Origin of the sequence: Pseudomonas sp. Q1 (genome assembly GCF_009935975.1) — a bacterium.
Classification (GTDB): Bacteria; Pseudomonadota; Gammaproteobacteria; order Pseudomonadales; family Pseudomonadaceae; genus Aquipseudomonas; species Aquipseudomonas palleroniana.
Genome location: NZ_QODI01000014.1, coordinates 1 through 57,671, shown reverse-complemented (window position 1 = coordinate 57,671; position 57,671 = coordinate 1). Strand labels below are relative to the sequence as shown.

Annotated in this window: 33 protein-coding genes (1 of these 33 running past the window's edge); 23 read left to right on the top strand and 10 right to left on the bottom strand. The window is 63.0% G+C overall.

Annotated features, from left to right (window positions below):
* From DK870_RS29740 to DK870_RS21460, 5 genes are all read left to right on the top strand, one after another.
* Positions 1-130: the end of a hypothetical protein gene (locus DK870_RS29740; RefSeq protein WP_235594036.1), read on the top strand. Its footprint begins 311 nt before the window's first position; the window shows 130 of its 441 coding nt (coding positions 312-441); its start codon lies beyond the left edge, outside the window; its stop codon occupies positions 128-130.
* 157 nt (positions 131-287) lie between these two features.
* Positions 288-440, top strand: a complete 153-nt coding sequence (locus tag DK870_RS29860; protein WP_161549628.1) for a hypothetical protein — start codon at positions 288-290, stop codon at positions 438-440.
* 196 nt (positions 441-636) lie between these two features.
* Positions 637-1,488, top strand: coding sequence for a DNA/RNA non-specific endonuclease (locus DK870_RS21470; RefSeq protein WP_060755597.1), 852 nt, complete (start codon positions 637-639; stop codon positions 1,486-1,488).
* Between the two features lie 229 nt (positions 1,489-1,717).
* Positions 1,718-2,008: a hypothetical protein gene (locus DK870_RS21465; RefSeq protein ID WP_060755596.1), complete on the top strand. Its 291-nt coding sequence runs from the start codon at positions 1,718-1,720 to the stop codon at positions 2,006-2,008.
* Between the two features lie 115 nt (positions 2,009-2,123).
* A complete protein-coding gene (locus DK870_RS21460; RefSeq protein ID WP_161549627.1) occupies positions 2,124-4,235 on the top strand; it encodes a TonB-dependent receptor domain-containing protein in 2,112 nt (703 codons plus the stop codon).
* Positions 4,236-4,265: 30 nt separating this feature from the next.
* On the opposite strand, the gene DK870_RS21455 is transcribed toward DK870_RS21460, so the two are convergent.
* A complete protein-coding gene (locus DK870_RS21455; protein WP_161549626.1) occupies positions 4,266-6,095 on the bottom strand; it encodes a sigma-54-dependent Fis family transcriptional regulator in 1,830 nt (609 codons plus the stop codon).
* 340 nt (positions 6,096-6,435) lie between these two features.
* Between DK870_RS21455 and DK870_RS21450 the strand changes: the two genes are divergently transcribed.
* From DK870_RS21450 to DK870_RS21425, 6 genes are all read left to right on the top strand, one after another.
* Positions 6,436-7,530 carry an ABC transporter ATP-binding protein gene (locus tag DK870_RS21450; RefSeq protein ID WP_090372380.1) on the top strand — a complete coding sequence of 365 codons (1,095 nt, stop codon included), beginning with the start codon at positions 6,436-6,438 and terminating at the stop codon, positions 7,528-7,530.
* Positions 7,530-8,627 carry an ABC transporter ATP-binding protein gene (locus DK870_RS21445; protein WP_161549625.1) on the top strand — a complete coding sequence of 366 codons (1,098 nt, stop codon included), beginning with the start codon at positions 7,530-7,532 and terminating at the stop codon, positions 8,625-8,627. The genes DK870_RS21450 and DK870_RS21445 overlap by 1 nt, the downstream gene beginning before the upstream one ends.
* The gene (locus DK870_RS21440; protein WP_060755593.1) at positions 8,624-9,490 is read left to right on the top strand and encodes a carbohydrate ABC transporter permease; all 867 of its coding nucleotides are present in this window, start codon (positions 8,624-8,626) and stop codon (positions 9,488-9,490) included. Before DK870_RS21445 ends, DK870_RS21440 begins: the two co-directional genes overlap by 4 nt.
* A gap of 10 nt (positions 9,491-9,500) precedes the next feature.
* Positions 9,501-10,301, top strand: coding sequence for a carbohydrate ABC transporter permease (locus DK870_RS21435; protein WP_161549624.1), 801 nt, complete (start codon positions 9,501-9,503; stop codon positions 10,299-10,301).
* 10 nt (positions 10,302-10,311) lie between these two features.
* On the top strand, positions 10,312-10,584 hold the full coding sequence (locus DK870_RS21430; RefSeq protein WP_104994099.1) for a DUF2160 domain-containing protein: 273 nt from the start codon (positions 10,312-10,314) through the stop codon (positions 10,582-10,584).
* A gap of 160 nt (positions 10,585-10,744) precedes the next feature.
* Positions 10,745-12,487, top strand: a complete 1,743-nt coding sequence (locus tag DK870_RS21425) for an ABC transporter substrate-binding protein (RefSeq protein ID WP_060755590.1) — start codon at positions 10,745-10,747, stop codon at positions 12,485-12,487.
* Positions 12,488-12,778: 291 nt separating this feature from the next.
* Here the strand turns inward: DK870_RS21425 and DK870_RS21420 are convergent, their stop codons facing one another.
* Positions 12,779-13,210: a hypothetical protein gene (locus DK870_RS21420; RefSeq protein WP_060755589.1), complete on the bottom strand. Its 432-nt coding sequence runs from the start codon at positions 13,208-13,210 to the stop codon at positions 12,779-12,781.
* Positions 13,211-13,378: 168 nt separating this feature from the next.
* On the opposite strand from DK870_RS21420, the gene DK870_RS21415 reads away from it, so the two are divergent.
* Positions 13,379-14,380 (top strand): ABC transporter substrate-binding protein, encoded by a 1,002-nt coding sequence (locus tag DK870_RS21415; RefSeq protein WP_161549623.1) that lies wholly within the window; start codon positions 13,379-13,381, stop codon positions 14,378-14,380.
* A gap of 77 nt (positions 14,381-14,457) precedes the next feature.
* Here the strand turns inward: DK870_RS21415 and DK870_RS21410 are convergent, their stop codons facing one another.
* The gene (locus DK870_RS21410; protein ID WP_104994096.1) at positions 14,458-15,246 is read right to left on the bottom strand and encodes a helix-turn-helix domain-containing protein; all 789 of its coding nucleotides are present in this window, start codon (positions 15,244-15,246) and stop codon (positions 14,458-14,460) included.
* An 85-nt stretch (positions 15,247-15,331) separates the two neighbouring features.
* Here DK870_RS21410 and DK870_RS21405 point away from each other — a divergent pair, with 85 nt between their 5' ends.
* From DK870_RS21405 to DK870_RS21375, 7 genes are all read left to right on the top strand, one after another.
* Positions 15,332-16,330 carry a bile acid:sodium symporter family protein gene (locus DK870_RS21405; RefSeq protein ID WP_060755586.1) on the top strand — a complete coding sequence of 333 codons (999 nt, stop codon included), beginning with the start codon at positions 15,332-15,334 and terminating at the stop codon, positions 16,328-16,330.
* 104 nt (positions 16,331-16,434) lie between these two features.
* Positions 16,435-16,794, top strand: coding sequence for a type 1 fimbrial protein (locus DK870_RS21400; RefSeq protein ID WP_161549622.1), 360 nt, complete (start codon positions 16,435-16,437; stop codon positions 16,792-16,794).
* Between the two features lie 123 nt (positions 16,795-16,917).
* Complete coding sequence (locus tag DK870_RS21395) at positions 16,918-18,102, top strand: sugar transporter (RefSeq protein ID WP_161549621.1); 1,185 nt, start codon at positions 16,918-16,920, stop codon at positions 18,100-18,102.
* Between the two features lie 559 nt (positions 18,103-18,661).
* Positions 18,662-31,573 (top strand): non-ribosomal peptide synthetase, encoded by a 12,912-nt coding sequence (locus DK870_RS21390; RefSeq protein ID WP_161549620.1) that lies wholly within the window; start codon positions 18,662-18,664, stop codon positions 31,571-31,573.
* Positions 31,570-42,915: a non-ribosomal peptide synthetase gene (locus DK870_RS21385; RefSeq protein ID WP_161549619.1), complete on the top strand. Its 11,346-nt coding sequence runs from the start codon at positions 31,570-31,572 to the stop codon at positions 42,913-42,915. The genes DK870_RS21390 and DK870_RS21385 overlap by 4 nt, the downstream gene beginning before the upstream one ends.
* A gap of 71 nt (positions 42,916-42,986) precedes the next feature.
* Entirely contained in the window at positions 42,987-44,138 is a 1,152-nt protein-coding gene (gene macA / locus DK870_RS21380; protein WP_060755581.1) for a macrolide transporter subunit MacA, read from the top strand.
* Positions 44,139-44,141: 3 nt separating this feature from the next.
* Complete coding sequence (locus DK870_RS21375) at positions 44,142-46,100, top strand: MacB family efflux pump subunit (RefSeq protein WP_161549618.1); 1,959 nt, start codon at positions 44,142-44,144, stop codon at positions 46,098-46,100.
* A gap of 182 nt (positions 46,101-46,282) precedes the next feature.
* On the opposite strand, the gene DK870_RS21370 is transcribed toward DK870_RS21375, so the two are convergent.
* The gene (locus tag DK870_RS21370) at positions 46,283-46,957 is read right to left on the bottom strand and encodes a helix-turn-helix transcriptional regulator (protein WP_174554038.1); all 675 of its coding nucleotides are present in this window, start codon (positions 46,955-46,957) and stop codon (positions 46,283-46,285) included.
* Between the two features lie 162 nt (positions 46,958-47,119).
* Positions 47,120-48,364 carry a methionine gamma-lyase gene (locus tag DK870_RS21365; RefSeq protein WP_090370368.1) on the bottom strand — a complete coding sequence of 415 codons (1,245 nt, stop codon included), beginning with the start codon at positions 48,362-48,364 and terminating at the stop codon, positions 47,120-47,122.
* Positions 48,365-48,487: 123 nt separating this feature from the next.
* Here DK870_RS21365 and DK870_RS21360 point away from each other — a divergent pair, with 123 nt between their 5' ends.
* A complete protein-coding gene (locus DK870_RS21360; protein WP_060755577.1) occupies positions 48,488-48,958 on the top strand; it encodes an Lrp/AsnC family transcriptional regulator in 471 nt (156 codons plus the stop codon).
* Here the strand turns inward: DK870_RS21360 and DK870_RS21355 are convergent, their stop codons facing one another.
* The 3 genes from DK870_RS21355 to DK870_RS21345 form a co-directional block, all read right to left on the bottom strand.
* A complete protein-coding gene (locus DK870_RS21355; protein ID WP_104994091.1) occupies positions 48,959-50,263 on the bottom strand; it encodes an ATP-binding protein in 1,305 nt (434 codons plus the stop codon). It lies immediately after the preceding gene.
* Positions 50,260-51,000 carry a response regulator gene (locus DK870_RS21350; RefSeq protein ID WP_060755575.1) on the bottom strand — a complete coding sequence of 247 codons (741 nt, stop codon included), beginning with the start codon at positions 50,998-51,000 and terminating at the stop codon, positions 50,260-50,262. The genes DK870_RS21355 and DK870_RS21350 overlap by 4 nt, the downstream gene beginning before the upstream one ends.
* A gap of 171 nt (positions 51,001-51,171) precedes the next feature.
* The gene (locus DK870_RS21345) at positions 51,172-52,581 is read right to left on the bottom strand and encodes a PLP-dependent aminotransferase family protein (protein ID WP_161549617.1); all 1,410 of its coding nucleotides are present in this window, start codon (positions 52,579-52,581) and stop codon (positions 51,172-51,174) included.
* 191 nt (positions 52,582-52,772) lie between these two features.
* Here DK870_RS21345 and DK870_RS21340 point away from each other — a divergent pair, with 191 nt between their 5' ends.
* From DK870_RS21340 to DK870_RS21330, 3 genes are all read left to right on the top strand, one after another.
* Positions 52,773-53,405, top strand: a complete 633-nt coding sequence (locus DK870_RS21340; RefSeq protein ID WP_090370374.1) for a LysE family translocator — start codon at positions 52,773-52,775, stop codon at positions 53,403-53,405.
* 81 nt (positions 53,406-53,486) lie between these two features.
* On the top strand, positions 53,487-54,545 hold the full coding sequence (locus DK870_RS21335) for a diguanylate cyclase (RefSeq protein WP_161549616.1): 1,059 nt from the start codon (positions 53,487-53,489) through the stop codon (positions 54,543-54,545).
* A 47-nt stretch (positions 54,546-54,592) separates the two neighbouring features.
* Positions 54,593-55,822, top strand: coding sequence for a M20/M25/M40 family metallo-hydrolase (locus DK870_RS21330; protein WP_161549615.1), 1,230 nt, complete (start codon positions 54,593-54,595; stop codon positions 55,820-55,822).
* Between the two features lie 208 nt (positions 55,823-56,030).
* Here the strand turns inward: DK870_RS21330 and DK870_RS21325 are convergent, their stop codons facing one another.
* Together DK870_RS21325 and DK870_RS21320 are read right to left on the bottom strand one after the other, a co-directional pair.
* Positions 56,031-56,429, bottom strand: coding sequence for a hypothetical protein (locus DK870_RS21325; protein WP_305987652.1), 399 nt, complete (start codon positions 56,427-56,429; stop codon positions 56,031-56,033).
* A gap of 25 nt (positions 56,430-56,454) precedes the next feature.
* Positions 56,455-57,671 (bottom strand): RHS repeat domain-containing protein (locus DK870_RS21320; RefSeq protein WP_178126893.1); only part of this gene is annotated, 1,217 nt, incomplete at its 5' end.

Here is a 57,671-nt window from a genome sequence, read left to right as displayed (position 1 = left end):
TGCCACATCCGGTGTAGCGCACACCAAAACAACCCAGGGACTATCCAAGGCCACGGCGATCTCGGCGACTACGCCAGGGGATCACAACCTGAAGGGACTGAGTCAGGCCGGCACCTCAACTTCCCACTAATTGGCGTTCGCAACTCACCGGACCGCAGGTTGGGTGGGGTTTGTGAATCCAGCTTTCAGGACATTCAGAATGAAGCGCGCAGCAGTAATACTCTTGGCCACCACCGGCCTTCTCCTGCTGGGGGGCTGTGTGCCTGTGTGGGACGACGGAGGCGGGTATGGCCGTGATCATTACAGGCACTACGATCATGACCGCAGGTACTACGACCAGGGCGATGACAACGATCAGGGGCGAGGCCGTCGCTACGATGATCGTCGGTATGACCGCAATCACGGCCGTGATCGCGATGATCGGGATGACTGACGCCTGAACAGTCGATGGCAGCCTGTAGCGTTACAGGCTGCCATTTCCTACGCACTATCGAAGAAAATACCCTCCCCGAGACAGTCACAGTCCTTACATTGAAACCTTCTTGTGGTTGAATGCGTGCGTCAGACAACGGAGGAACCGTTGTAGCTGATTTCCGAATGATCGGTACGATTGCTTCACCTACAAGGAGTTACACCATGCAAGGAAGTCTGCAGTTCAAGCACCTGCCGTTTTTGTTGATCCCGCTGATTGCCGCCTGTACCACCACCGATAGAACACGTGAGCCTGCGGTTGCCATCCAGGTGATGCCGGGGCAGGTGCCGGCGTTCGATAACTGTGGCGTAGGCTGCCCTACCGGCGGCAGTCCACTGACGTTGAATCGCCAGGCATACACCCTGAACAACAACGGCTCGACCAAGTTCGCCAACTGGGTGTCGTACCGAATCACCAAGAACACACCGGCGAGCGGCCGGGCGCGCAATTGGGCGACGGACCCGGATATTCCGCCCGGAGAAACCCTCGACCCCGTGGATTACAACGGCGCCAATGTCGCCCTCAAGGTCGACCGCGGCCATCAGGCCAACCTCGCGTCAATGGCCGGTGTGGCGGACTGGCCAACCCTCAATTACTTGTCGAACATTACCCCGCAGAAGGCTGATCTGAACCAGGGTCCTTGGGCGCGCCTGGAAGACCAGGAGAGAAACCTCGCCAAAGAGCCTGGCGTGGACCAGGTGTATGTGGTCACCGGGCCACTGTACGAGCACTTTGTCGGCACGCTTCCCGGTACGAACAAGGTCCACACCATCCCCAGCGGCTACTGGAAAATCATCTTTGTCGGCAGTTCGCCGCAAGACGGCATTTACGCCTCGTTCGTGATGAACCAGGAAACCCCGAAAGGCGCGGCTTTCTGCGATTACCAAGTGACCGTGAACCAGATCGAGGAGCGATCCGGGCTGACGTTCTGGAGCAATCTGCCGCAACCGGTTCAAGCCGCGTTGAAAGCGAAGCAGGGGCAACTGCCTGCGCGCATCGGCTGCAACAAAACCTGAGGTTCGGCGGCATGAGCGTTACCGGCGCGTCGGCCTCGATATACGCGCATGTCTGCCGCTGATTAATTGTTTGCCGGTGCAGTGACCTGCACCGTCGCAGCCTCCATCGATCTGACAGTGCGGCATTTCCTTTTCCTGCGTAGGAATCGGACGATCCGCTGCCCGTTCCCTTGAAACGCCGCCCCCGTCGGCCATAGCCTCGGACTTTTCTTAAAAACGAGTGCGTGCTTTGGGTAAGCGAAAAAAGGTTTGGCCGACGGATCGCGAAATTCGCCTGCGATTTATCCTCTTTGCCGTGATCGACGCCGCGAGCGTCCAAGGAGTTGGCGCGAGTGTGTTGTTGCCCGCACACAAACTGCTGCGCGATTCGCCGACCGAAACGCAGTTACGCGACGCCCTCGCCGAAATACTGGCCGAGGATGAAATGCAGGGCTTCAGGTTCCCACTGGGGTCGGAGGCGGATGAGTTGATGAGGGCGTTGCAAGCTTCGCCGGATCAGGGCCAGTCGGGCAGCCATTGATTGGCGGCAGGGCGGCGCGTCAATAAGACGTGACCTCAGGCAGTCCCCCGTCTTCCCATCACAGTTCGCGTGATGGCCACGGCCTGTCATGCCCCTGTATTTCAAGGACCTGCCCATGCTGTTGCGACAACCTCCACTGCTTTTTGCCGCTCTGGCCTTCAGTTCAATGGTGCACGCCGAAGAGCTGCAATTGGCGCCGGTCGAAGTCACCAGCAACGAAGCCAGCGCCGATGAAGTGGCCCGGGCCCAGCTCCAGGCCGTGCCCGGCGGCACCAATTTCATCGACATGAACAGCGTGCAACAGGGCCGCGTCAGTAGCAACGAAGACGTGTTCAAGTATCAGGCCGGAGTGTATGCCAAGGCGGCCAACAACGAGGGCGTAAAGCTCTCCATCCGTGGTTCGGGTTTGAACCGCAGCCCCGGCGCCCATGCCTCCGGGCTTTATGAAATGCTCGACGGCTTGCCACTGACCGGCCCTGGCGGCACGCCCTACGAACTCAAGGACCCGTTGTGGCAGAGCCGGGTCGAGGTGTTGCGGGGCGCCAACGGGTTTGATCAGGGCGCGCTGGCGCTCGGTGGTTCGGTCAACTACGTCACCCGCACCGGCTACGACGCGCCCAAGCTGCAGGTACGCTATGAAGCGGGCAGTCGCGGCTACACCCAGCGTGAGATCAGTTCGGGCCAGGTCCTGGGGGACGCGGATTACTACATCAGCCTCACCGATTCGGCGTCCGACGGCTACCAGCAGCAGAGTGCGGGCACCGGCAAGGGTGTCGCCGCCAACTTCGGCTATCGCTTCAACCCCAACCTGGAAACGCGTTTCTATTTGCGCTACCGCGAAACCACCAACGACACCCCGGGCAAACTCACCCGCGCCCAGATCAGCCACGACCCGCGGGCGGCCAACAGCCTCAATGTCGCCCGTGATTCCAAGCGCTTGCAACCCGGCTCCACCTGGATCGCCAACAAGACCACCTTGCAGCTGGACGACTATTCCCGCATCGAAGTCGGCCTCGCTTACCACGACTACCCGATGGACCTGCGCGAAGGCACCAACCGCCTGAAAGTGGCTTACACCGATATCAGCAGCACCCTCAACTATATCCGCCAGGACACGCTGTTCGGTCACGACAGCAACACCACGGTCGGCCTGCGCACCACCCAGGCGATGCCCAACAACGGCGCCTCGGAATATGTGCGCACGCCTGCCGGGAACACCGCCGGCTACGCACCCGGCACCAAGACCCGCGACTACAGCTACCTGGGCTCCGACACCGTGCTGCATATCGGCAATGACCTGGAACTGGTCCCCGACCTGTGGCTGACCACCGGCCTGGCGGCGATCTACACCCGTCGCGAAACCCAGGTCACCTATCCCGATGGCCAGGCGCCGCTCAGCCAGCACGATTGGGACTACGCCCCACGTATCGGCCTGCGTTATGACTTCACCCCGCAATTGCAGGTGTACGGCAACTTGAGCCGTTCGGTCGAGCCGCCGCATGCGTGGTCGATGATCTGGGGTTCCAACAAGTATTTTGCGGGTGGCCCGGCCAAGGGTTTGGCGCGTGAAGGCGTAAGCCTGAAAAACCAGACCGCTACCACCCTGGAAGTCGGCGGCCGTGGCGAGCAATGGTTCGGCCAGTGGGACCTCGCGCTGTACCGTTCCGAAGTGCGCCACGAACTGCTCACCGTGGAAACCCAGGCGCAGACCGCTACCACCAATGCCATCACCGCCGAAAACAACGCCAGCCCCACGATTCATCAGGGCGTGGAACTGAGCCTGCTCAGCCCGTTGTGGAACGGTGGTCGCACCGGCCAGCTCGCCCTGCGCCAAGCCTACACCTTCAGTGACTTCCACTACCGCGACGACGACCGCTTCGGTGGCAACACCTTGCCGGGCATTCCCAAGCACTACTACCAGGCGCAACTGCGCTACAGCCATCCGACGGGGTTGTACACCAGCCTCAACACCGAACATGCGTCGCGGGTGGCGGTGGACTATGCCAATTCCTACTACGCCGCGGCGTATACCACACTGGGCGCTACCTTCGGCTACGACGCGCCCAAGCAGGACTGGCAGGCGTGGGTCGACCTGCGCAACCTCACCAACCGCCGCTACGCCAATACCGTCACCCCGGGTTACGACGACAAAGGCATGGACCTGGCCCGGTCCACACCGGCGGATGGCCGAGGCATCTATACCGGCGTGTCATGGAGCTGGCGTTGAACGGCTGCGGCACGTATGAGCGGGGCGGGCTCAGCCGTCGTTCTGGCGCAGACGCTTGTACAGGGTATTGCGGCTGACGCCCAGTTCCCGAGCAAGGTGGGAAATGTTCCCGCCCACTGCCCTCAAGCGTTGTGTCAGGTCCAGGTCATCAACTGGGTATGCCTGGCGCGGTGGCGAAGCACCTTTGAGGTCGACAAAAAAGTCATCCGGCAGGTGTTCAGGGCGCACCGGCTGGTCTTCCGCCATCGCCAACGCGACCTGCAACACACTGCTGGCCTGGCGCAAGTTCCCCGGCCACGGGTGTTGCTCGAACAACCTCAGCACCTCAGTGCTTAAACCGGCGCGTTGGGTGGGTTCCCGGTGTTGCTGCCACAGTTGCTGGAACAGTGCCTGCTTGTCGGCGCGCTCGCGCAGGGGCGGCAACTCCAGGGCCAGGCCGCCAATGCGGTAGTACAAATCTTCACGAAAGCGGCCGGCCTGCACCCACTCGCGCAACACGCGATTGGTCGCCGAGATAATGCGCAAATCCACCGGGAACAGTTGGCTGCTACCCACCGGTTGCACGCAGCGCTCCTGCAGCACCCGCAGCAAACGGGCCTGCGTCGGCAGCGGCATATCGCCGATTTCGTCGAGGAACAACGTGCCCTTGTCGGCCTTGCGGATCAGGCCAATGCTGCCTTTCTGGCTGGCGCCGGTGAAGGCGCCTTTTTCATAACCGAACAGCTCCGACTCCACCAGTTCCGCAGGAATCGCCGCACAGTTCACCGCGATAAAGGCCTGCCGGCTGCGGGAACTGGCCAGGTGCAGGGCCTTGACGAACACCTCTTTGCCCACGCCGGTCTCGCCATGGATCAGCAGCGGGATATCCTTCTCCAACAGACGCTCGGCCTGGCGCACGGCCTTCTCTACGCGGCTATCGCCGAAGTGCAGGGCGTTGAGGCCAATCCCGCTGGGGCTTGGCGATGTCGGTTCACTCGGCGCTGGCGCCGTGAAGACCCGCGCCTGCACAGGGGTTTTCTTCGGCCGTTTCAATACGCATTGGAAGCGGTTGCGTCCTGCGGCCTGGAGTGAAAACGGCAACCCCTCCGGTTGGTTCAGCAACTCCAGCAACGACACTTTGAACAAACTGTCGATCATCACTCGCGACAGGCTGATGCCCAGCAAATTATCCGCGCGACGGTTGGCCGACAGCACCTGGCCGCTCTCATCAAAGATCAGCAGGCCCGCCCATTGGCTGTCGAGGTTGTTCAGGCCCGTGTTGAAGGTCAGTTGGAAATGTTCGCCGCGAAACAGGTTGAGGATCAGCCGGTTCTCCACGGTCTGGCTCATCATCTTGACCATGCCCAGGGTGTGGGAGGGGGGCAGGTAGCTGTCACTGGATACATCCAGCACCGCGATGATTTCACGCTGCGCATCGAAGATCGGCGCGGCCGAGCCGGTCATGAAGCGGTTGGCCTTGAGGAAATGCTCGTCGTGCTCGATATGCACCGCTTGGGCACAGGCCAGCGCCGTGCCGATGGCGTTGGTGCCGGTGGCGCGTTCCTGCCAACTGGCCCCGGCATTGAACCCACGCGCGAGGGTCGGCGTGATAAAGCGCTGGGTGCCCCACGAGGTCAGGACCTGTCCCTGATTGTCGGCCAGCATGATCAGGCAGTTGGAGTTACTGAGGATGTTTTCGTAATAGGGCAGCACTTCCTGATGGGTGGTCTGCACCAGAGAGTGCTGGCTTTCCAGCAATTGGCTGATGCCCTCGGCGGGCAGCAGGTCGAAGCTGGGAGCACTCTGGTGGTCCAGGCCGAAGGCGCGGCAACGGCGCCAGGATTCCTGGATAAGCGTGTCGTGAGCCAAGGGAGCGGCCATGGGGCGACCTTCTTTTTATTGTTATGGGATCTTGCACAATCCAGCGGTCATGTGGGAGGGGGCTTGCTCCCGATGACGGTACGACCGCCACCCATGAATCGACTGACACACCGCCATCGGGAGCAAGCCCCCTCTCACAATTGACCTGCATTGTGTGGGCGATCGAGTCTGAACAGTGTTGTTCAGTACTGTTCATTGTCAACCCCAGGTTGTTCATTTGTGTTCACGCTTGAACAGACTGTTTTGCGCTTTTCCTTGCACATCAAACGCTTGTGGTTTTGGCATGAATCTGGCTCTGACATTGGGCCAGATTCATTCCAATAAGAAAAAAGGGCGCGCCATGTCATTGACCCTGGAACATGTGTCCCGCGTCGTCGAAGGTCAAACCTGGATCGACGACGCCAACCTGCGCTTCGAGGCCGGGTCGTTCAACGTATTGCTCGGCCGCACGCTCTCCGGCAAAACCAGCCTGATGCGCTTGATGGCCGGCCTGGACAAGCCCGACAGCGGCCGCATCCTGATGAACGGCGTGGACGTCACCCAGCGGCCGGTGCGCTTGCGCAACGTGTCGATGGTGTACCAGCAATTCATCAACTACCCGACCATGACCGTGTTCGAAAACATCGCCTCGCCATTGCGCCAAGCGGGGATGGCCCAGGACCTGATCCAGAGCAAAGTGCTGGAAACCGCCAGGATGTTGCGCATCGAAAAATTCCTGCAACGCCACCCGCTGGAACTGTCCGGTGGCCAGCAGCAGCGTACGGCCATGGCCCGTGCACTGGTGAAAGACGCCGAACTGATCCTGTTCGACGAGCCGCTGGTGAACCTGGACTACAAACTGCGTGAAGAACTGCGCCAGGAAATGCGCGAACTGTTCAAGGCTCGCCACACCATCGCCGTGTATGCCACCACCGAACCCAACGAGGCCCTGGCGCTGGGGGGCACCACCACCATTCTTCACGAAGGCCGGGTGATCCAGAGCGGCAAGGCTGCCCAGGTGTACCACCAGCCGCAGACGGTGCTGGCTGCCGAGCTGTTCTCCGAGCCGCCGATCAACCTGATGCCCGGGCGTATCAGCGGCAACGAGGTGAGTTTCGCGAATTTTGTGCACTTCCCGTTGAATGTCGACCTGCGCGGGCTCGGTGAGGGCGAGTTCCGTTTTGGCGTGCGCCCCAGCCATATCAGCCTGGTGCCGAGCAATGATGATGATCTGGAGTTGGCCGTGACCGTGGAAGTCGCCGAGATCAGCGGTTCGGAAACCTTCCTGCATGTGCGCAGCGAACACTTCTTGCTGGTGCTGCACCTGCCGGGGGTGCATGAGTACGATGTCGACGCGCCGATCCGCGTGTATATCCCCACCCATAAACTGTTTGTGTTCGATGGCCAGGGGCGCTTGCTCCAGGCGCCCGGGCGTCGTATCGCGAGGGTTGCCTGATGGCCGAGATCCATTTGCAGAACCTTGCCCACAGCTACAGCCCTACGCCGAGTGGTCCAGAGGACTACGCCATTCGCGAAATGGACCACGTGTGGGAGCAGGGTGGTGCCTACGCGCTGCTGGGGCCGTCAGGCTGTGGCAAGTCGACCTTGCTCAATATCATCTCCGGCTTGCTCAGCCCATCCGAAGGCCAGGTGCTGTTTGACCGCCAGGTGGTCAATCAACTGACCCCGGAAAAACGCAACATCGCCCAGGTATTCCAGTTCCCGGTGGTGTACGACACCATGACGGTGTTCGATAACCTCGCATTCCCGCTGCGCAACCAGGGCATGGCCGAGGCGAAAGTGCACAGCAAGGTGCAGGAAATTGCCGAAGTCCTCGACTTGCAAAACCTGCTGGACAAAAAAGCCCGCAACCTCAGCGCCGACGAAAAGCAGAAAGTCTCCATGGGCCGCGGCCTGGTGCGTGATGACGTGTCGGCGATCCTGTTCGACGAACCCTTGACGGTGATCGACCCGCACCTCAAGTGGAAGCTGCGGCGCAAGCTCAAGCAGATTCACGAGCAGTTCAATATCACCATGGTCTACGTCACCCATGACCAGCTTGAGGCGTCGACGTTCGCCGACAAGATTGCGGTGATGTACGGCGGGCAGATCGTGCAGTTCGGTACGCCGCGTGAACTGTTCGAGCGGCCCAGCCACACCTTTGTCGGTTATTTCATCGGTAGTCCGGGGATGAATCTGATCGACGTGCGGGCCGAGGCGGGCGGCGTGGCGTTTGCCGGCACCTTGCTGCCGCTGCCTGAGGCGCTGCAGCAGCGCATCGTCGAGACGAACTACCGGAAACTGCAGGTGGGGATTCGCCCGGAATTTATCCACGTGTGGGACGAGCACAACCCTGACGCACTGCAGGCCGATGTCTGCCATCTCGAAGACCTCGGTACCTACAAGATCATGACCCTCAACCTCGACGGCGCCCTGCTCAAGGTCCGCCTGGCCGAAGACAAACCGGTGCCCGCAGGCAACGCCTCGATCAGCTTCCCCGCCCAGTGGCTGATGGTCTATGTCGACGACTACCTGCTGGAGGTGCAGCCATGAACAAGGTGCAGAACAACAAGGCCTGGTGGCTGGTGCTGCCGGTGTTCCTGCTGGTGGCGTTCAGTGCGGTGATCCCGATGATGACCGTGGTCAACTATTCGGTGCAGGACATCTTTGACCAGTCCAGCCGCTACTTTGTCGGCGCCGACTGGTACAAACAGGTGCTGCTCGACCCGCGTCTGCACGACTCATTGCTGCGCCAGTTCATCTACTCGGCCTGCGTGCTGCTGATCGAAATCCCCCTGGGCATTGCCATTGCCCTGACCATGCCGACCAAGGGCCGCTGGTCGTCGCTGGTGCTGATCATCCTCGCCATTCCACTGCTGATCCCCTGGAACGTCGTCGGCACGATCTGGCAGATATTCGGCCGCGCCGACATTGGCTTGCTCGGTTCCAGCCTCAACGCGCTGGGCATCAGCTACAACTACGCGGCCAACACGGCGGATGCCTGGGTCACCGTATTGATCATGGATGTCTGGCATTGGACGTCATTGGTCGCGCTGCTCTGCTACTCGGGGCTGCGCGCCATTCCGGATGTGTACTACCAGGCCGCACGCATAGACCGTGCATCGGCCTGGGCGGTGTTCCGGCATATCCAGTTGCCGAAGATGAAAAGCGTGCTGCTGATCGCCGTGATGCTGCGGTTTATGGACAGCTTCATGATCTACACCGAACCCTTCGTGCTCACCGGTGGCGGGCCGGGGAATGCCACCACGTTCCTGAGCCAGACGTTGACCCAGATGGCCGTCGGCCAATTCGACCTTGGCCCGGCGGCGGCGTTTTCCCTGGTGTACTTCCTGATCATCCTGTTGGTGTCCTGGCTGTTCTACACCGCCATGACCCATTCCGACGCCAACCGCTGAGGCCGCCAACATGAGCAAGCGCAAGGTCATTCCGCTGTTGGTCTACATCCTGTTCCTGCTGGTGCCGATCTATTGGTTGTTGAACATGTCGTTCAAGAGCAACACCGAAATCCTCGGCGGGCTGACGCTGTTTCCGCAGGATTTCACCCTGGCCAACTACAGGGTGATTTTCACCGACCCGAGCTGGTACACCGGCTACCTCAATTCGTTGTACTACGTGAGCCTGAACACGCTGATCTCATTGAGCGTGGCCTTGCCCGCGGCCTATGCGTTTTCGCGCTACCGCTTCCTTTGCGACAAGCACCTGTTCTTCTGGTTGCTGACCAACCGCATGGCGCCTCCGGCGGTGTTCTTGCTGCCGTTTTTCCAGCTGTATTCGTCCATCGGCCTGTTCGACACGCATATCGCAGTGGCCCTGGCCCATTGCTTGTTCAACGTGCCACTGGCGGTGTGGATTCTGGAGGGTTTCATGTCCGGCGTGCCCAAGGAAATCGACGAAACCGCCTACATCGACGGCTATAGCTTTCCCAAATTTTTCGTGAAGATTTTTATCCCGCTGATTGGTTCGGGCATCGGTGTCACGGCGTTTTTCTGCTTCATGTTTTCCTGGGTCGAACTGTTGCTGGCGCGCACCCTGACCTCGGTCAACGCCAAGCCCATCGCGGCGGTGATGACCCGCACGGTCTCGGCCTCGGGTATCGATTGGGGCGTGCTGGCAGCGGCGGGGGTGTTGACCATCCTGCCCGGCATGCTGGTGATCTGGTTTGTTCGCAACCACGTGGCGAAGGGCTTTGCCCTGGGCCGGGTCTGAGGAGTCGATCATGGAATGGATGGCCTGGACCACCCCCACAGCGCTGTTCTTCGGGGCGATTGCCCTGTTGCTGGTGGGCATGACCACATGGGAGCTGCGCTCGCCGAGTATTGCACGGCGCGGTTTTTTACCGATCAGCACCACCCGTGGTGATCGGCTGTTTATCGGTCTTCTCGGCAGCGCCTACCTGCATCTGCTGGTAATCGGCGTCACCGGCTGGAGCATCTGGGTGGCCGGCGTGCTGTCCCTGATGTGGCTGTTGTGTGTGATGCGTTGGGGCTAGACAAACGCCCTGTAGGAGCGAGCTTGCTCGCGAAAAACTCGAGAACACCGCGAGCATCCAGAATGCCCGCGTTATCGTTAACGATTTTCGCGAGCAAGCTCGCTCCTACAGGGGCTGTGTGGCGGTTGTAGTCCCGTTCGAAATTAACCAGGAGGTCTCTATGTTCGATAAAAACAATAAGCTGCGACATAGCATTTCATTGGCCGGCGTACTGGCTCTCAGCGGTTTGAGCGCTACGGCCTGGGCGGATGCGTATGAAGATGCCGCGAAAAAATGGATCGGCAGCGAGTTCAAACCGTCCACGCTCACCGACGCCCAGCAGCTCGAAGAGTTGAAGTGGTTTATCAAGGCGGCGGAACCGTTCCGTGGGATGAAGATCAACGTGGTGTCGGAAACCCTCACCACCCACGAGTACGAATCCAAGGTGCTGGCCAAGGCGTTCAGCGAAATCACCGGTATCAAGCTGACCCATGACCTGCTGCAGGAAGGTGACGTAGTCGAGAAGCTGCAAACCCAGATGCAGTCCGACAAGAATATCTACGACGGCTGGGTCAACGATTCCGACTTGATCGGTACGCACTTTCGCTACGGCAAGACCGAATCCATCACCGACCTGATGGCCAACGAAGGCAAGGACTTCACCTCGCCGACCCTGGATATCAAGGACTTCATCGGCACCTCCTTCACCACCGCGCCGGACGGCAAGCTCTACCAGTTGCCTGACCAGCAATTCGCCAACCTGTATTGGTTCCGTGCCGACTGGTTCGAGCGTCCGGAATTGAAAGCCAAGTTCAAGGAAAAATACGGCTATGAGCTCGGCGTGCCGGTGAACTGGTCGGCTTATGAAGACATTGCCAAATTCTTCAGCGAAGACGTCAAGGAAATCGACGGCAAGCGCATCTATGGGCACATGGACTACGGCAAGAAAGACCCGTCCCTGGGCTGGCGCTTCACCGACGCCTGGTTCTCCATGGCTGGCGGCGGCGACAAAGGCTTGCCTAACGGCTTGCCGGTGGACGAATGGGGCATTCGTGTGGAGGACTGCCACCCGGTCGGTTCCAGCGTGACCCGTGGCGGCGACACCAACGGCCCGGCCGCCGTGTTCGCCACCCAGAAATACGTGGACTGGATGAAAGCCTACGCTCCGCCGGAAGCGGCGGGCATGACCTTCTCCGAATCCGGCCCGGTGCCATCCCAGGGCAATATTGCCCAGCAGATCTTCTGGTACACCGCGTTTACCGCCGACATGACCAAGCCGGGCCTGCCGGTGGTGAACGCCGACGGCACGCCGAAATGGCGCATGGCGCCATCGCCGGTTGGGCCTTACTGGGAAAAGGGCATGAAGAAGGGCTATCAGGACGTCGGTTCCTGGACCTTCCTCAAGTCGACGCCGGAGAAACAGAAACTCGCGGCCTGGCTCTACGCTCAGTTCGTGACCTCGAAAACCGTCTCGCTGAAGAAAACCATCGTGGGTCTTACGCCGATTCGGGAGTCCGACATCAACTCCCAGGCCATGACCGACCTGGCGCCGAAACTCGGCGGCCTGGTGGAGTTCTACCGCAGCCCGGCACGGGTGGAGTGGACCCCGACCGGCACCAACGTGCCGGACTACCCACGCCTGGCGCAACTGTGGTGGAGCAACATCGCGGCCGCCGCCAGTGGCGAGAAAACCCCGCAACAGGCCCTCGACAACCTGGCCAAGGAACAGGACGCGATCATGACGCGCCTGGAACGCTCCAAGGTGCAGCCGGTGTGCGGTCCGAAAATGAACCCCGAGCGTGACGCGCAATACTGGTTCGACCAGCCGGGCGCGCCGAAGCCGAAACTGGCCAACGAGAAACCGAAAGGCGAAACGGTGGCTTACAGCGACTTGCTCAAATCGTGGGAGGCGGCGCGTAAATAAGCCTGTTCAGCTGGAAAAGCGGAAACCTGTGGAAGGGGGCTTGCCTTAATGCCAGTCAGTTAAATGGTGGGATGTAGAACACATCATCGTAGTGAGCGGGCTTGCCCCGCGCTGGGTGGCGCAGCCGCCCCAAACCCAGGCACCTCGGTTCTACTGAAATACCGCGGCGTCTTTGGTGGGGCGGCTTTGCCACCCAGCGCGGGGCAAGCCCGCTCACTACGGAGTTTGGTCGCGGCAGGTTCTCTAAACTGACGGGCATTAGGGCTTGCCTCCTTTCACGTTGCTCCCGATCTAGGCCGCCGCTTGTGGCTGGAGGTGCAGCTCACCTTCCACATCCTTGACCAACCCACTGGCCAGAAACAACGGTGCCAGGCGCTTGTGCAGTTGCGGCTCGACAAACTCCTTCACCGTGTCCAGTGCCAACACGCCGCTGAGCGGCAACTCGGCTTTGGTGTACGACAGCCATGCCTTCTTCAACGCCTGCAACACATCGCTACCCGCCGTGGCGGCGAAGCGGCGGTGGGTGGGTTTGCCGTCGAAGTTGAACGTGTGCTGGAACGCGTAGCCGGTTTCATCGCCATTGGCCGCCGCGCATCGAACACAGGTGCACGGGCCGTCGCCGAACGCGCTGTGCAGGTAGGCGTTGAAGTCCACCACGGGTTTGAGTGACAGGCGCTTATCCACCTCGAACAGGTCACCGGTCATTTTTTCGTCAGTGTTCAACGGCCATTTCCTCGCAGACATGTAGCTGTTTTTCAAAGCGCGAAACAATACCAGCCGAGCGGGGTTTTGGGGATTATTTGCATAACAATAGATCCCGATATTCTTTTCCCGTCTTAAAAATCGCCGCTACGCTCCATCACCTTCTTAAAAAGCGCGGCAGACCCCTACATGACTTTCAAGCGTTCCTCCCTGACCCTCCTGGCTGCTGCGAGCGCCTTGATCAGTCTCGGCGCCCAGGCCGAAGGCAAGATCAGCATCGCCCAGCAATTCGGTATCGGCTACCTGATCCTCGACGTGGTGCGCGACCAGCACCTGATCGAAAAACACGGCAAGGAACAGGGGCTGGACATCCAGGTGGAGTGGAACAGCATCTTCGGCGCTACCGCGATGAATGAGTCGCTGCTGGCCGGTGCCCTGGATGTGGTCTCGGCGGGTGTGCCACCCATGCTCACCCTGTGGGACCGCACCAAGGGCAAGCAGAACGTCAAGGCCATCGCCTCCCTCGGTTCGATGCCCAACTACTTGCTGACCAACAATCCCAAGGTGAAGACCCTCAAGGACTTCACCGAAACAGACCGCATCGCCGTGCCCGCCGCCGGCGTAGGGTTCCAGTCACGCACCTTGCAGATCGAGACCGCCAGGCAGTTCGGCGATGCGAACTACAAGAAATTCGACGATATTTCCATCAGCCTGGCCCATCCCGACGCGACCGCCGCGTTGATTGCCGGTGGTTCAGAGATCAATTCGCACTTCTCCAGCCCGCCGTTCCAGTATCAGGAGTTGTTGAACCCCAACGTGCACAAGGTGCTCAGTTCCTACGACATCCTGGGCGGGCCGGCGTCGTTCAACGTGCTCTACACCACGCAGAAGTTTCACGACGAGAACCCCAAGACCTACAAGGCGTTCTATGCCGCCCTGGCCGAAGCCGAGCAGATCATCAAGGCCGACAAACCGGCCGCCGCCAAGGCGTATATCCGTGTGGAGCAGTCCAAGCTGCCGTTGGACCTGGTGGAGAAAATCGTCCAGGACCCGGAGATCGACTTCACCATCGTGCCCCAGCGCACCTTTATCTACGCCGAGAAACTCCAGGAGCTTGGCGTGTTGAAGAACAAGGCCGGGAGCTGGAAGGACTACTTCTTTGAAGAGGCCCATGGCGGCAACGGCAGCTGACCGGCCTGTGGGATGAGGCGCTGTTATTGTGGCGAGGCAGCTTGCTGCCGTCGGGCCGCGAAGCGGCCCCAGCCAGATCAGCGAAAAAACTCACCTGGAGTGGCATCAAACTGCTGGCGAAACGCAGCAATGAACGCCGACGTCGACTCATACCCACACCCCAATGCCACATCCGTGACTCGCTCGCCTCGTTCCAGGGCGGGCAGGGCACTCAGCAGTCGCAGGCGCTGGCGCCAGGCGCGAAAGGTCAGCCCCGTGTCGCTCAGGAACAAGCGGCTGAGCGTCTTTTCGCTGACGCCCAGCTTCCCGCTCCAGTGCCCCAGCGTGGTCTGTTGCTCCGGGTGCAGGTTCAAACTGCGGTAGATCTGGCGCAGCCGTGGGTCATGGGGCAGCGGCAGCATCAAATCCACCTGCGGGGCGGCGGCGAGCTGGTCGAGCACCACCTGGGCCAGGCGTCCATCCGGGCCATCCTCGGCATACTCCACCGGCAGCTCGCTGAAGCTGCGGATCAACTCGCGCAATAAACTGCTCACCTCCAGCACCTGGCAGCGCTCGGCCGCCCAGGTAGTGACGCTGCAATCGAGGTACAAACTGCGCATTTCGGTATGCGGCGAACTGAACACGCGGTGCGGCACACCTGCGGGAATCCACACCGCGCGCTGGGGCGGTGCAACGAACCGGCCGGCACTGGTCTGGATTTCCAGCACGCCGGAAATCGCGTAGGAGAGCTGCACCCACGGGTGGCTGTGTCGGCGCGTCAAGGCGCGGTTGGGCAGGGATTCGGTACGCCCATACACCGGCCGCGGCAGGCTGGACAGCCCGGGGACACTGCGGCGCACGGTTTTATCATGTCCTTTCGGCGGCATTTACTGGCTCATTGGCGTTAGTCGGTAACAAGCCGTTACGTTAGAGTCGCGATGACGCGTTTTGCAACCCCTGGACGACTTGCTCATGACCCGCCCACGTTTTCTACCGGATAACTTCACCCTGACCCTGGTGGCCACGGTGATCATTGCCTCCCTGTTGCCCGCCACCGGGCCAACCGCCGTTGCGTTCGGCTGGGTGACCAACCTGGCCATTGCGCTGCTGTTTTTCCTGCACGGTGCCAAACTGTCACGCCAGGCCATCGTCGCCGGCGCCGGCCATTGGCGCCTGCACTTGCTGGTGTTCAGCCTGACCTTCGTGCTGTTCCCGTTGCTGGGCCTGGCGCTCAAGCCGTTGCTCTCGCCGCTGATCGGCAAAGACCTGTACATGGGCATGCTGTACCTCTGTGCGTTGCCGGCCACCGTGCAATCGGCGATCGCTTTTACCTCGCTGGCGCGCGGCAATATCCCGGCGGCGATTTGCAGTGCGGCGGCGTCGAGCCTGTTCGGTATCTTCCTCACGCCGTTGCTGGTGACGCTGTTGCTCAATGTCCACGGCGAGGGCGGCTCCACCGTCGACGCAATCTTGAAAATCAGCGTGCAACTGCTGCTGCCCTTTATTGCCGGGCAGGTTGCCCGGCGCTGGATCGGTGATTGGGTCGGGCGCAACAAATCCTGGCTGAAATTCGTCGACCAGGGGTCGATCCTGCTGGTGGTGTACGGCGCGTTCAGCGAAGCGGTGAATGAAGGCATCTGGCACCAGATCCCGCTGTGGGAACTGGGCGGTCTGGTGATCGCCTGCTGCGTACTGCTGGGCCTGGTGCTGGTGGCGTCGACGCTGCTGGGCAAGGCGTTCGGCTTTAACCAGGAAGACCGCATCACCATCCTGTTCTGCGGCTCGAAGAAGAGCTTGGCGACGGGTGTGCCAATGGCCCAGGTGTTGTTCGCCGGGGCGACCATGGGCGTGCTGATCCTGCCGCTGATGCTGTTCCACCAGATCCAGTTGATGGTCTGTGCGGCGTTGGCGCAGCGTTATGCCAAACGGCCGGAAAGCATTCCAGAATTGATGGGGCAAGTGGACCCGTAGGGGAGCGTCGCCTGGCTATCAGGCGATTCTTAAAGCGACGAAATTTCTCAAGTCTGCACCCGAACGGACGATGACCTTCTTAACAACCCAGAAGGAGCGTCGTCATGAACGTTATACGTTTGTCAGTGGTTACGGGCTTGCTCGCGGTATGGGCGGGGACCTGCATGGCCGCCTCCTCGGGGGTCATTCAATTTCACGGCAGCATTGTCGAGCCCGGTTGCGATTCCGCCACGCCGGGCGGCTCCACCGTGGCCTTCAATGGCTGCCCTCAGGCCATGCGCGGCAGCCGCTTCGACGTGCAGCCCGTGGGCAGCGTACAGGCGCTGGGCAATGCGACAGCCAACGTCAAGCTGTTGGCCGACAGCAGCAATGGGCGTTATTACGACCAACGGTATCTGCTGGTGGATGCGGGCGGAAAGCCGATTCAGTCGGGGGCCTATATCGTCACCATGACCGCGCCTTGATGACCCTGACGGCTTTTTGATCAGGAACATCGCTAACACACCGCCGAGAAACCTATAGAATGCTCGGCGGCGGCGCTTGTCCCGGGTGGCCGCTTGATCACCGTCAGAGTACCGCGCCAACCCATGAGCCTTTCAGCCACAACCCCCCAAGCCAACTGGCAACCGGTCATCGCCCTCGCACTGGCCGCGTTTGTGTTCAATACCACCGAATTCGTGCCCGTCGGGCTGCTCAGCGCCATCGGCACCAGCTTCGACATGCCCATCGCCAGCGTCGGGCTGATGCTCACCATCTATGCCTGGATCGTCTCGTTGACGTCATTGCCGGTGATGCTGCTGACCCGCAACGTCGAACGGCGCAAATTGCTCATCGTGCTGTTCGGCCTGTTTATCGCCAGCCACATCCTCTCCAGTATCGCCACCAGTTTTGGCGTGCTGATGCTCAGCCGTATCGGCATCGCGTTGTCCCATGCGCTGTTCTGGTCGATCACCGCATCCCTCGCGGTGCGCCTGGCGCCGGCAGGCAAACAGGTGCAGGCGCTGGGCCTGCTCGCCACCGGCACCTCCCTGGCAATGGTGTTGGGCATTCCCCTGGGCCGCCTGCTCGGTGAAGCGATGGGCTGGCGCACCACGTTCCTGGTCATCGGCGCGTTCGCAGCGGCCCTGGTGTTCTGGCTGGCGCGCACCTTGCCGTTGTTGCCGAGCCAGAACTCCGGCTCGTTGCGTAGCCTGCCGCTGCTGTTCAAGCGCCCGGCGCTGGTGGCGCTCTACGTGCTCACCGCCATGACGGTGACGGCCCAATTCACCGCCTACAGCTACATCGAACCCTTCGTCGAAGGCGTGGCCGGCATGGGCGGCAACGCCGTCACCCTGATCCTGCTGGTATTCGGCGGCGCCGGCATCATCGGCTCACTGCTGTTCAGCCTGATACACCGCTTCAACCCTCACCTGTTCGTGGTCGGCACGGTGTTCCTGTTGGCGGCGTGCCTGGCCTTGCTGCTGCCGTTGAGTGGCGCAGAGGCCTATCTCGTCGGCCTGAGCGTATTCTGGGGCATCGCGATCATGGGCTTCGGCCTGGCCATGCAGTCCAAGGTGCTGGTGCTCTCACCGGACGCCACCGACGTGGCCATGGCAATGTTCTCCGGCATCTACAACATCGGCATCGGCGGCGGCGCCCTGATGGGCAGCTGGGTCGGCAGCCACTTCGGCTTCGCCTGGATCGGCGCCGCTGGCGGGCTGCTGGCAACCCTGGCATTGATCGGCTACTGCCTGGCCATCCGACGCTTCGGGCAGGGCGTAACGCCCACCTGAATAGCCCATACACCGCCTGCCGTGCTTTTGATCTGCTTTTGATCTGCCTTTGATCTTGATCTCTGGCGCCCCGTTAAACCACGCTGGCCGAACGCAGGCTTGAATCCGTGGGTAACCCGGCAGGACGCCGGGTTAGCCGTCCTGGGCCAGGGATGGCCCATGACGGCGGCCCACGGATTCAAGCCTGTGTTCGGGCACACCGAGCCTGAGCGAGGTGCCGAGTGGTGGGGCAGGAGCCCTTTTGGTTACTTTTGGGGCTCTTTTCCAAAAGTGACCCGCCGTAAGGGCGGAACCAATATCAGCCGTTACCGCAGCAACGGATATGTACCCGATCCTGTAGATACCCAAGCCCTGCCTAGAGCGGCGCAAGTCCGCCCGTGTCCCCACTTCCCATGTCACCCCCCACCCGCCAAACCCCTTAACGTCCCAGACCAGCCGGAAGCCCCCCAGGCCCCCCGGCTGCGCCCGCTATTTTCCCAGGGCGCGCAGCGCACCCGATTCAAGCGGCAGCTGAAAACGGACTTTCTTCTCAACCGTGACTTATCAGGCAGGTTACCCCATGCAGTTCAGCGAATTATTGGCAGCGATTTCCACCCATGCGATCCGTCTGCAGACTGAAGAGGGCGACCTGATCATCCTGGGCGACGACGAAGCCCTGAGCGACGCGCTGTGGGATCAACTGATCGCCCACAAGCCCGCACTGCTGGCACTGGTGGCCGAGCACGGCGGTGACTGGCTGAGCCCGGCTTACCGCATCACCCCGGCCATGCTGCCGCTGGTCAACCTCGACCAGGCCGCCATCGACCGTATCGTCGCCGCGATCCCGGGTGGCGCGGCGAATGTGCAAGACATCTACCCCCTGGCGCCGCTCCAGGAAGGCATGCTCTACCACCACCTTTCGGCCGAGCAAGGCGACCCCTACGTGCTGCACGCGCAGTTTGTGTTCGACAACCGCGCACGGCTGGAGGCTTTCGCCGAAGCCTTGCAATGGGTGATCGACCGCCACGACATCCTGCGCACCTCGATGGTCTGGGAACGCCTCGACGAACCGCTGCAAGTGGTGTGGCGCAAGGCGCCGCTGGTGTGCGAAGACATCCGCTGCGACGGCGGCGATGCGCTGGCCCAGTTGCAGGCGCGTTATGACGCGCGGACTTACCGCATGGACCTGGGCCAGGCGCCGCTGTTGCGCCTGGTCTTCGCAGACGACCCGGCCAACCAGCGGGTCGTGGCAATGCTGCTGTTCCACCACACCATCCTCGACCACACCGCCCTCGACGGGGTGCGCCATGAACTCCAGCTGTACCTGGCCGGCGAGCACGCCCAGGCCGGCGAGCCGGTGCCGTTTCGCAGCTACATCGCCCAGGTACGTCAGGGCGTCAGTGAGCAGGCTCACGAAACGTTTTTCCGCGAGATGCTGGCCGATATCGACGCGCCGACGTTGCCGTTCGGCTTGCAGAATGTGCAAGGCGATGGCCACGGCGTCGATGAGGCACGTATCCCCGTCGACAGTGGCCTGAGCCGGCGCCTGCGGACCTTGGCACGCCCGTTGGGGGTGAGCATGGCGAGCCTGCTGCACCTGGCCCTGGCCCGTGTGCTGGGCGTGGTGTCCGGCCGCGAGGCGGTGGTGTTCGGCACGGTGATGCTCGGTCGCATGGACGCGGGTGAAGGCGGTGAACGCGCCTTGGGCATGTTCATCAATACCTTGCCGTTGCGCGTGGACGTGGGCGAGCAGGGCATCCGCGCCGGGGTCAGGGCGACCCATGCGCGCCTCACCACCTTGCTCGACCATGAACATGCCTCCCTGGCGCTGGCGCAACGTTGCAGCGGTGTCGCCGCGCCGACGCCGCTGTTCAGTGCGATGCTTAACTACCGTCACAGCGCCGCCACCGATATGGCCGCCGTCATCGAGGTCGCCCCCGGCATCCAGGTGTTGGGCGCCGAGGAGCGCACCAACTACCCGCTGACGGTCAACGTCGATGACCTGGGCGAAGACCTCGCACTGAGCGTGATCGTCGAGGCTTCCATCGGCGCAGGGCGGGTGGCCGGCTACCTGCATACGGCCCTCGAAAGCCTGGCCGATGCGTTGGAGCAGCGACCGGATATGCCGCTCAGCGGCCTGAACATACTGCCCGACGCCGAACGCCAGACCCTCCTGCACGGCCTCAACCAAAGCCCCACGCATTATGCCGATAACGCCCTGATCCACCAGCAAGTCGAAGCCCATGCCGCCGCCCACCCCGAGGCGGTCGCGCTGCGTTTCGATAACCGGCGTCTGACCTACCGTCAACTCAACGAACGCGCCAACCAGGTGGCTCACCGCCTGCTGGCCCAAGGCGTGCGCCCCGACGACCGCGTGGCGATCTGCGTTGAGCGTGGCCTGGAAATGATCATCGGCCTGCTGGGCATCCTCAAGGCCGGTGCCGGTTATGTGCCCATCGACCCGGCTTACCCGCTGCAACGTATCGCCTTCACCTTGCAGGACAGTGAGCCGGTAGCCGTGCTGGTGCAGGCCAACACCGCGCACTTGGTCGGCGAGCTGACGCAGATCGACCTCAACCAACTGGGCCAGGAATCCATCGTCAACCCGCGACTGGCGTTGGGCCCGGCCAACCTGGCCTACGTGATCTACACCTCCGGTTCCACCGGTTTGCCCAAGGGCGTAATGATCGAACACCGCCAAGTGGCGCGGCTGTTCACGGCCACCGAGCACTGGTTTGGCTTCAATGCCAACGATGTGTGGGCCTTGTTCCATTCCTTTGCCTTCGACTTCTCGGTATGGGAAATCTGGGGCGCGCTGATGCACGGCGGCCAGTTGCTGATCGTGCCGCAACTGGTCAGCCGCTCGCCGGATGAGTGCTACACGCTGCTCTGCGAGGCGGGCGTGAGCATCCTCAACCAGACGCCCAGCGCGTTCCGGCAGTTGATCGCCGCCCAAGGCCGCAGCCCCGCAGCACATTCCCTGCGCCAGGTGATTTTTGGCGGTGAAGCCCTGGAGCCAGGCTTGCTCAAGCCGTGGTATGCCCGCGCAATCAACGCCGGCACGCAACTGGTCAACATGTATGGCATCACTGAAACCACCGTGCACGTGACCTATCGCGCCTTGCAGGCGGCGGATGCCCAGTTGGTGGGTGTCAGCCCGATTGGCGTGCGTATTCCCGACTTGCAGTTGTACGTATTCGATGCAGCTCGCGAGCCGTTGCCGTTTGGCGTGGCCGGCGAGTTGTACGTCGGCGGTGCCGGTGTCGCGCGTGGTTACTTGAATCGACCGGCGCTGAACGCCGAACGCTTCCTCACCGACCCGGTCACCGGCCAGCGCCTGTACAAGACCGGTGACCTTGGCCGCCTGCTGGCCGACGGCAGCGTTGAATACCTGGGGCGCAACGACGACCAGGTGAAGATCCGCGGCTTCCGCATCGAACTGGGCGAAATCGAAGCGCGCCTGGCCACCGCCGACGGCGTGCGTGACGCCGTGGTGATTGCCCGTGAGGATGAGCCGGGCGACAAGCGCCTGGTGGCCTATGTGATTGCCGACGGCGAACTCAGCACCGCCGCCTTGCGCGACCATCTACTGCGCAGCCTGGCTGACTACATGGTGCCCAGCGCCTTCGTACGGCTGGACCAGTTGCCGCTCACCCCCAACGGCAAGCTCGACCGCAAGGCGTTGCCCGCCCCGGATACCGATGCGCTGGTGCGCCGTGGTTATGCCGCCCCGCAGGGCGCGGTGGAAACCACCATCGCCGGCCTCTGGCAAGAGCTGCTCAAGCTCGACCGCGTGGGGCGTGACGATAACTTCTTCGAGCTGGGCGGGCACTCGTTGCTGGCGGTCAAGTTGATCGAACGCATGCGCCAGGCCGACCTCAGTGCCGATGTGCGCGTGCTGTTCGGCCAGCCCACCCTGGCTGCCTTGGCGGCGGCGGTGGGCGGGCAGCGGGAGGTCCAGGTTCCGGCCAACCTCATCAGCGCAACCAGCGAACAGATCACGCCGCAGATGCTGCCGTTGGTGGCGCTGGACCAAGCGGCGATCGACCACATCATCGCCGGCGTACCCGGCGGCCTTGGCAACGTGCAGGACATCTACGGCCTGGCCCCGTTGCAAGCCGGCATCCTCTACCACCACCTGGCAACCACCGAGGGCGATCCCTACGTGTTGCAGGTGCAGTTGCGCTTCACCGACCAGGCCGCAGTGGACGCGTTCGTCCAGGCGCTGCATCGCGTGATCGAACGCAATGACATCCTGCGCACCGGCATTCTCTGGGAGGGCCTGGAGGAACCGGTGCAAGTGGTACTGCGCCAGGCGCCGCTGGCCGTCGAGCGCCTCGAAAGCCCGGGCCAGGATGCGTTGGCGCATCTGCAGCAGCGCTTTGACCCGCGCCACTATCGCCTCGACCTGTCGCGCGCCTCTCTGATGCGCTTTGCCTATGCCCAGGCGCCGGACGGGTTGGTCGGCATCCTGTTGTTGCACCATATCCTGCTCGACCACACCGCGCTGCAAGTGCTGGTACAGGAGATGAGCGCCAGCCTGTCCGGCGATGACGCGCACTTGCCGGAACCGGTGCAGTACCGCAATTACGTGGCCCAGGCGCGCCTCGGCGTGACCCAGGCGCAGCACGAAGCCTTCTTCAGCGACATGCTCGGCGATCTCGATGAGCCCACCCTGGCGTTCGGCTTGCAGGACGTGAACGGCGACGGCAGCGGCATCCTCGAAGCCCACTTGCCCCTGGAGCCGTCGCTTAGCCAGGGCCTGCGCGAACAGGCGCGGCAACTGGGTGTGAGCACTGCCAGCCTGGTGCACCTGGCCTGGGCGCAGGTGCTGGGCCAGGTGTCCGGTCAGCAGGATGTGGTGTTCGGCACCGTGTTGCTGGGCCGCATGCAGGGCGGCGAGGGCGCCGACCGCGCACTGGGCATGTTCATCAATACCTTGCCGCTGCGGGTCAGCCTCGGCACTGTCGGCGTACAGGCCGGGGTGCGTGCCACCCATGCGCGGCTGGCGCAATTGCTCGGGCATGAGCACGCCTCGTTGTCCCTGGCCCAGCGCTGCAGCGGTGTGCCGGGTTCATTGCCGTTGTTCAGCACGCTGCTCAACTACCGCCACAGCGCGCCGGATGAAGCCCCGGGCGACAGCCCGTTCGCCGCTGCGGGCATTCAAATCCTCAGTTCCGAAGAGCGCAGCAATTACCCCCTGGTCCTCAACGTCGATGACCTGGGCAGCGGGTTCGCGCTCACCGTGCAAGGCGTGGCCAGCCTGGATGTGCAACGCGTCGGCGAATACATGCTCACCGCGTTGCGCCACCTGGTCAGTGCCTTGCAGCAAGCGCCGACCATGCCGTTGCAGGCGGTGTCGATCCTGCCGCCCGCCGAGCGTCATCAATTGCTGGTGACGTTCAACGCCACCCACCGCGAATACCCGTCGCAACTGACCGTGCAGCAACTGTTCGAAGCCCAGGCGCTGGCCCGGCCGGAGGCGGTAGCGGCCGTGCACGGCGCGTTGTCGCTGAGTTACCGTGACCTTAACCGGCGCGCCAACCGCCTGGCCCATCACTTGCTCCAGCAAGGCGTGCAGCCCGGCGAAAGCGTGGCGATTGCCCTGCCGCGCTCCCTCGATCTGCTGGTGTGTCAGTTGGCGATCCTCAAATGCGCGGCGGTGTATGTGCCGCTGGACATCAACGCCCCGGTGGACCGCCAGGCGTACATGGTGCAGGACAGTGGCGCACACCGGGTGCTCACGACCCTGGCCGACCTGAATCTGGAGGCGCAGTCAGCGCGCAATCCGGAGCTGGCGCAAAGCTCGGAAAGCGTGGCGTACATCCTCTACACCTCCGGCTCCACCGGCGCCCCGAAGGGTGTGCAAGTGCCGCACCGCGCCATCTCGCGCCTGGTGCTCAACAACGGTTACGCCGATTTCAACGAGCGCGACCGCGTGGCCTTCGCCTCCAACCCGGCGTTCGATGCGAGCACCCTCGACGTGTGGGCACCGTTGCTCAATGGCGGTTGTGTGGTGGTGGTCGACCAGGCCGTGCTGCTGTCCCAGGCGGCGTTTGCCGCATTGCTGCAGGAGCAGGCCGTCAGTGTGTTGTGGATGACCGCCGGGCTGTTCCATCAGTACGCCGATGCGCTGATGCCGGTGTTGCCTCAGTTGCGTTACCTGATCGTCGGCGGCGATGTCCTCGACCCGCTGGTGATCGGCCGCGTGCTCCGGCACGGCAAGCCCCGGCACCTGCTTAACGGCTACGGGCCGACCGAAGCCACCACGTTCTCTACCACCCACGAGATCACCTCGCTGGGCGAGGGCGGCATCCCCATCGGCCGGCCAATCGCGAATGCCCAGGCCTATGTGCTCGACGCCCGTCAACAACCGCTGCCGCTGGGCGTGGTCGGTGAGCTGTATATCGGCGGTGCGGGTGTGGCCAAGGGGTACTTGAACCAGCCGCAACTGACCGCCGAAAAATTCATCGCCAACCCCTTTGGTGACGGCCTGCTGTACCGCACCGGCGACCTGGCAAGCTGGCAGGCCGACGGCACGTTGCTCTACCAGGGGCGCAATGACCTGCAATTGAAGATTCGCGGCTTCCGTATCGAACCGGGCGAAATCGAGACGTGCCTGGCCACGTTTGCCGGGGTCAAGGACGCCGTGGTGCTGGCCCGCGAAGACCAGCCTGGCGACAAGCGCCTGGTGGCGTACTACACCGGCGAGGCGGCGTTGCCGATCGAAGCGTTGCGTGCCCACCTGCAAGCACGCTTGCCGGACTACATGGTGCCTTCGGCCTATGTCTGGCTCGCGCTGTTGCCCCTGACCGCCAACGGCAAGCTGGATCGCAAGGGCTTGCCGGCTCCGGACCAGAGCGCGCTGCTCAGCCGTGGTTACGAAGCGCCGGAAGGCGAAGTGGAAACCCTGCTGGCGCAGATCTGGCAGGACGTGCTCAAGCTGGAACGCGTGGGGCGGCACGACCATTTCTTCGAGCTGGGCGGGCATTCATTGCTCGCCGTCAGCCTGATCGAACGCATGCGCCAGGTGGGCCTGAGCGCCGATGTGCGCGTGCTGTTCAGCCAGCCGAGCCTGGCCGCGTTGGCGGCGGCGGTCGGCAGCGGCCGTGAGGTCGTGGTGCCTGCCAACGGTATCCCGGCGGGTTGCACGCACATCGAGCCGGCGATGCTGAGCCTGGTGCAACTCGATCAGGCGGCGATCGAGCGGATCGTCGCCAGCGTCCCGGGGGGCGCGGCGAATGTGCAGGATATCTACCCGCTGGCACCGCTGCAGGAAGGCATCCTTTATCACCACATCAGCGCCGAGCAGGGCGACCCCTACCTGTTGCAGTCGCGCATGGCGTTCGACAGTCTCGAGCGCTTGCAAAGCTTCATGGGCGCGCTGCAACAGGTGGTTGCGCGCCACGATATCTTGCGCACGGGCGTGGTCTGGGAAGGCTTGGACAGCCCGGTGCAGGTGGTGTGGCGTGACGCCCAGCTGGTGGTGCAGGAAGTCACCCTGGACCCGGCGGACGGCAGCGTCATCGAACAATTGCACGCGCGGTTCGATGCCCGCCATTACCGCCTGGACATCACCCAGGCGCCGCTGCTGCGCATGGTCTATGCGCAGGACCCAAGCCATCAGCGAGTCGCGGCGATCCTGCTGTTCCACCACCTGGCGCTGGACCATACCGCCATGGCCGTGGTCGGCCAGGAAATGCGCGCCTGCCTGCTCGACCAGGCCGATGCATTGCCTGCGCCCTCGCCGTTTCGCAACTATGTGGCCCAGGCACGCCTGGGGGTGAGCGTGGCGGAACATGAACAGTTCTTCCGCGAAATGCTCGCCGATGTCGATGAACCGACCTTGCCCTTTGGCGTGCAGGATGTGCAGGGCGACGGGCGGGATATCGAAGAGGCCGAGCAACCGCTGGAGGCAGCCCTGGCGCTGCGGGTGCGTGAGCAGGCGCGCCTGCTGGGCGTCAGTGCAGCGAGCCTGATGCACCTGGCCTGGGCGCAGGTGCTGGGGCTGGTGTCCGGGCGTGACGACGTGGTGTTCGGCACCGTGTTGATGGGCCGCATGCAGGCCGGCGACGGTGCCGACCGTGCGCTGGGCATGTTCATCAATACCTTGCCGCTGCGGGTCAATGTTGCCGCCGGCGCGGCGGTGGCGGTCAAGGCCACCCATGCGCGCTTGAGTGCATTGCTCGGTCACGAACATGCGTCGCTGGCCCTGGCGCAACGTTGCAGCGGCGTGGCGGCGGCCATGCCGCTGTTCAGCGCGCTGCTCAATTACCGCCATAGCACGCCTGACGAAATGGCCCGCGACGGCCAGGGCATCTGGCAAGGCGTGCAATTGTTGGGCGGTGAAGAACGCAGCAACTACCCACTGACCTTGAGTGTCGATGACCTGGGAACAGGCTTTGCCCTAAGTGTGCTGGCGCTGCCGCAGATCGGCGCCCAGCGCCTGTGCGGCTACATGCACGGCGCCATCGAGCAACTGGTCGCGACCCTGGACAGCGGCGCCACCACCGCGCTCAATCAGCTGTCGATCCTGCCGGCGGCGGAGCGCGAAACCCTGTTGCGCGAGTTCAACAACACTGCAGTGGATTTCCCCACCGGGCACACCGTGCATGGCGCCTTTGAAGCCCAGGTCGAGCGCCAGCCCAACGCGATTGCCGTGCAGCAAGAGGAGGAGTCGCTGACCTATCAGCAACTCAATCAACGCGCCAACCAGTTGGCTCATCACCTGCTGCAACAGGGCGTACAGCCGGATGACCGCGTGGCGCTGTGCTGCCGTCGCGGCCCACAGATGCTGGTCGGGTTGCTGGGCATTCTCAAGGCCGGCGCCGGCTATGTGCCCATCGACCCGGCTTACCCCGCCGAGCGTATCGCCTACCTGTTGCAGGACAGCGCCCCGGTGGCGGTGCTGGCCGAAGCCGGCACCCGTGACCTGCTCGGTGCGGTGCCCACCGTGGACCTGCAGGGCGACCGTTGGCAGCACCACCCCGTCAGCAACCCGCAACTGCCGACCCTGACCCCCGCGCACCTGGCCTACGTGATCTACACCTCCGGCTCCACCGGCCAGCCCAAGGGCGTGATGGTGGAACACCGCACCGTGGAAAACCTGGTGCACTGGCATTGCGAAGCCTTCGGCCTGGATGCGCGCAGCCACACCAGCAGTGTCGCCGGTTTCGGCTTTGATGCGATGGCCTGGGAAGTCTGGCCGGCACTCTGCGCCGGCGCGACCCTGCACCTGCCGCCGGCCCAAATGGGTAATGAGAACATCGACGCACTGCTCGACTGGTGGCTGGCGCAGCCGCTGGATGTGAGCTTCCTGCCCACGCCCGTGGCTGAGTACGCCTTCAGCCAGAACCTGCTGCACCCGACGTTGCGCATCCTGCTGATCGGTGGCGACCGCCTGCGCCAGTTCACCCAGGAGCGACGCTTTGCAGTGATCAATAACTACGGCCCCACCGAAGCCACGGTGGTCGCCACGTCCGGCCGCGTGCGCGCCGGGCAGGTGCTGCATATCGGCAGGCCGATCGCCAATGCCCACACCTACCTGCTCGATGCGCAGTTGCGCCCGGTGCCGGTCGGTGTGGTCGGTGAGTTGTATGTGGGCGGTTGCGGTGTGGCGCGAGGCTATCTGAACCGTGCGGACCTGACCGCCGAGCGTTTCCTGCAAGACCCGTTTAACCCTGGGCGCATGTACCGTACCGGCGACCTGGCGCGCTGGTTGCCCGACGGCAATCTCGAGTACCTGGGCCGTAACGACGACCAGGTGAAAGTGCGCGGCGTACGCGTTGAACTGGGCGAAATCGAAAGCCGCCTGGCCGCCTTGCCTGGCATTGACGAAGCGGTGGTGCTGGTGCGTGACGCTCGCCTGGTGGCCTGGTTCACCGCGCAGCAAGCGCCGGCCATCGAGACGCTGCGCGAGCAACTGCAAGCGCAACTGCCGGATGCACTGGTGCCGGTCGCCTACGTCAAGCTCGACGCGTGGCCCCTGACCGCCAACGGCAAGCTGGACCGCAAGGCCCTGCCGGAGCCCGATCAGGCCGCGCTACTCAGCCGCGACTACGAGGCGCCCCAGGGCGACGTGGAGACCACCCTGGCGCGGATCTGGGCCGAGGTGCTGCAAGTGGAGCGCGTCGGGCGCCATGACCACTTCTTTGAGCTGGGCGGGCATTCGTTGCTGGCCGTCAGCCTGATCGAACGCATGCGCCAGGTCGGCCTGAGCGCCGACGTGCGCGTGTTGTTCAGCCAGCCGACGTTGGCCGCCCTCGCCGGCGCCGTGGGCAGTGGCCGCGAAGTGCAGGTGCCGCCCAACCGGATTGCCGCCGATTGTGCGCGTATTACCCCGGATATGCTGACCCTGGTCGACCTCGATCAATCGACCCTCGACCAGGTGGTCAACCAGGTGCCCGGTGGCGCGGCCAATGTGCAGGATATCTACCCGCTGGCGCCGTTGCAGGAAGGCATGCTGTATCACTACCTCAGCGCCGAGCAGGGCGACCCGTACCTGCTGCAATCGCACCTGGCCTTTGATTGCCTCGAGCGCCTGCAAGCCTTTGCCCAGGCGCTGCAACAGGTGATCGACCGTCACGATATCCTGCGCACCGGCGTGGTCTGGGAGGGCCTGGTGCAGCCGCTGCAAGTGGTATGGCGCCGTGCCGAGTTGCCGCTGGAAGAGTTGCAGTTGGACGGCGATGTGTTGGCGGCGCTGTACGCACACTCCGATGCCCGCCGCTATCGCCTGGATATCCGCCAGGCCCCGCTGATTCGTTTGATGTTCGCCCAGGACCCGGCCAACCAACGCGTAGTCGCGGCGTTGCTGTATCACCACATTGCGCTGGACCACACCGCATTCGACGTGGTGCTGCGCGAAATGCAGGGCCATTTGCTCGGCCACGCCGCGCCAACCGTCGCCCCCATGCCGTACCGCAACTACGTGGCTCAGGCGCGCCTGGGCGTCAGCGAGCAGGAGCACGAAGCGTTCTTCCGCGAGATGCTCGGCGACGTCGATGAGCCGACCTTGCCGTTCGGTTTGCAGGATGTGCGCGGCGACGGCCGTGAGATCGAGGAGCACTGCCTGCGCCTGGACAGCGAGCTCAACCGCCGCCTGCGCGCCCAAGCCAGGTTGCTTGGCGTGAGCAGCGCAAGCCTGTTCCACCTGGCCTGGGGCCAAGTGCTGGCGGCCACGTCGGGCCGCCACAGCGTGGTGTTCGGCACGGTTCTGGTCGGGCGCATGCAAGGCGGCGAGGGTGCCGACAGGGCGCTCGGGGTGTTTATCAATACCTTGCCGCTGCGCCTGGATATCGATGCGCAAGGCGCCCGTATGGCTGTGCGGGCCACCCATGCGCGGCTGACCGCGTTGCTCGGGCATGAACATGCATCCCTGGCCCTGGCCCAGCGTTGCAGTGGGGTGGCGGCACCGGCGCCGTTGTTCAGCTCGATGCTCAACTATCGCCATCGCGGCGTCGCCACGCGTGCCGCCGAGGCACAGCAGGCGTGGGAAGGCATGCAGACGCTGGTCAACGATGGGCGCACCAACTACCCGCTGACGTTGAACGTGGATGACTTGGGCGATGGCTACGAAGTCACCGCCTTGGCGCAGTTCGATGCGCAGCGCGTGTGCGGTTATATGCAGACGGCCCTGGCGGGCCTGGTTGACGCCTTGGAGCAGGCACCGCACCAGGCGCTCAATCGTCTGCCGGTTCTGGGCCACGACGAGCGCCAGAAACTGCTGGTGGCGTTCAACGCCACCGATGTCAGCTACAACCTCGACCAGACCCTGCACGGTCTGTTCGAGGCGCAGGTGGCGAAAACGCCGAATGCGCCGGCGGTCAAGGCCGCTGAGCAGCAACTGAGCTACGCAGAGCTTAATAAACGTGCCAACCGCCTGGCCCATCACCTGCGGGAACTCGGAGTACAGCCGGATTCACACGTGGGTATCTGCGTCGAGCGGGGCCTGGACATGGTGGTCGGCCTGTTGGCCATCCTCAAGGCCGGTGGCGCCTACGTGCCGCTGGACCCGGCGTACCCGTTGGAGCGCATCGCCTACATGCTGCAAGACAGCGCACCGGTGGTGGTGCTGGCGCAAGGTGCCACCCGCGCGTTGTTGGGCGACGTGCCGCTGCTTGATCTGGATTCGGTCACCTGGCAGCACCAGCCCGCCACCAACCCCCAGGTGCCGGGCCTGAGCGCCCGGCACTCGGCCTATGTGATCTACACCTCGGGTTCCACGGGCCAGCCCAAGGGCGTGATCAACGAACACGCCGGCGTGGTCAACCGTTTGCTGTGGATGCAGGACGCCTATGGCCTCAAGGCCGATGACAGGGTGTTGCAGAAAACCCCGTTCAGTTTCGACGTGTCGGTGTGGGAATTCTTCTGGCCGCTGTTGAGCGGTGCGCGCCTGGTCATGGCGCGCCCGGGTGGGCACAAAGACCCGGCGTACCTGTGCGACGTGATCGAGGCCGAACACATCACCACCTTGCACTTTGTACCGTCGATGCTCGATGTGTTCCTGGCCCATGGCGATGTTGGCCAGGCCAGCGGGCTGGTGCGGGTGATGTGCAGTGGCGAAGCGTTGCCGGGCAGCCTGGTGCGGCGCTTCAAGCAGCAATTGCCGGGGAGCGGCCTGTACAACCTGTATGGCCCGACAGAAGCGGCGGTGGACGTGACGGCCTGGAACTGCGCACGCCCCGAGGTACCGGACAACACGCCGATCGGCAAACCCATCGCCAACACCCGGATGTATGTGCTGGATGCGCAGTTGCAGCCGGTGCCGCTGGGCGTGGTCGGTGAGTTGTTCATCGGTGGTGTGCAAGTGGCGCGGGGTTACCTGAACCGCCCGGAACTGACCGCCGAGCGTTTCCTCGACGACCCGTTCACCCAAGGGCGCCTGTATCGCACCGGGGACGTGGGCCGCTATTTGCCCGACGGCAATATCGAGTACCTGGGCCGTAACGATGACCAGGTGAAGATCCGTGGCCTGCGCATTGAACTGGGCGAAATCCAGGCGCGCCTGCTGGAGCACGCGCAGGTCAATGAAGCGGCGGTAGTAGCCCGCGAAGAGCGGCTGATTGCCTACTACACCGGCGTGCACACCGACATCGAAATACTGCGCGCCCATCTGTTGCAGCACCTGCCGGACTTCATGGTGCCCGCCCTGTTCGTGCACCTCGACGCGCTGCCGCTGAGCCCCAACGGCAAGCTTGACCGCAAGGCGTTGCCGCTGCCGGGCATGGAGGCATTGAATGTGCGCGAATACCAGGCGCCGCAAGGTCACACCGAGACCCTGCTGGCCCGGCTGTGGGCCGAGCTGCTGGGCGTGGAGCGGGTAGGGCGCCACGACAATTTCTTTGAACTGGGCGGGCATTCGCTGCTCGCCGTGAGCTTGATCGGGCGCTTGCGCCAGGAAGGCATGGAAGCCGATGTGCGGGCGCTGTTCGAACAGCCGACCCTGGCGGGCTACGCCGCCGTCATCGAACAAATGGAGATCGTCCTGTGAGCATCCTCGAACTACTGGCGACGCTGCAAATCAAGGGTGTCCAACTGGCGCTCAAGGGTGAGCAGTTGTCGGTGCAAGGCAATAAACAAGCGTTGCAAGACCCGGCGCTGCTGGCCGCGTTGCGCGAACACAAACCGGCGCTGATCGAGTTGATCAAGGGCGGCGAATACTCGGCGACCAAGGCCGGTGAAGTAACGGTGCCGGTCAATGGTATCCCGCTGGGTGCCGAGCGCATCACCCCGGCGATGTTGAGCCTGTCGACGCTGAGCCAGGAGGAGATCGACGGCCTCGTCGCCACGGTCGATGGCGGTGTCGCGAATATCCAGGACATCTACCCGTTGGCGCCGCTGCAGGAAGGCATCCTGTTCCATCACGTCAGCGCCGAGCACGGTGACCCGTATGTGATGCAGTCGCAGTTCGCCTTCGACAGCCTTGAGCGTTTCGACGCGTTTGCCCAGGCCCTGCAGGCCGTCATGGACCGGCACGACATCCTGCGTACCAGCGTGGTCTGGGAAGGCTTGCGCGAGCCCTCGCAAGTGGTCTGGCGCCAGGCTCGCCTGCCGGTGCAGGCCCTTGAGCTGGACCCCGCCGACGGCGACATCGCGGCGCAACTGCACGGGCTGTTCGACGTTCGTCACTATCGTCTCGACGTGACCCGGGCGCCGTTGCTGCGCCTGGTGCGCGCCGATGACCCGGTGAATGCGCGGATTGTCGCCACCTTGCTGTTTCACCACATGGCTCTGGACCACAGCGCCCTTGAAGTGGTGTGCCATGAACTGCAAGCGTGCCTGTTGGGGCAGGGCGCGGCGCTCGGTCAGCCGGTGCCGTTTCGCAACTATGTGGCCCAGGCGCGACTGGGGGTCAGCGAGCAGGAGCACGAGGCGTTCTTCCGCCAGATGCTCGGCGATATCAGCGAGCCGACCTTGCCGTTCGGCTTGCAGGATGTACAGGGCGATGCCCGTGGCATCACTGAAGTCAGCCTGCCGCTGTCGCCGCAGCTGGGGCAGCGCTTGCGTGCACAGGCACGGCTGTTGGCGGTGAGCGCCGCCAGCCTGTTCCATATGGGCTGGGCACAGGTGCTGGGCGTGCTCGCCGGCAAGCGGCAGGTGGTATTCGGCACGGTCCTGATGGGCCGTATGCAAGGCAGTCATGACACCGAGCGTGCGCTGGGAATCTTCATCAACACCTTGCCGTTTCGCGTGGACGTGGATGACCAGGACGTGCGTGCCGGGGTCAAGACCACGCACGTGCGCCTGACCACCTTGCTGCGCCATGAACATGCGGCGCTCGCCCTGGCGCAGCGTTGCAGTGGGGTGGTGGCACCGACGCCGTTGTTCAGCGCCTTGCTCAACTACCGTCACAGCGCGTCGGCCGCCAGTGAGCAGGCGTTATCGGCCTGGGCGGGCATCACCGCGCTCAGCGCCGAGGAGCGCACCAACTACCCGTTGACCTTGAGCGTGGATGACTTCGGCGAAGGCTTTGGCCTGAGCCTGCTGGCCAGCACCCAAGTGGACCCGCAACGCGTCTGCGCCTACCTGCAAACCGCCCTGGAAAACCTGGTGACGGCGCTGGAGCAGGCGCCCCACACCGCGCTTAACCAGATCGCGGTCGTACCTGCCTGCGAACAACAGCTGCTGCTGGAGCAGTTCAATGCGACCCAGGCCGACTTCCCCCAGGGCACCTCGGTGCACGCGCGCATCGAGGCCCAGGCCGCGCTCACGCCCGACGCCGTTGCCGCCGTGCACCAAGGCCGACAACGCACCTATGCCGAGCTGAACCAGCAAGCCAACCTGCTGGCTCATCACCTGATCGCGCTGGGCGTGCAGCCCGACGACCGCGTGGCCATCGTCGCCCGCCGTGGCCTGGACACCCTGGCCGGGTTGCTGGCGATCCTCAAGGCAGGGGCCTGCTATGTGCCGGTGGACCCCTCCCACCCGGCCGAGCGCCTGAACTACCTGCTGAGCGACAGCGCCCCGGTGGCGGTACTGACCCAGCAGGCGTTGCTCGAGCGTCTGCCGGTGCTGGACGTGCCGGTGATCAACCTGGATCGCTACACCTGGCAGCACCACTCGGCGAGTAATCCCAAGACCGGCGTCACGCCGTCGAACCTGGCATACGTGATCTACACCTCCGGTTCCACCGGCCTGCCCAAGGGCGTGATGGTGGAACACCACACCGTGACCAACCTGGTGGACTGGCATTGCCGCGCCTTTGACCTGTGTGCCGGGCGCCATACCGCCAGCGTGGCCGGGTTCGGCTTTGACGCGATGGCCTGGGAAGTGTGGCCGGCACTGTGTGTGGGCGCGACCCTGCACTTGGCACCGACCCAGGAGGGCGGTGAAGACATCGACGCCTTGCTGGCGTGGTGGGGCGCGCAACCTCTGGATGTATGCTTCCTGCCGACACCGGTGGCCGAGTATGCCTTCAGCCAACAGATCGAACATCCGACGCTGCGCACCCTGTTGATCGGCGGCGACCGCCTGCGCCAGTTTGCGCGGGCGCAGCGCTTTGCATTGATCAACAACTATGGCCCCACCGAAGCCACGGTGGTTGCCACTTCCGGCAAGGTCGAAGTGGGGCAGCCGCTGCATATCGGCAAACCCATCGCCAATGCCACGGTGTACGTGCTGGACGAACAACAACGCCCGGTGCCCCTGGGCGTGGCAGGCGAGTTGTATGTGGGCGGCAAGGGCGTGGCGCGCGGTTACCTGAACCGCCCGGAACTGACCGCAGAACGCTTCCTGCAGGACCCGTTCAACGGCGGGCGCATGTACCGCAGCGGCGACCTGGTGCGTTGGCTGCCGGACGGCAACCTCGAGTACCTGGGGCGTAACGATGACCAGGTGAAAATCCGCGGCATGCGCATCGAGTTGGGCGAGATCGAAACCCAACTGAACCAACTGCCCGGCATCCTCGAAGCCGTGGTACTGGTGCGCGACGAGCGGCTGGTGGCTTATTTCACCGAGAAGCCGCAGTTGGACCCGCTGACGGTGGCGGGCATCCGCGCCCATCTGGTGGCGCACCTGCCGGACTACATGGTGCCGGTGGCCTTCGTGAAACTCGACGCGTTGCCGCTGACCGCCAACGGCAAGCTCGACCGCAAGGCCCTGCCGGCGCCTGACATGGCGGCGGTGTTTAGCCGTGAATACGCGGCGCCCCAAGGCGAAATCGAAACCCAGCTGGCGCAGATCTGGGCCGATGTTCTGCAGGTCGAGCGCGTGGGGCGGCACGACCATTTCTTCGAACTGGGCGGGCACTCGTTGCTGGCCATGCGCATGGTGTCCCAGGTACGCCAGCGCCTGGGCGTGGAGCTGTTGCTGGGAGACTTGTTTGCCAACGCCGAACTTGCCGCTGTCAGCGACGTGTTGGCCCAGGCCGGCCGCAGCACCTTGCCGGACATCCTCCCGGCCAACCGCGATGAACACATCCCGCTGTCCTTCGCCCAGCAGCGCCTGTGGTTCCTGGCGCTGATGGAAGGCGCCAACACCGCCTACAACATCCCCATTGGCCTGCGCCTGCGCGGTCAGTTGCACGTAGAGGCGTTGCAACGCGCACTGGCACGCATCGTTGCGCGGCATGAAACCCTGCGCAGCCGTTTTGCCCAGCACGGTGATGAAGCCCAGGTGCTGGTGGTTCCGGCCGAGGAGATGTTGCCCCTGCAAGTACAGGACCTGCGCCGCCATCCGCAACCGCAACAGGCGCTGGACGCGCTGATTCAGGGCGAAGCGTCGGCGCCGTTCGACCTGGAGCGTGGCCCGTTGCTGCGCGGTCGCCTGGTGGTGATGGCCGACGATCACCATGTGTTGCTGTTGACCCTGCACCACATCGTTTCCGATGGCTGGTCGATGGGCGTGCTGACCCGTGAGCTGATGGCGCTGTACCGGGCGTTCAGCCACGGCCAGCCAGACCCGTTGCCGCCGCTGCCGATCCAGTACGGCGACTTTGCCGTGTGGCAGCGCCTGTGGTTGAGCGGTGAAGTGCTGCAACGCCAGAGCGCCTATTGGCAGCAGGCGCTGGACGGCGCCCCGGCCTTGCTCACGCTGCCCACCGATCGCCCGCGCCCGGCGCAGCAGGACTACGCCGGCAACAGCGTCGCTGTGCGCCTGGATGAACGCCTTACGGCGGGGCTCAAGGCTTTGAGCCAGCGGCATGGCACCACGCTGTACATGACCTTGATGGCGGCCTGGGCGTCGTTGTTGGCGCGGTTGTCCGGGCAGCAGGACCTGGTGATCGGCTCGCCGGTGGCCAACCGCACGCGCAGCGAGGTGGAAGGGCTGATCGGGCTGTTCGTCAACACCCTGGCGGTGCGCATCGATACCTCGGGTGAGTTGAGCACCGAGGCCCTGCTGGCGCGGGTCAAGCGCCTGACGCTGGCGGCCCAGGCCCATCAGGACCTGCCGTTCGAACAAGTGGTGGAGATTACCCGCCCGGTGCGCAGCCTGGCGCACAGCCCGCTGTTCCAGACCCTGCTGACTTGGCAGGACAGCAGCGCCCCGGCCCTGGCGCTGGGTGACCTGGCGTTGGAGAGCATTGTAGAGAACAGCCACTTTGCCAAGTTCGATCTGTCCCTGGACCTGGGAGAAGTGCAGGGCACCTTGATCGGATCGCTGGAATACGCCGTGGCGCTGTTCGATGAATCGACAATCGAGCGTTACGTCGGTTACTTCAAGCGGGTCTTGCAGGCCATGGTCGATAACGACCAGGCCGTGCTGGAACATGCGCCGCTGCTGGATGAGCGCGAGCGCCAGCACCTGCTGTTCGACTTCAACGCCACGCAGATCGATTACAACCTCGACCAGACCCTGCATGGATTGTTCGAGGCTCAGGTCGAGCGTTCACCGCACGCCGTCGCAGTCAAGGCCGGTGATCGGCAGTTGACCTACGCCGAACTCAATGCACAAGCCAATCGGTTGGCCCATCACCTGATGGCGTTGGGCGTGCAACCGGGCGCGCGGGTCGCTATCTGCGTGGAGCGCGGTCTGGAAATGGTGGTCGGCCTGTACGCGATTCTCAAGGCCGGTGCCGGCTATGTACCGTTGGACCCGGCCTACCCGCTGGAGCGCATCGCCTACATGCTCAAGGACAGCGCGCCTTGGGTCGTGCTGGCCCAGGGCACGACGCATACCTTGCTCGGCCAGGTGCCGGTGATCGACCTGGACCGCCCGACCTGGCAGCACCTGTCGGCCGAGAATCCCCAGGTGGCCAGCCAGACCGCGTATGTGATCTACACCTCCGGCTCCACCGGTCAGCCCAAGGGCGTGATCAACGAGCACGCGGGGGTGGTCAACCGCCTGCTGTGGATGCAGGACGAATACGGGCTGACCGCCGATGATACGGTGCTGCAGAAAACCCCGTTCAGTTTCGATGTGTCGGTGTGGGAGTTCTTCTGGCCGCTGTTCACCGGCGCACGCCTGGTGATGGCGCGCCCGGGCGGGCACAAAGACCCGGCCTACCTGTGCGAGGTGATCGAGGCCGAACGCATCACCACCTTGCACTTTGTGCCGTCGATGCTCGAGGTGTTCCTCGCTCACGACGATTTGAGCCAGGCAGCCGCGCTGGTGCGGGTGATGTGCAGTGGCGAAGCCTTGCCGGGCAGCCTGGTGCGCCGCTTCAAGCAGCAGTTGCCGGGGATCGCCCTGTACAACCTGTATGGCCCGACAGAGGCGGCGGTGGATGTGACGGCGTGGAACTGCGCCGGGCCGCTGACCCCGGACAACACGCCGATCGGCAAGCCGATTGCCAATACCCGCATGTACCTGCTGGACGCGCAGTTGCAGCCGGTACCGCTGGGCGTGGTCGGTGAATTGTTTATCGGCGGTGTGCAAGTGGCGCGGGGTTACCTGAACCGCCCGGAACTGACCGCCGAGCGCTTCCTCGACGATCCGTTCACCCACGGGCGCCTGTATCGCACCGGGGACGTGGGCCGCTATTTGCCCGACGGCAATATCGAGTACCTGGGCCGTAACGATGACCAGGTGAAGATCCGTGGCCTGCGGATCGAACTAGGGGAAATCCAGGCGCGACTGCTGGAACATGCCCAGGTCAACGAAGCGGCGGTGGTGGCGCGCGAAGACCGGCTGATCGCCTATTACACCGGCGTGCCGACTGCGGTCGAAGCACTGCGTGCTCACCTCCTGCACCACCTGCCGGAATTCATGGTCCCGGCCGTCTTCGTACATCTTGAGGCTTTGCCGCTGAGCCCCAACGGCAAGCTCGACCGCAAGGCGCTGCCGGCACCGGATGTGGATGCGCTGGGGAGGCGCGAATACGAAGCGCCCCAAGGCGACACGGAAATCAGCCTGGCCAGCCTCTGGGCCGAGCTGCTCAATGTGGAGCGTGTAGGCCGTCACGACAACTTCTTCGAGTTGGGCGGGCACTCGTTGCTGGCGGTCAGCCTGATGGGGCGCATGCGCCGCCTGGGCTTGTCGGCGGATGTGAAGGTGCTGTTCGGCCAACCGACGCTGGCGGATCTGGCGGCGGCGTTGGGCGGCGGGCGCGAAGTGGCGGTGCCGGCCAATCGGATTGCCGCGGACTGCACCCGGATCACCCCGGACATGCTGCCGTTGACCCAGCTCGATCAGCCGGCCATCGACCGGATCGTCGCCTGCATCCCGGGGGGCGTGGCGAATGTGCAGGATATCTACGCGCTGGCGCCGCTGCAGGCCGGGATGCTGTATCAGCATCGCCTGACGCAGGGCGCCGACGCCTATGTGCTGCAGGCGCAGTTTGGCTTTGACAGCCAGGCGCGCCTGGACGCCTTTACCCAGGCGTTGCAGGCGGTGATCCAGCGGCATGACGTGCTGCGTTCGTCATTCCATTGGGACGGCCTCGAGGAGCCGGTACAAGTGGTGTGGCGCAATGCGGTGTTGCGGGTTGAAACCGGGCCGCTGCCGCAACGTCTGGACCTGGGCCAGGCACCGTTGATGCGTCTGGTGTGCAGCGAGGCGGCGCAAGGGCTGGTCGCCACGTTGTTGTTCCACCACTTGGTCATGGACCACGTCGCCCTGGAGATCCTGCAACAGGAGCTGCAAGCCTTTTTGCTGGGGACTTCGGACACCTTGGGAGAGGCCGTTCCGTATCGCAACTATGTAGCCCAGACGCTAGCCCAGACCCGACCGGGTGGGGACGATCACGAAGGCTTCTTCCGCGAGATGCTCAGTGAGATCGATGAGCCGACGCAAGTCGAGCCGCTGGGGCCTGATGAGCCGGTGCAGGTGGCAATAGACCCGTCACTCAGCCAGCGCCTGCGCAGCCAGGCGCGTCTGTCGGGTGTCAGCGCAGCGAGCCTGATGCACCTGGCCTGGGCCCAGGTGTTGGGCAAGGTGGCGGGGCGTGAGCAGGTGGTGTTCGGCACGGTGATGCTCGGCCGTCTGCAAGGCGGCGAAGGCGCCGAGCGGGCCATGGGCGTATTTATCAATACTCTGCCGCTGCGCGTCGACCTCGGCGAACACGCGGTGCGTGATGCCCTGTGCGCCACCCACGCACGCCTGAGCCAACTGCTCAGCCATGAACATGCACCGCTGGCCGTGGCGCAACGTTGCAGCGGTGTGCCGGTGGGAACGCCGCTGTTCAACGTGCTGTTCAACTACCGCCACAGTGCGCCGCACGCTGCGGGAGTGGCCGAGGCGTGGCAAGGCATTCAATTGCTCAAGGCGCAGGAGCACGCCAACTACGCGCTGTCGCTGAGTGTGGATGACCTGGGCGACGGTTTCAGCCTCAAGGCCATGGGGCCGGGTGCCCGACGCCTGTGTGCCTACCTGAATGTCGCCCTTGAGCACATCGTGCAGGCACTGGAGCAGGGCAGCGCTATCGCCATCGGGCGCTTGCCGATCCTGCCCGACGGCGAGCAACAGCAGTTGCTGCGCTTCAACGCGACCACTCGGGCGTACCCGCGTGAACACACGGTGCAGCGCCTGTTCGAAGCCCAGGCCCAGGCACGACCGGATGCCGTGGCGGCACGGCATGGCGAACACGGCTTGAGCTACGCTGACTTGAACACCCGCGCCAACCGCCTGGCCCATCATTTGTTGGGGCTGGGCGTGCAGCCGGGCGAGCCTGTGGCGATGCTGTTGCCGCGTTCGCTGGACCTGCTGGTCTGCCAATTGGCAATCCTCAAATGCGCGGCCGCCTACGTGCCGCTGGACCTCAACGCGCCGGCCGAGCGCCAGGACTTCATGCTGCAAGACAGCGGCGCGACCTGGCTGTTGACCCGCAGCGATATGCGTACCGTGCATTCGGCGCAGCGGCTGGACCTGGACACCCTGGTTCTTGACCCGCAACCGAGCCATAACCCGGCCCTGTCGCAGGCGTCGGACAGCGTGGCGTACATCATGTACACCTCGGGCTCCACCGGCGCGCCCAAAGGCGTTCTGGTGCCGCATCGCGGCATTACCCGGCTGGTGCTCAACAATGGCTATGCCGACTTCAATGCCAGTGACCGCGTGGCCTTTGCCTCCAACCCGGCTTTCGACGCCAGTACCATGGACGTGTGGGGCGCCTTGCTCAACGGCGGCCAGGTGCAGGTGATCGACCATACCACCTTGCTCGACCCGGCCGCGTTCGGCGCGGCGCTGGCCGGCGCCACGGTGCTGTTCGTGACCACGGCGCTGTTCAACCAGTATGTGCAGATGATCCCGGACGCATTGGCCGGTTTGCGCATATTGTTGTGTGGCGGCGAGCGGGCCGACCCGGCCGCCTTCCGCACGTTGCTGGCACGGGCACCGACTGTGCGCCTGGTGCATTGCTATGGGCCGACCGAAACCACCACCTACGCCACCACGCATGAAGTGCGTGCGCTGGCGCCAAGCGCCGACAGCGTGCCGATTGGCGGGCCGATTTCCAATACCCAGGTCTATGTGCTGGATGCGCAACTGCAAGCGCTGCCGTTGGGGGTGAGCGGCGAAATCTGCATCGGCGGCGACGGCGTGGCCAAGGGGTATTTGAACCGGCCTGAGCTGACCGCCGAGAAGTTTGTCGATGACCCGTTCAACCCGGGCAGCCTGATGTACCGCACCGGCGACCTCGGCCGCTGGACGGCGGATGGCCTGCTGGAGTGCATCGGACGCAATGACGACCAGGTGAAGATCCGCGGTTTCCGCATCGAGCTGGGTGAGATCGAAGCGCGCCTGGCCGCCTGCATCGGCGTCCGGGAGGCGGTGGTGCTGGCGCGTGAGGACGTACCGGGCGACAAGCGTCTGGTCGCGTATTTCACCTGGGCCGGCGAACCGGTCGGCGTCGACGCGGTGCGTGCCTTTCTGCAAGGCCAGTTGCCGGCGTACATGGTCCCGTCGGCCTATGTTCCCTTGGCGCAGTTGCCGTTGACCGCCAATGGCAAGGTCGACCGTAAAGCCTTGCCGATACCTGACAGGGAGGCGCTGGCCCAGCGCGATTTCGAAGCCCCAATGGACGCTTTGGAGCAGACCCTGGCACCGCTCTGGGCCGAGGTGCTGAAACTTGAGCAGGTGGGGCGGCATGACAGCTTCTTTGAGTTGGGTGGGCATTCGCTGTTGGCGATCCGCCTGGTCAAGTTGATGGAGGAGGCCGGTTTGCCGGTGTCCCTGGCCGAGTTGTTCCAGCATGCCAGCGTGGCGTCGGTGGCGGCGATGCTGCGCGAGCGTGCCGATGAGCCGGTGCGCGAGACGTCGGTGATCACGGTGCGCAGCGGCGGTTCGCAGCCGCCGCTGTTCCTGGTGCACGAATTCAGCGGCATGGACGTGTACTTCCCGGCGCTGGGCCAGCATCTGCCCGGCGATTACCCCATCTATGGCCTGCCGGGCGTGCCCCTCGGCGAGCCGCACTTGAACACCATGGAAGGGCTGGCGGCGCGCCTGGTCGGTCTGATTCGCGGCCTCCAGCCCCATGGGCCGTACCGGATCGCCGGTTGGTCGTTTGGCGGGGTGCTGGCCTATGAAGTCGCCATGCAACTGCTGGGGCTGGACGAGCCGGTCGCGTTTCTCGGGCTGATCGACAGCTACGTGCCGCGCATGACCGACCAAGGCAAGGCGCGTTGGAGCGGTACGGACGCGCTCAAGCGCCACTTGCTGTTGCAGTGCAGCGCCTATTGGAAAGCCCAGGGAGGTGTGAATGAGCTGGCGAGTATTGAGCAATTGGAGGCAGGCCTTGGACAGCTGGACTTTGCGGGCCTGCTGCAACGCTGTCGCGATCAAGGTCTGCTATACGCGCAAATGGCGGCGGCGACGGACACCGACCTGTTGAATTTCATCGAGCGGGAAGTCGGGCATGGGCATGCGTTGGCGCATTACAGCCTGTTCCCGCTGCCGCTGGCGGTGCATCTGTTCAGTGCCGAGGAACGGCCTACCGAGCTGTCGCGACGCAGTGAATCGCTGGGCTGGAGCGACGCGTTGGCGCCGGGGCAACTGCGCCGCATCGAAGTGCCGGGGGATCACCAGAGCATGATGCAAGCCCCGCATATCCAGGCGTTGGGCCGCGCGCTGAACGAGGCATTGGCAACGGGGGTGCCGGTCAAAGAGGCCGTGCATCAACCGCTGCTGCGCATTCAAAGCGGCCGCGCAGGGCATGCGCCGATCTTTTGCGTGCCGGGGGCGGGTGACAGCGTCACCGGCTTCGTCGGCTTGAGTGAGGCACTGGGGCGTGACTGGCCGCTGTATGGCTTGCAACCCCGTGGCCTCGACGGCGAAGCGGTGCCCCACAGCCAAGTGGAAGCGGCGGCGCAGTGTTACCTGGCTGCGTTGGAGCACGAGTGCCCGCAGGGGCCGGTGCATCTGGTCGGGCATTCGTTTGGTGGCTGGGTCGCGCTGGAGATGGCGCTGCGCTTGCAGGCTGCGGGGCGTGAAGTGGCGTCGTTGACTGTGATCGACAGCGAGTCGCCGGGTGGCAACGGTGTGATAGGGCGGCCATACACCTCGACGGCGGCGCTGCTGCGCTTGATCGAGTCCATGCAGGTGTCGGCCGGCAAGTCGCTGGGCATCGATCCGCCGGACTTTGCCCTGCGCGACGAAGTGGCCCAGCGGCAGGCGTTGCATGCGGGGATGGTGCGCGTGGGGTTGCTGCCTGCCCGCGCTGCGGTGGATGCGATGGTGGGGCCTGCGCGTACCTATGCGGCGGCGTTGCGCACGGTGTATCGGCCGGCGCGGCCGTATCGCGGGGTGGTGCGCCTGCTGTTGGCACGCGACGCGACCCTGGATATGGCGGGCAATCAGCGTGAGCAGGGTTTGATGATTGAAGGCTGGCGGCGCCAAGGCAGTGGGCTGGAGGTGGGGTATGGCGAGGGGAATCATTTCACCTTGCTTAAAGCGCCGAATGTTCAGGGAGTGGCGCAGTGGTGGCTTGAGCGTTTGGTGATTGGGGAGGTGGTGTCTTGAAGGCCATGCAACGCGCCCATTTTTAACTGTCCCGCTTTAGAACGGACCTCATCACTGCTTTAGGGTCATTTATGCAAAAGTCAAAGTTTCGCAAAGTCGGCTTCGGCCTGGCGCTGGTTGTCGCGGCGGCATTGGTCATCTACACGGTGCAAGCGCCCGCCGACGCCCCGCAATACCTCACCGCGCCCGCCGAACGCGGTGATATTGAAAATGCCGTGTTGGCCACCGGCCTGTTGGAAGGGGTCAAGCAGGTCGATGTCGGCGCCCAGGTTTCCGGGCAGTTGAAGTCGCTCAAGGTCAAGGTCGGCGACAAGGTCAAGAAGGGCCAGTGGCTTGCCGAAATCGACCCGTTGATCCTGCAAAACACCCTGCGCAAAGCCCAGGTGGATGAAGAAAACCTGCAGGCCCAACGCCGGGCCACGGCGGCCCAGCTCAAGCAAGCCAAGTCGGTGTATGAACGCTACAAGGACTTGCAGAGCGACGCGTCGGTGTCGCGCCAGGATTTCGAGAACGCCGAGTCGAACTTCCAGGTGCAGCAGGCCAACCTGGTGTCCCTGGATGCGCAGATCAACAGCGCGCAGATCCAGATCGACACCGCCAAGGTCAACCTCGCCTATACGCGCATTGTCGCGCCCATCGACGGCGACGTGGTGGGGATCGTCACCCAGGAAGGCCAGACGGTGATCGCCAACCAACTGGCGCCGGTGCTGCTCAAGCTGGCGGACCTGGACACCATGACCGTCAAGGCTCAGGTGTCGGAAGCCGATGTGATTCATATCGGCAGCGGCCAGCCGGTGTATTTCACCATCCTCGGTGAGCCTGAAAAACGCTACTACGCGAAGCTGCGCGGCACGGAGCCGGCGCCGCAGAACTTCCTGGAAACCCAGGCCGCGGGCACGTCGAAGCAGAACACCGCGGTGTTCTACAACGCGTTGTTCGAGGTGCCCAACCCCGACCATCGCCTGCGCATCTCCATGACCGCCCAGGTGCGCATCGTGCTCGACACCGCCCAGGCTGCGTTGCTGGTGCCGGTGGCGGCACTCGGTGCGCGCAGCCCCGATGGCCGCTACACGCTGCGGGTATTGGATGCCAAGGGCCAGGCGGTGCCCCGCGAGGTGAAGACCGGCATCAACAACAACGTCAAGGTGCAGATCCTCGAGGGCCTGGCTGAGGGCGATAAAGTCGTGATCGGCGATGCAACCCCTGCCGTGGCAGGGAGCTGACGCATGGCTCAGCCGCTGTTGGAGCTCAAGGGCATCACTCGCAGTTTCATGGCCGGCGAGCGTGAGTTCGTTGCGCTCAAGGGCATCGATCTGACGATCCAGGCCGGGGAAATGGTCGCGATCATCGGCGCCTCGGGGTCGGGCAAATCCACGCTGATGAATATCCTCGGCGGGCTGGATTACGCCACGGCCGGCAGCTACAAGATCAACGGCATCGAAACCCGCTCCCTGGGGGATGAGCAACTGGCGGAGCTGCGTCGGGATTATTTTGGTTTCATCTTCCAGCGCTACCACTTGCTGGCGCATTTGAGTGCCTTGCACAACGTGGAAATGCCGGCGATCTACGCCGGTACGCCGCAAACCGCAAGGCACAGCCGGGCTCGGGAGTTGCTGGCGCGCCTGGGGCTGTCGGGGCACATCAGTCACCGGCCGAGCCAGTTGTCCGGCGGGCAACAGCAGCGGGTGAGTATTGCGCGGGCCTTGATGAATGGCGGCGAAGTGATTCTCGCCGACGAGCCCACCGGGGCACTCGATTCCCATAGCGGTAAAGAGGTGATGCGTATCCTCACTGAGCTGCACGCCGCCGGGCATACGGTGATCATCGTCACCCATGACCCCAAGGTGGCGGCGAATGCCCAGCGTATCGTCGAGGTGTGCGACGGCGAAATCGTCAGCGACCAGGCCAACGAACGTGTCGGCCTGGACTTGCCCAGCGAAGCGCCCATCGAACCCAGACGCAGCGGCGCACGCCGCTTGGTGGCAAGCCTGGGGCTGTTCAAGGAAGCGTTCAACATGGCCTGGGTTGCGCTGATTTCCCATCGCATGCGGACTTTGTTGACCATGCTCGGGATCGTCATCGGCATTACGTCGGTGGTGTCGATCTCGGCGATCGGCGAGGGTGCCAAACGCTATGTCCTCAAGGACATCCAGGCGATCGGCAGCAACACCATCGATATTTTTTCCGGCACCAGTTTTGGTGACAGCCGCGCATCGGCCATCGAGACCTTGATGCCGTCGGATGTGGAGGCGTTGAACCAGCTGTATTACGTCGACAGTGCCACGCCGTTGGTGGGCCGCAACCTGTTGCTGCGCTTTGGCAACATCGACGTGGATGCGCAGATCAATGGCGTGAGTGAGCGCTATTTCAAGGTCAAGGGCTTGAAGCTCGAAGCCGGGATTGCCTTCAGCGAAAATGATGCGCGACGCCAGGCGCAAGTGGTGGTCATCGACCACAACACGCGTCAGCGTTTGTTCGGGCCGAATATTGACCCGCTGGGCCAGGTGATCCTGGTGGGCAAGCTGCCGTGTACGGTGATCGGGGTCACCGCCGACAATAAAAACATGTTCGCCGCCAGCAAAGCGCTGAATGTGTGGGTGCCTTATGAAACGGCGGCGGGCCGCGTGTTGGGCCAGCGCCACCTGGACAGCATCACTGTGCGCATCAAGGATGGCCAGCCGAGCAAGGTGGTGGAAGACAACGTCAATAAACTCATGCTGCAACGTCACGGCACCAAGGACTTCTTCACCAACAACCTCGACAGCATCATGCAGACGGTGCAAAAAACCAGCCGTTCCCTGGCGTTGCTGTTGTCGTTGATCGCCGTCATTTCGCTATTGGTGGGGGGCATCGGCGTGATGAACATCATGCTGGTGTCCGTCACCGAGCGTACCCGCGAGATCGGTATCCGCATGGCCGTGGGCGCACGGCAGTCGGATATCCGCCAGCAGTTTCTGGTGGAGGCGGTGATGGTGTGCCTGATCGGTGGGGTGATCGGGATTTCGCTGTCCTACGCGATCGGCTATCTGTTTTCGCTGTTCGTGAAGGAGTGGGAAATGGTGTTCTCCCTGGGCTCGATCATCACCGCGTTTGCCTGTTCGACGCTGATCGGCATTGTGTTCGGCTTTGTACCGGCGCGAAATGCGGCGCGACTGGACCCGATCGAAGCACTGGCCCGCGACTGATTGTGCCTCTCACTCATGTGGCGAGGGAGCTTGCTCCCGCTGGGCCGCGAAGCGGCCCCGGCTTTTGGTTTGAAAAGACTAGGCCTGCTACGCAGTCCAGCGGGAGCAAGCTCCCTCGCCACAAGTTAGTCGTCGTCCGTTCTATCGATTAACCGACAGGCATCAGGGTTTGCCCGCCCTGTTTATTCTGGGAGCGGTCCATCGTCGGTGGCGTACATCCATCGCAACAATGAGTGCCGTCCACTGATCCCCAGCTTGATCGCCGCCCGCTTCAGGTAGCTCTCGATGGTGTTGACCTTCAGCGCCAATTGTTCCGCCAGTTCGCGCGCGGTGCGCCCGGCCAGCAGGCCGACACAGACTTCCAGCTCACGCTTGGACAGCTTCAGCCCCGCTTGCACCAGGCGCTCCTGGATGCGTTGACGCAAGGCTTCGAGGCCCTGGTTATCCGTTAGCGGCGGCTCGCCGTCCTGGCGGCAGGGATGTATCGCCGTGATGTGTTTTTCCACCATCGGCAGCAGCAGGGTGGAAAAATCCCGCAGCAGGCTGCGTTCTTGCGGCGAAAAGTTTTCGGATTGCTGGCCGCGATACACCGACAGCACGTAACGCACATTGTCCTTGCAATGCGTCAGGTGCAACTGGGCGGCAGGTTGCTCGGGGTCCAGGGTCACCACCGAATCGGTGTAGACCGGGTTGATCTCACGGTGGGCGTGCCCGGTGCAACTGACCTGCAACTGCTTGATATGGCTGGCGTCCACTGCCAGTTGGGTACGGATAAGGTCATGCAGCAAGCGTGGGAAATGGCGACTGCCAGTGCTGGCGATGACCTTGCCTATCTGTGGGAACAGGTGTGAGTTCATCCATTCATCCATGAATTTCAGGTGCAGATATTTGGCCTTATGCTAGTACAGCCTGACGCAGGGATGGGGATCCAATCGGTAAAAAATCAGATTAAAACGCATAACGGCGGTCGGACCAGTCCGACCACCGTTTGTGGGAAAGGATAACGCCGAGCTTGGGACTTATTTCAGGGCATGTTCGACGGTCGAGGGCCGGCGGGTCGTCTCGCGCATGCATTTGGCCAAGGCTTGTTGCACATCGGCCAACAGGTCGGCGACGTCCTCGAGCCCCACCGACAAACGCACCAGACCTTCACTGATACCGTGGTGTGCACGTTCTTCCGGGGTATAGGTGGAATGGGTCATGCTCGCGGGATGCTGGGCCAGTGATTCCGCATCGCCCAGGCTGACCGCGCGGGTAAACAGCTTGAGCGCGTTCATGAAGCGCCGACCGGTCTCAATCCCGCCCTTGAGTTCAAACGCGATCATGCCTCCGGCCATTTTCATCTGGCGCGTCGCCAATTCGTACTGTGGGAAAGAGCGCAGCCCAGGGTAAGTCACCCACTGCACGGCAGGGTGCGCCTGCAAGGCTTCGGCCACCGTCTGGGCGCTGCTGCAATGGCGTTCCATGCGCAGGGCCAGGGTCTTGAGACCACGCATCAACAGCGAGGCATCCTGTGGAGACATCACTGCGCCGGTCAGGTCCTTGAGCCCTTGCAGGCGAATGCGTTGCGCCAAGGCGTGGCTGCTCACCGCCACGCCGGCGGTAATGTCGCCGTGCCCACTGAGGTATTTGGTGGCCGAATGCACGACCACGTCGGCGCCCAATTCCAGGGGCCGTTGCAGGTAGGGCGTGCAGTAGGTGTTGTCGACCACCAGCGTGACATTCGGCTGCTCATGGGCGAGTTGCGCCACGGCGGCGATGTCGACCAATTGCAGGGTCGGGTTGGCCGGGGTCTCGCAATAGATCATGCGGGTGGCAGGGGACAGTGCCGCGCGAAGGGCGGCCAGGTCGGTGAGGTCGACATGGCGCACTTTGATGCCGAACTCGCCGATGCCGTGGTGCAGCAGGGCGAAGGTGCAGCCGTAGAGCGTCCGGCTGACGATGACTTCGTCGCCTGGACGCAGCAGGGTCCAGAACGTCGCCGCAATGGCACCCATGCCGGAGCTGAACGCAACGGCGGCCTCGCCGTTCTCCAGGGTGGCCATGCGCGACTCGAGCAGAGCCAGGGTAGGGTTGGAAATACGTGTATAGAAATGGCCGTTCGCTTCACCGGCGAAGCAGGCGGCGCCATATTCGGCCGTGGGGAAGGCGAACGTGGCAGACAGGTAGATCGGCGGCACCAGGGCCCCATGGTGGTCCTTGGGGTCATAGCCGTGGTGGATGGCGCGGGTGGAAAATCCGAAGGCAGGGTGTTTATTGTTCATCTCAAGCGCTCCTTATTTCCTACAATGCTATGCTCATAACCGCAGATGAACGTTGCCAAATTTGCCGACAAATCCCGCGTCAAGGGATGAAAAACCTATAAAAATAATGATCAGAGGCACGTTATGCCCATCCGTCTGGACCGTACCGACAAAGCCCTTTTAAACGCGTTGCAAGGCAATGCCCGCCTGACCGTCGCCGAACTGGCCGACCGGGTGGCCCTGACGACCTCGCCTTGTTGGCGACGGGTCAGAAACCTGGAAGACAGCGGTGTGATCAGCGGCTACCAGGCGATTTTGTCGCCCAAGGCGCTGGGGTATGGGGTGACGGCGTTTGTCAGCATCATGATGGAGAGCCACACCCAGGACATTGCCCGGGCGTTCGAGAAACGGCTGTTGGAAATTCCGGAAATCGTGGCGTGCCATAACGTGTCCGGGCGCTATGACTTTCTGCTGGAAGTGGTGGCCAAGGACCTGGAGTCGTTTGGCGAGTTTGCCAGGGAGGTCTTGCAGACGCTGCCCTGTGTCAAAGAGATCTATTCGAGTTTTTCCTACAAGTCGGTCAGGCCGTTGCGGGTGATTCCGTTGCCGGGTTGATCAGAGCGTTATGCGCACCTCGGCACACAAACCGCCGCCCTCGCGATTGCTCAGGGTCAGTGACCCGCCAATCGCCACGGCCAGTTGCTGCGCAATCGCCAGCCCCAACCCGGTGCCACCGGTGCCACGGTTGCGTGAGCTTTCCACCCGATAAAACGGCTGCATCACTTGCATCAGTTCTTCCTCGGCGATACCGGGGCCGCGGTCCAGCACCTTGAGCGAGCATTCGCCGTTGGCCGTCGAACTCACCTGCAGTTCGGCGCTGCCGGCGAATTTCAGCGCATTGTCCACCAGGTTCACCAGCACCCGGCGCAGGGCGTGGGGGCGGGTGTCCAGCAGCACCGCGCTTTTACCGCTGAGGCTGACGTTTTTATGCATGTCCTGGTAGTCAAACACCAGGCTGTCCAGGAACGCATCCAGGTCGATGCGGTGGCTGGCTTCGGTGGCGCCGTGGACGCTGCGGGCGTAGGCCACGCCTTCACGCACCAGATGCTCCATTTCCCCCAGGTCGTTCCACAGTTTGTCGCGGTCGACTGAGTCCTCCATGAACTCGGCGCGCAGCTTCATGCGGGTAATCGGCGTTTGCAGGTCATGGGAAATCGCCGCGAGGATCTGCATGCGTTCCTTGAGGTATTCGGCGATGCGCTGTTGCATTTGATTGAACGCCACCGCCGCGTGGGCCACTTCGGTGGGGCCTTTTTCGTCCAGGGGCGTGGGATGGGCGTTCGGGTCGAGGGTTTCCACGGCGCGGGCCAGGCGCGTCAGCGGGCGGATGGCCAGGCGCACGGCGATCCAGGTGCAGCCGAGCAGCAGCGCCAGTTGCAGCACCAGCACCACCGGCAACCAATAAGCGACCGGCTGGGCGGCGGGGCGCACGTCAATGGTGATCGGGCTGCCGTCGGCCAAGGTCAGGTGCGCCTGGAAATGCTTGCGCAGGCCGGGCAGGTCACGAAAGGTCAGGGCATAGTGCTCACCCAGGGCGCTGGCGATCGAGGTTGCCGCCATGGGCACGTCATCGTTGCTCAGCGGTTCGCCGGTTTCGCCGGCATCGAGCAGGTAGCGGTAATTCTGCCGGTCGAGGCGTGGCAGCCAGCTTGCGCGTTCATTGGCGGGCAGGCGGTCGAGGATCGCCACCGAGGTCGACACATCGTTTTCCAGGTTGCCGAGCATGACGGTGCGGGCGCTGATGTAGCGCTCGTAGAACTGCGCACTGAACGACAAGCCATGGGCACACAGCAGGCTGATCAAGAAGATCAGGGACAACTGCGACGCCAGCGTGCGTGGCCAACCCAACCGCCACTTCATGGCGCGGCCCCGAGAATTTCCACCGGCAGGGAAAACACATAGCCCTCGCTGCGCACGGTCTTGATGTAGGCCGGCTCACGGGCATCATCCAGCAGGCGTTGGCGCAGGCGGCTGACCAGCAGGTCGATGGAGCGGTCGAACAGGTCCGCGTCACGGCCCTGGGTCAGGTTCAGCAACTGGTCGCGGTTGAGCACGCGCTGAGGGTGGTCGAGGAACACCCGCAGCAACCGGTATTCCGCGCCGCTCAGGGCTACCAACGTGTCGTCTTCATCCAGCAGGTGGCGGGCGGTGGTGTCCAGGCGCCAGCGGCCAAAACGAATCAAACGGCCGGTTTCGCTGACCACCAGGTTGGGCGGCAACATCCGCGTACGGCGCAACACGGCGTTGATCCGCGCCAGCAACTCACGGGCGGCAAAGGGTTTGACCAGGTAATCATCGGCGCCCATTTCCAGGCCGATGATGCGGTCGGTTTCGTCGTTGCGCGCCGTGAGCATCAGCACCGGCGTCGCCTTGTGCTTGCCCACCCGCAGCTCGCGGCACAGCAGCAGACCGTCGTCGCCGGGCATCATGATATCCAGCACGATCAGGTCCACGGGGGTGGTGTCGAGGAAGCTGCGCATCTGGCGGCCATCGGCGACCACGGTGGTGCGCATGCCGTTTTTCTTCAGGTAATTGCCCACCAGCTCGCGGATCTCGCGGTCGTCATCGACGATCAGGATGTGATCGACATGCTCCATGCTGCGTTCCTCAAAAAGTGTGATTGCCGCGCAGTCTAGCCATTATGGGCGCCGTTGCCTTGTGCCCTTTGTATTGCACTGTATCTGGCGATAAGTAGATACACGACGAGGCAAAAAACAGCCGGATGATGTTTGACGTCAAGGGCACCTCGTTGAGCTTCTACGGCCTGTTCACCTGCCCACGGCCTTGAGCAGCAAGGTCTCGAATAACCGCTGAACCCTTGGCTCATCGGTATGGGCCACATTGAAACGCATCGAATCGCCGTTGGCCGGGTCATAGCCGAACAGTGCGCCCGGTGCCAACGCCATGCTGTGTTTCAACGCCGCCTGGGCCAGTTGCTCGGCATTCACTCCCGCAGGCAGGCGCGCCCAGATGAACATCCCACCCTCATAAGCCATCGCCGGTTCGCAGCCACAGCGCTTGAGCCATTGCTCGACTCGTCCGCCGGCTTCCTGCAGGCGCTGCACCGTGCGTTTGCGGTGCCGGGCATAGCTGCCTTCGCTGAGCATGCGGTACACCACGTGCTCGAACAGTTCGGAGGTGACGCCGCCGCTCATCAATTTCATATGCGTCAGGTTGGCCGCCAGTTGTGGGGCGGCCACCACGTAGCTGACGCGGGTGTTGGCGCTGAGGATCTTCGAGAAGCCTGACAGGTAAGTGACCTGGTCCAACCCGGCCAGGGCCGCCAGGCGCGGGGGAGGGTTGGGATGCAGGTCGCCGTAGAGGTCATCCTCGATGATGTGGCAGTGGTACTGCCGGGTCAGTTGCAGCAGGCGAAACGCCTGGCTGGGGCTGAAGGAGTGACCGGTGGGGTTTTGCAGCACGCTGGTGGTGAGGTACAGGCTGGGCCGGTGTTCGGCGAGCAATTGCTCGAGTGCGGTGAAGTCCAGACCGTCGGGGCGACGCTCGATCGTCACCACCTTGACCCCATGCAGAGCCAGGTTGGCGTGGAAGTTGAAGTAGCACGGCGCGTCCAGTAGCACGGTGTCGCCGGGGCGGGCCAGCAGGCGCATGAGCATGTCCAGGCCCTGCACGGTGTTGGGGGTGGTGATGATCTGTTCCACCGGCACCGACAGGCCGTCGCTGTGCAGCTTTTGTTGCAGGGCCTGGCGCAACGGCAACAAGCCCGCCGGCGTCCCCAGCCCGGCGATCCGCAGTGAGGGCGCGCGCACCACGCTGCGCAGGGCCTGGCGGATGGCTTCGGTGTTCAACCAGTCTTCCGGCAAGTGCCCACTGCCCGGGCGCAGTTCGCTGTCGGCGTTGGCCAAGGGGCGTCGCAATACGCTGAGCAAGTCCTGGGGCAACAGATCAACCCAGGCCACCGACGCCGGCCGGGCGGTTTCCATCGCGACGAAGTAGCCACGGCCCTGGCTGGACGTCAGCAGGTTGCGCCCGCGCAGGCGGTCCAACGCCTCATTCAGGGTGAACTTGCTGACGCCCAGCACCTGGGTCAATTCGCGTACCGACGGCAACTTGCTGCCGGGCGCCCACTCGCCACCTTCGATGGCCTGGCTGAACGCCTCGACGATCTGCTGAACCTTCGGCGTGCCTTCCACAAAGGCGATGGCGGATATGAACATAAACCTTCCTGGTGTTTACCGGTGATTTTACCGGTGAAGTCAGGCCGGATTAGGCACCACTTTACCTGCCTTGTGCAATGACGCTGGCCTAGACTACGCGCCAGGCGCCGCTGTTGGTCGTGGGGGTAACGCCGGCCCGGCTGGCGACGACGCTCAAATCTCTTTGCTACCCCCTCCAAGGCCCCCTGACCATGACCAGTGCGTTAACCCTGTCTTCGTTTCTCTATTTCCTGGTGTTTTGCGCCACCATGACCTTCAGCCCCGGCCCCATGACCTTGCTGCTGTTGAGCCTGGGCCTGAGGGACGGCCTGCGTCGTTCGATCCCGGCGCAGGTCGGCGCCAGTGTGGCGTACCTGATTTCGATCCTGATCTTTGCCGTAGGCTTTTCACAGTTGATCAAGGGCAACGTTGTCATTACGCAGACCCTCCAGGTGGTCGGCGTGGCCTACCTGCTTTACCTGGCCTACAAACAATGGACCAGCACCGGCGGAATCATCGCTCAGGGCGGCGCCCCGGAAAGCTCGCGCAGCCTGTTCGGCAAGGGGTTGTTGACCGGGTTTTCCAACCCCAAGACGCTTATCCTGTTCAGCGCGGTGTTCCCGCAGTTTGCCGGGGCAGGGGAACACAGCTCTATGGCGGATATCGCGATCCTGGGCCTGACCTTTCTGCTGCTGCAATTTGCCAGTGGCTGCCTGTATGGCTACTTCGGCCAACGCATCAAGGGCGTGCTGGAAAACCCCAGGCATCGAGTGCTGCTACAGCGTTGCACGGCGCTGATGCTGGTGGGGGTTGCGGGGATGTTGGCACGCGGGTTTTCGCACTGAAGTATTAGCCCATAAGCGGTAGTGGCGATTTGACTCTGCCCTGATAGACTCCAGGCACTTAGCCTGGATTACACCCACACCATGCCAGCCGCCGGAGGAAAGGGACTTCCGCTCGCTTCGCGCCTATACAAATCCCGCGCATTGGGGCTGACGCTCGGCTTTGTGTGCGTGGTGTTTGCCATGTACCCGCTGCACCCGTCCGCCTGGGTCTGGGCCTGGATGGTGATCAATGCCTTTGTGTGGCCGCACCTGGCCTATCAAAGCTCGCGGCGTGCGAGCAATTCGTTGCGCAGTGAGCGACGCAATCTGCTGTTCGATTCTTTTTGCGGGGGCTTCTGGGTCGGTGCGATGCACTTCAACCCATTGCCCAGCGTCACCACGCTGTCGATGATGACCATGAACAACGTCGCCATCGGCGGATCGCGTTTCATGTTCATGGGCTGGGTGGCGCAAGCGCTTGGCATTGGCGTGTCCCTGCTGTTGTTCACGCCGGCGTTCATTGCCGTGACCAGCCAGGCGCAACTCTACGCCTGCCTGCCGATCCTGACGGTGTATCCCCTGGTCCTGGGCTGGATCTGCTATCGCCAGGCCGTGACCCTGGCGCGGCACAAACGTGAACTGCTTGCCCTGAGCCGCACCGACAGCCTGTCCGGCCTGCTCAACCACGGCGCCTGGAAAGACCACCTCGAAATCGAATTTCAACGGTGCCGCCGTGGTCCGGCCGGCGCGGCGATCGCCCTGATCGATATCGATCACTTCAAGACCATCAACGACACCTACGGCCATGTGACCGGTGACATCGTGCTGCGCCAACTGAGCAAAGTGTTGCGCCAAAGCTTGCGCATCACCGACCTGGCCGGGCGTTATGGTGGCGATGAGTTCTGCGTGATCCTGCCGGGCATGCCGCTCGACCATGCCACCGAAATGATGGAGGCCCTGCGCGATCGCTTCAACGCCTTGGTGTACGCCCAGGATCCCACCTTGCGCGCCAGTTTGAGCATCGGCCTGGCGCCGTATCAACCGAGCCACGCCGATTCGCTGAGTTGGCTCAACGACGCTGACCTTGCGTTATACGAAGCCAAAAGCAGTGGGCGTAACCGCGTCAGTTCGGCCCAGGGGAGTTTGTTGCGGTCAGTTTAGTGGGGTAGGGTAACGCGGCCCCTCTCAACAAAAACAAGGATCGGTTCATGCTTTTTACTTTCCCCCGTACCCTTTTGGCCGCGACCCTGGCCTTGTCCGTCGTCGTGCCGGCCTACAGTGCCGAACCCCACAAACAGATCCAGGCGGATGCCGAACAGTCCAAGGCCCCAGCCTTGAAATTGCTGGAGCGCCTGGTGAATATCGACTCGGGCTCAGGCTACGAGCCGGGCCTGACCCAAGTGCGCGACATTGCGGTGGATGAACTGAAACAGCTCGGTTTCAGCATTGAGTTGGTACCGGACAAAGCCGCCAACAACAGCCATGTGGTCGCCACCCTCAAGGGCACCGGCAAGGCCAGGATTTTGCTGATGGCCCATATGGACACCGTCTTCAAGGAAGGCTCGGCCGCCGAGCGTCCGTTTCACATCAAGGACGGCCGCGCCTATGGTCCCGGCGTGATGGATGACAAGGGCGGCATCGTCGCCGGTATCTATGCGCTCAAGGTCCTGAAAAACCAGGGCTTCAAGGACTACGCGCAAATCACCTTCCTGCTCGACGCCAGCGAAGAAACCGGTTCTGAAGCAGCCTCCGAGCTGATCCGCAAAACCGCCAAGGCGCACGACGTGACCTTGAACCTCGAACCAGGCCGCCCTGCGGACGGCCTGGTGGTATGGCGCAAAGGCAGCGCGACCGCCGTCGTCGAAGTCAAAGGCAAAGCCGCCCACGCCGGCGTCGCCCCGGAACTGGGTCGCAATGCGGCCATGGAAGCCGCGCACCAGATCCTGCAACTGGGCAAGTTGGGCGATGAAGAGAAGAAAACCACCATCAACTTCACCGTGCTCAAGGCCGGTGACCGCGTCAACGTGATCCCCGACCAAGCCACCGCCAAGGCCGACGTCCGCGCGGCGTTACCGGAAGAGTTTGATCGCATCGAGAAAGACCTGGCGCGAGTGTCGGCCAACAAACTGATCCCCGACACCGAAGTGACCACCAGCCTGCACCGGGGTTTGCCACCCATGCCGCAAACGCCGGAGTCGGACAAACTGGTGGCGATTGCCCAAAGCATCTACGGCGAATTGGGCAAGACCTTGACCATTGAAGGCAGCGGCGGCGCGGCGGATGCGAGCTTGTCAGCGGGTGTGGGCACGCCGACGCTGGATGGGTTCGGGATAGTGGGCGGCAATATTCACACGCCGGAAGAGTACGCGGAGGTGGAGAGCGTAGTGCCTCGGGTTTATTTGTTGAGCCGGATGATTATGGAGCTGTCGAAGCGGTGATTGGGTGGGGCCTTATCGAGATGATGATCGCCCCCCTTTTTTTGTGGCGAGCGAGCTTGCTCGCGCCGGGCTGCACAGCAGCCCCAAAACAGACAATACCTATTCAATTGAAAACACCCGTCGCCGGACCTTGGGGCCGCTTCGCGGCCCAGCGCGAGCAAGCTCGCTCGCCACAGGAGGCGGTGTCGCGTTGCAGATCGGTGCGGTGTTACCAAGTTGATGGGTCTTCGAGGCTGGCTTTTTGGAGGTCGTCTTTCCAGACTTCGTTGGCTAGTCGATATATGTCTGCGAAGAAGCCTCGAGGGTCAGCTATTTCTGTTTCGTCCCAGGCCATCGTTATGTATTCGTCGTAGTCATTTTCGAACTCTTTCGAAAAGTCGAATTCGGTGTTGTCTAGTGCATCCCTGAGAGCAGACATCAATAAGAAACGATGTCTGTATGACAGGTACATGAGGTCTTTCAAGATATAAGAAATTATAATTTTTTTCCTATCCTTCTCATTGTTAGGATTGTATTTTCGTAATTCTCTTCCAACCGTTTCCTCGATGTCATATATCGACAATGCCCCTAATATATGAGAGATGTTAGGGATGTAAGGGGTATTCATGAATGGACATTTCAGCATTGTCTGCTCACTTGGGGAATGCGGTGAAAGGTCGAGTTGGGTTGTTTCTATCAAATCTAATTTCCGCGCGCTCCAGGTTTTCAATGTACCTAGGGTTGTTTATGTCCCCACCATTAGGTTTGTAGCCTCGTCCGGCTCCAGATAGCTCGACTATGACCACCGGGTTGCCTCTCCTGTCAAATCCCGTGGGAGATGGCGAAGCGCCCTGCATCCTACCCATGGCCTTATTTATAGCGTGGAGCTGCATTTTCCAAGACTTAAATTGGGAGCTAGAGCTGATAGTTCCTCTCTCCCCTGTGGTTGGATTTGTTCCATCAATTGATCGTTGTTTTAACGCGTTGTCTGATATCTCTGGGCCATGCTTTTCAACCGTATGCATATCGTATTCCTGCTCCCAGGCTTGCACTTGTCGTTTTGCATTTGCCTCGGCCATTTTATCTATTCTCGCCTGCCGCTCAGATCGCGTCAGTTGAGGTAGAGCGGGTGCGCCTTCATTAACGTTGGGTATCGGAAGGATAGGGGGAGCGTCAGGCTTGCACCCATCCCCACCAGGACACGTGCTCAACCCCAGCGGATCCACCCACCCCGTAGGATTCGGCACGTACTGGTACGCATTGATCCCACCCGCCAGCTTCACCGGATCCGGCGTCAGGTAGCGACCAATATCCGGATTGTAGTAGCGATGACGGTTGTAGTGCAGCCCGCTTTCCGCGTCGCAGTACTGGCCTTGAAAACGCAATGGGTTGTCGATTTTGCCGACATCAAGGCGGGCTATTTCGCCATAGGCACGGTAGTGCGCGGACCAGACGATTTCGCCTTCGTTATCGGTCAGTTCCTGCGGCGTGCCGAGGTGGTCGAGTTGGTAGTGGTAGGGCTTTGTTTCTTTCGGCCCAAAACCTTCCAGTAAAACCAATGGGCGGAAGCTGTCGGGTTCGTATAGGTAGCTGCGATGGCGCTCCGCATGATGCTCGGCAATCAGCTTGTCGCCTTGCCAGAAAAACTCCGTGGTCGTGTCATCCACGGTTTTGCTGATGCGCCGCCCAAATGGGTCGTAGCGATAGTGGGCGGTTTGCCCGTTGGGTGTGGTGAGGCCAATCAAACGGTTTTGGCAGTCGTAGCGGTATTCGGTGGCGAGTTGCTGGCCTTTGCCGCGTCGTTCGCGGATGAGGTTGCCGAAGGCGTCGTAGTCATAGTGATGATCGCCCTGGATCATCAGGCGATTGC

Excerpts from the sequence above, each read along its gene's own strand:
- DK870_RS29860 (WP_161549628.1), top strand. The coding sequence starts at position 288 with ATGGCCGTGATCATTACAGGCACTACGATCATGACCGCAGGTACTACG.
- DK870_RS21470 (WP_060755597.1), top strand. The coding sequence starts at position 637 with ATGCAAGGAAGTCTGCAGTTCAAGCACCTGCCGTTTTTGTTGATCCCG.
- DK870_RS21460 (WP_161549627.1), top strand. The coding sequence starts at position 2,124 with ATGCTGTTGCGACAACCTCCACTGCTTTTTGCCGCTCTGGCCTTCAGT.
- DK870_RS21455 (WP_161549626.1), bottom strand. The coding sequence starts at position 6,095 with ATGGCCGCTCCCTTGGCTCACGACACGCTTATCCAGGAATCCTGGCGC.
- DK870_RS21450 (WP_090372380.1), top strand. The coding sequence starts at position 6,436 with ATGTCATTGACCCTGGAACATGTGTCCCGCGTCGTCGAAGGTCAAACC.
- DK870_RS21445 (WP_161549625.1), top strand. The coding sequence starts at position 7,530 with ATGGCCGAGATCCATTTGCAGAACCTTGCCCACAGCTACAGCCCTACG.
- DK870_RS21440 (WP_060755593.1), top strand. The coding sequence starts at position 8,624 with ATGAACAAGGTGCAGAACAACAAGGCCTGGTGGCTGGTGCTGCCGGTG.
- DK870_RS21435 (WP_161549624.1), top strand. The coding sequence starts at position 9,501 with ATGAGCAAGCGCAAGGTCATTCCGCTGTTGGTCTACATCCTGTTCCTG.
- DK870_RS21430 (WP_104994099.1), top strand. The coding sequence starts at position 10,312 with ATGGAATGGATGGCCTGGACCACCCCCACAGCGCTGTTCTTCGGGGCG.
- DK870_RS21425 (WP_060755590.1), top strand. The coding sequence starts at position 10,745 with ATGTTCGATAAAAACAATAAGCTGCGACATAGCATTTCATTGGCCGGC.
- DK870_RS21415 (WP_161549623.1), top strand. The coding sequence starts at position 13,379 with ATGACTTTCAAGCGTTCCTCCCTGACCCTCCTGGCTGCTGCGAGCGCC.
- DK870_RS21410 (WP_104994096.1), bottom strand. The coding sequence starts at position 15,246 with ATGCCGCCGAAAGGACATGATAAAACCGTGCGCCGCAGTGTCCCCGGG.
- DK870_RS21405 (WP_060755586.1), top strand. The coding sequence starts at position 15,332 with ATGACCCGCCCACGTTTTCTACCGGATAACTTCACCCTGACCCTGGTG.
- DK870_RS21400 (WP_161549622.1), top strand. The coding sequence starts at position 16,435 with ATGAACGTTATACGTTTGTCAGTGGTTACGGGCTTGCTCGCGGTATGG.
- DK870_RS21395 (WP_161549621.1), top strand. The coding sequence starts at position 16,918 with ATGAGCCTTTCAGCCACAACCCCCCAAGCCAACTGGCAACCGGTCATC.
- DK870_RS21390 (WP_161549620.1), top strand. The coding sequence starts at position 18,662 with ATGCAGTTCAGCGAATTATTGGCAGCGATTTCCACCCATGCGATCCGT.
- macA (WP_060755581.1), top strand. The coding sequence starts at position 42,987 with ATGCAAAAGTCAAAGTTTCGCAAAGTCGGCTTCGGCCTGGCGCTGGTT.
- DK870_RS21375 (WP_161549618.1), top strand. The coding sequence starts at position 44,142 with ATGGCTCAGCCGCTGTTGGAGCTCAAGGGCATCACTCGCAGTTTCATG.
- DK870_RS21370 (WP_174554038.1), bottom strand. The coding sequence starts at position 46,957 with ATGAACTCACACCTGTTCCCACAGATAGGCAAGGTCATCGCCAGCACT.
- DK870_RS21365 (WP_090370368.1), bottom strand. The coding sequence starts at position 48,364 with ATGAACAATAAACACCCTGCCTTCGGATTTTCCACCCGCGCCATCCAC.
- DK870_RS21360 (WP_060755577.1), top strand. The coding sequence starts at position 48,488 with ATGCCCATCCGTCTGGACCGTACCGACAAAGCCCTTTTAAACGCGTTG.
- DK870_RS21355 (WP_104994091.1), bottom strand. The coding sequence starts at position 50,263 with ATGAAGTGGCGGTTGGGTTGGCCACGCACGCTGGCGTCGCAGTTGTCC.
- DK870_RS21350 (WP_060755575.1), bottom strand. The coding sequence starts at position 51,000 with ATGGAGCATGTCGATCACATCCTGATCGTCGATGACGACCGCGAGATC.
- DK870_RS21345 (WP_161549617.1), bottom strand. The coding sequence starts at position 52,581 with ATGTTCATATCCGCCATCGCCTTTGTGGAAGGCACGCCGAAGGTTCAG.
- DK870_RS21340 (WP_090370374.1), top strand. The coding sequence starts at position 52,773 with ATGACCAGTGCGTTAACCCTGTCTTCGTTTCTCTATTTCCTGGTGTTT.
- DK870_RS21335 (WP_161549616.1), top strand. The coding sequence starts at position 53,487 with ATGCCAGCCGCCGGAGGAAAGGGACTTCCGCTCGCTTCGCGCCTATAC.
- DK870_RS21330 (WP_161549615.1), top strand. The coding sequence starts at position 54,593 with ATGCTTTTTACTTTCCCCCGTACCCTTTTGGCCGCGACCCTGGCCTTG.
- DK870_RS21325 (WP_305987652.1), bottom strand. The coding sequence starts at position 56,429 with ATGAATACCCCTTACATCCCTAACATCTCTCATATATTAGGGGCATTG.